The organism is Aetokthonos hydrillicola CCALA 1050 (assembly GCF_017591665.1).
GTDB lineage: Bacteria > Cyanobacteriota > Cyanobacteriia > Cyanobacteriales > Nostocaceae > Aetokthonos > Aetokthonos hydrillicola.
In genome coordinates this window covers 1-51,427 of record NZ_JAAKGC010000029.1, presented here as the reverse complement: position 1 = coordinate 51,427, position 51,427 = coordinate 1, and the positions used below count along the sequence as shown (strand labels likewise).

General features: G+C 39.9%; 45 protein-coding genes and 1 pseudogene. 14 read left to right on the top strand and 32 right to left on the bottom strand.

Annotated features, from left to right (window positions below; genetic code table 11):
- A partial coding sequence (locus G4P69_RS16675; protein ID WP_208350582.1) for a hypothetical protein occupies nt 1-3,023 on the top strand: 3,023 nt, incomplete at its 5' end.
- A 635-nt stretch (nt 3,024-3,658) separates the two neighbouring features.
- Complete coding sequence (locus G4P69_RS16670; RefSeq protein ID WP_243902201.1) at nt 3,659-4,204, top strand: late competence development ComFB family protein; 546 nt, start codon at nt 3,659-3,661, stop codon at nt 4,202-4,204.
- A 1-nt stretch (nt 4,205) separates the two neighbouring features.
- Here G4P69_RS16670 and G4P69_RS16665 read toward each other — a convergent pair whose 3' ends face one another.
- From G4P69_RS16665 to G4P69_RS16635, 8 genes are all read right to left on the bottom strand, one after another.
- The gene (locus G4P69_RS16665; protein WP_243902200.1) at nt 4,206-5,027 is read right to left on the bottom strand and encodes a carbohydrate ABC transporter permease; all 822 of its coding nucleotides are present in this window, start codon (nt 5,025-5,027) and stop codon (nt 4,206-4,208) included.
- A 29-nt stretch (nt 5,028-5,056) separates the two neighbouring features.
- Complete coding sequence (locus tag G4P69_RS16660; RefSeq protein ID WP_208339978.1) at nt 5,057-5,698, bottom strand: 2OG-Fe(II) oxygenase; 642 nt, start codon at nt 5,696-5,698, stop codon at nt 5,057-5,059.
- A 671-nt stretch (nt 5,699-6,369) separates the two neighbouring features.
- Nucleotides 6,370-6,525 carry a ribbon-helix-helix domain-containing protein gene (locus G4P69_RS39275; protein WP_243902198.1) on the bottom strand — a complete coding sequence of 52 codons (156 nt, stop codon included), beginning with the start codon at nt 6,523-6,525 and terminating at the stop codon, nt 6,370-6,372.
- 376 nt (nt 6,526-6,901) lie between these two features.
- The gene (locus G4P69_RS16655; protein WP_310834145.1) at nt 6,902-7,471 is read right to left on the bottom strand and encodes a 5-formyltetrahydrofolate cyclo-ligase; all 570 of its coding nucleotides are present in this window, start codon (nt 7,469-7,471) and stop codon (nt 6,902-6,904) included.
- A gap of 189 nt (nt 7,472-7,660) precedes the next feature.
- Entirely contained in the window at nt 7,661-8,608 is a 948-nt protein-coding gene (locus tag G4P69_RS16650) for a GDP-L-fucose synthase family protein (RefSeq protein ID WP_208339977.1), read from the bottom strand.
- A gap of 22 nt (nt 8,609-8,630) precedes the next feature.
- On the bottom strand, nt 8,631-9,713 hold the full coding sequence (gene gmd, locus G4P69_RS16645) for a GDP-mannose 4,6-dehydratase (RefSeq protein WP_208339976.1): 1,083 nt from the start codon (nt 9,711-9,713) through the stop codon (nt 8,631-8,633).
- A gap of 343 nt (nt 9,714-10,056) precedes the next feature.
- The gene (locus tag G4P69_RS16640; protein ID WP_208339975.1) at nt 10,057-10,788 is read right to left on the bottom strand and encodes a sugar transferase; all 732 of its coding nucleotides are present in this window, start codon (nt 10,786-10,788) and stop codon (nt 10,057-10,059) included.
- Nucleotides 10,789-10,916: 128 nt separating this feature from the next.
- Nucleotides 10,917-12,047 (bottom strand): glycosyltransferase, encoded by a 1,131-nt coding sequence (locus G4P69_RS16635; protein ID WP_208339974.1) that lies wholly within the window; start codon nt 12,045-12,047, stop codon nt 10,917-10,919.
- Between the two features lie 296 nt (nt 12,048-12,343).
- On the opposite strand from G4P69_RS16635, the gene G4P69_RS16630 reads away from it, so the two are divergent.
- The 6 genes and pseudogenes from G4P69_RS16630 to G4P69_RS16605 all read left to right on the top strand — a co-directional run bounded on the left by G4P69_RS16630 (nt 12,344) and on the right by G4P69_RS16605 (nt 16,408).
- The gene (locus tag G4P69_RS16630) at nt 12,344-13,279 is read left to right on the top strand and encodes an NAD-dependent epimerase/dehydratase family protein (protein WP_208339973.1); all 936 of its coding nucleotides are present in this window, start codon (nt 12,344-12,346) and stop codon (nt 13,277-13,279) included.
- Between the two features lie 225 nt (nt 13,280-13,504).
- Complete coding sequence (gene rfbC, locus G4P69_RS16625) at nt 13,505-14,050, top strand: dTDP-4-dehydrorhamnose 3,5-epimerase (RefSeq protein WP_208339981.1); 546 nt, start codon at nt 13,505-13,507, stop codon at nt 14,048-14,050.
- 129 nt (nt 14,051-14,179) lie between these two features.
- A pseudogene (locus G4P69_RS16620) lies at nt 14,180-14,293 on the top strand (Uma2 family endonuclease); the annotation flags it as partial.
- Between the two features lie 349 nt (nt 14,294-14,642).
- Nucleotides 14,643-15,443 carry a TIGR04255 family protein gene (locus G4P69_RS16615; protein ID WP_243902197.1) on the top strand — a complete coding sequence of 267 codons (801 nt, stop codon included), beginning with the start codon at nt 14,643-14,645 and terminating at the stop codon, nt 15,441-15,443.
- The gene (locus G4P69_RS16610; RefSeq protein ID WP_208339972.1) at nt 15,427-15,993 is read left to right on the top strand and encodes a hypothetical protein; all 567 of its coding nucleotides are present in this window, start codon (nt 15,427-15,429) and stop codon (nt 15,991-15,993) included. The genes G4P69_RS16615 and G4P69_RS16610 overlap by 17 nt, the downstream gene beginning before the upstream one ends.
- Nucleotides 15,968-16,408 carry a cysteine peptidase family C39 domain-containing protein gene (locus G4P69_RS16605; protein WP_208339971.1) on the top strand — a complete coding sequence of 147 codons (441 nt, stop codon included), beginning with the start codon at nt 15,968-15,970 and terminating at the stop codon, nt 16,406-16,408. The genes G4P69_RS16610 and G4P69_RS16605 overlap by 26 nt, the downstream gene beginning before the upstream one ends.
- 159 nt (nt 16,409-16,567) lie before the next feature.
- Here G4P69_RS16605 and G4P69_RS16600 read toward each other — a convergent pair whose 3' ends face one another.
- From G4P69_RS16600 to G4P69_RS16495, 23 genes are all read right to left on the bottom strand, one after another.
- Nucleotides 16,568-16,804, bottom strand: coding sequence for a CopG family transcriptional regulator (locus G4P69_RS16600; RefSeq protein ID WP_208339970.1), 237 nt, complete (start codon nt 16,802-16,804; stop codon nt 16,568-16,570).
- 129 nt (nt 16,805-16,933) lie between these two features.
- Nucleotides 16,934-17,323: an RpnC/YadD family protein gene (locus G4P69_RS40250; RefSeq protein ID WP_310834144.1), complete on the bottom strand. Its 390-nt coding sequence runs from the start codon at nt 17,321-17,323 to the stop codon at nt 16,934-16,936.
- Nucleotides 17,304-17,897: a hypothetical protein gene (locus tag G4P69_RS40245; RefSeq protein ID WP_310834143.1), complete on the bottom strand. Its 594-nt coding sequence runs from the start codon at nt 17,895-17,897 to the stop codon at nt 17,304-17,306. The genes G4P69_RS40250 and G4P69_RS40245 overlap by 20 nt, the downstream gene beginning before the upstream one ends.
- Before the next feature lie 416 nt (nt 17,898-18,313).
- The gene (locus tag G4P69_RS16590) at nt 18,314-19,510 is read right to left on the bottom strand and encodes a glycosyltransferase family 4 protein (protein ID WP_208339969.1); all 1,197 of its coding nucleotides are present in this window, start codon (nt 19,508-19,510) and stop codon (nt 18,314-18,316) included.
- Between the two features lie 314 nt (nt 19,511-19,824).
- Nucleotides 19,825-20,658 carry a glycosyltransferase family 2 protein gene (locus G4P69_RS16585; RefSeq protein WP_208339968.1) on the bottom strand — a complete coding sequence of 278 codons (834 nt, stop codon included), beginning with the start codon at nt 20,656-20,658 and terminating at the stop codon, nt 19,825-19,827.
- A gap of 47 nt (nt 20,659-20,705) precedes the next feature.
- The gene (locus G4P69_RS16580; protein ID WP_208339967.1) at nt 20,706-21,467 is read right to left on the bottom strand and encodes an FkbM family methyltransferase; all 762 of its coding nucleotides are present in this window, start codon (nt 21,465-21,467) and stop codon (nt 20,706-20,708) included.
- Nucleotides 21,457-22,650: a glycosyltransferase gene (locus G4P69_RS16575; RefSeq protein WP_208339966.1), complete on the bottom strand. Its 1,194-nt coding sequence runs from the start codon at nt 22,648-22,650 to the stop codon at nt 21,457-21,459. Before G4P69_RS16575 ends, G4P69_RS16580 begins: the two co-directional genes overlap by 11 nt.
- Nucleotides 22,651-24,522, bottom strand: a complete 1,872-nt coding sequence (gene asnB, locus G4P69_RS16570; protein ID WP_279605115.1) for an asparagine synthase (glutamine-hydrolyzing) — start codon at nt 24,520-24,522, stop codon at nt 22,651-22,653.
- Between the two features lie 173 nt (nt 24,523-24,695).
- A complete protein-coding gene (locus G4P69_RS16565; protein ID WP_208339964.1) occupies nt 24,696-25,793 on the bottom strand; it encodes a glycosyltransferase family 4 protein in 1,098 nt (365 codons plus the stop codon).
- A 64-nt stretch (nt 25,794-25,857) separates the two neighbouring features.
- A complete protein-coding gene (locus tag G4P69_RS16560; RefSeq protein ID WP_208350580.1) occupies nt 25,858-27,402 on the bottom strand; it encodes a hypothetical protein in 1,545 nt (514 codons plus the stop codon).
- Nucleotides 27,403-27,440: 38 nt separating this feature from the next.
- Nucleotides 27,441-28,964: a polysaccharide biosynthesis protein gene (locus G4P69_RS16555; protein WP_208339962.1), complete on the bottom strand. Its 1,524-nt coding sequence runs from the start codon at nt 28,962-28,964 to the stop codon at nt 27,441-27,443.
- Between the two features lie 276 nt (nt 28,965-29,240).
- Complete coding sequence (locus G4P69_RS16550) at nt 29,241-29,831, bottom strand: FkbM family methyltransferase (RefSeq protein ID WP_208339961.1); 591 nt, start codon at nt 29,829-29,831, stop codon at nt 29,241-29,243.
- A 238-nt stretch (nt 29,832-30,069) separates the two neighbouring features.
- Nucleotides 30,070-31,359: a glycosyltransferase family 4 protein gene (locus tag G4P69_RS16545; protein WP_208339960.1), complete on the bottom strand. Its 1,290-nt coding sequence runs from the start codon at nt 31,357-31,359 to the stop codon at nt 30,070-30,072.
- Nucleotides 31,360-31,458: 99 nt separating this feature from the next.
- Nucleotides 31,459-32,286, bottom strand: coding sequence for an FkbM family methyltransferase (locus G4P69_RS16540; RefSeq protein ID WP_208339959.1), 828 nt, complete (start codon nt 32,284-32,286; stop codon nt 31,459-31,461).
- Complete coding sequence (locus G4P69_RS16535) at nt 32,279-33,301, bottom strand: glycosyltransferase (RefSeq protein WP_208339958.1); 1,023 nt, start codon at nt 33,299-33,301, stop codon at nt 32,279-32,281. Before G4P69_RS16535 ends, G4P69_RS16540 begins: the two co-directional genes overlap by 8 nt.
- Before the next feature lie 68 nt (nt 33,302-33,369).
- Nucleotides 33,370-34,059 carry a class I SAM-dependent methyltransferase gene (locus G4P69_RS16530; protein ID WP_208339957.1) on the bottom strand — a complete coding sequence of 230 codons (690 nt, stop codon included), beginning with the start codon at nt 34,057-34,059 and terminating at the stop codon, nt 33,370-33,372.
- 16 nt (nt 34,060-34,075) lie between these two features.
- Nucleotides 34,076-35,050: a glycosyltransferase gene (locus tag G4P69_RS16525; RefSeq protein WP_208339956.1), complete on the bottom strand. Its 975-nt coding sequence runs from the start codon at nt 35,048-35,050 to the stop codon at nt 34,076-34,078.
- A complete protein-coding gene (locus G4P69_RS16520; protein WP_243902976.1) occupies nt 35,051-36,268 on the bottom strand; it encodes a glycosyltransferase family 4 protein in 1,218 nt (405 codons plus the stop codon).
- Nucleotides 36,269-36,472: 204 nt separating this feature from the next.
- Complete coding sequence (locus G4P69_RS16515; protein WP_208339954.1) at nt 36,473-37,309, bottom strand: FkbM family methyltransferase; 837 nt, start codon at nt 37,307-37,309, stop codon at nt 36,473-36,475.
- A gap of 13 nt (nt 37,310-37,322) precedes the next feature.
- A complete protein-coding gene (locus tag G4P69_RS16510) occupies nt 37,323-38,279 on the bottom strand; it encodes a CgeB family protein (protein WP_208350579.1) in 957 nt (318 codons plus the stop codon).
- A gap of 77 nt (nt 38,280-38,356) precedes the next feature.
- Entirely contained in the window at nt 38,357-38,992 is a 636-nt protein-coding gene (locus G4P69_RS16505; protein WP_208339952.1) for an FkbM family methyltransferase, read from the bottom strand.
- Nucleotides 38,993-39,107: 115 nt separating this feature from the next.
- On the bottom strand, nt 39,108-40,271 hold the full coding sequence (locus tag G4P69_RS16500) for a glycosyltransferase family 4 protein (protein ID WP_208339951.1): 1,164 nt from the start codon (nt 40,269-40,271) through the stop codon (nt 39,108-39,110).
- Between the two features lie 99 nt (nt 40,272-40,370).
- Entirely contained in the window at nt 40,371-42,569 is a 2,199-nt protein-coding gene (locus G4P69_RS16495; RefSeq protein ID WP_208339950.1) for a GumC family protein, read from the bottom strand.
- A gap of 623 nt (nt 42,570-43,192) precedes the next feature.
- On the opposite strand from G4P69_RS16495, the gene G4P69_RS16490 reads away from it, so the two are divergent.
- The 4 genes from G4P69_RS16490 to G4P69_RS16475 all read left to right on the top strand — a co-directional run bounded on the left by G4P69_RS16490 (nt 43,193) and on the right by G4P69_RS16475 (nt 47,772).
- A complete protein-coding gene (locus G4P69_RS16490; protein ID WP_208339949.1) occupies nt 43,193-44,602 on the top strand; it encodes a sugar transferase in 1,410 nt (469 codons plus the stop codon).
- A complete protein-coding gene (gene galE, locus G4P69_RS16485; RefSeq protein ID WP_208339948.1) occupies nt 44,599-45,597 on the top strand; it encodes a UDP-glucose 4-epimerase GalE in 999 nt (332 codons plus the stop codon). The genes G4P69_RS16490 and galE overlap by 4 nt, the downstream gene beginning before the upstream one ends.
- A 330-nt stretch (nt 45,598-45,927) precedes the next feature.
- Nucleotides 45,928-47,106 carry a hypothetical protein gene (locus G4P69_RS16480; protein WP_208339947.1) on the top strand — a complete coding sequence of 393 codons (1,179 nt, stop codon included), beginning with the start codon at nt 45,928-45,930 and terminating at the stop codon, nt 47,104-47,106.
- A gap of 39 nt (nt 47,107-47,145) precedes the next feature.
- The gene (locus G4P69_RS16475) at nt 47,146-47,772 is read left to right on the top strand and encodes a hypothetical protein (protein ID WP_208339946.1); all 627 of its coding nucleotides are present in this window, start codon (nt 47,146-47,148) and stop codon (nt 47,770-47,772) included.
- A 129-nt stretch (nt 47,773-47,901) separates the two neighbouring features.
- On the opposite strand, the gene pgsA is transcribed toward G4P69_RS16475, so the two are convergent.
- Nucleotides 47,902-48,429 (bottom strand): CDP-diacylglycerol--glycerol-3-phosphate 3-phosphatidyltransferase, encoded by a 528-nt coding sequence (gene pgsA, locus G4P69_RS16470; RefSeq protein ID WP_208339945.1) that lies wholly within the window; start codon nt 48,427-48,429, stop codon nt 47,902-47,904.
- 183 nt (nt 48,430-48,612) lie between these two features.
- On the opposite strand from pgsA, the gene G4P69_RS16465 reads away from it, so the two are divergent.
- Together G4P69_RS16465 and G4P69_RS16460 are read left to right on the top strand one after the other, a co-directional pair.
- On the top strand, nt 48,613-50,025 hold the full coding sequence (locus G4P69_RS16465) for an aspartate ammonia-lyase (RefSeq protein ID WP_208339944.1): 1,413 nt from the start codon (nt 48,613-48,615) through the stop codon (nt 50,023-50,025).
- Nucleotides 50,026-50,150: 125 nt separating this feature from the next.
- Nucleotides 50,151-51,110 carry a DUF362 domain-containing protein gene (locus G4P69_RS16460; RefSeq protein WP_208339943.1) on the top strand — a complete coding sequence of 320 codons (960 nt, stop codon included), beginning with the start codon at nt 50,151-50,153 and terminating at the stop codon, nt 51,108-51,110.
- The last annotated feature ends 317 nt before the right edge of the window (nt 51,111-51,427 follow it).

Below are 51,427 nucleotides of genomic sequence, written 5' to 3'. Positions count from 1 at the left end.
CAGAACCAGTTGCACAAGAACACCCGGAAACTACACCGCCTTCCGAGGTAACCACACCCGAACCAGTTGCACAAGAACACCCGGAAACTACACCGCCTTCCGAGGTAACCACACCAGAACCAGTTGCACAAGAACACCCGGAAACTACACCACCTTCCGAGGTAACCACACCAGAACCAGTTGCACAAGAACACCCGGAAACTACACCGCCTTCCGAGGTAACCACACCCGAACCAGTTGCACAAGAACACCCGGAAACTACACCGCCTTCCGAGGTAACCACACCCGAACCAGTTGCACAAGAACACCCGGAAACTACACCGCCTTCTATACCTGCGACGCACCAGATGCAGCAAGTCGAGGCTGCTGTTATGATGCCAGATCCCTGGTTTGATGATCCAGATGCAGGTCTTTTATCTCCACGCAATGCTAACACTCAAGACCCTTCCATCAAAGCGCCGGGACAATTATCAGATTTTTACCAAATATTAATAACTAATGAAAACTATGAAGAAGGATCTTTGATGGGTGCTGCAATCCCCAATGTTAAAGATCCAGAAACTACTGATACAATTTCAGCACTAAATGAGCTATTCGTTAATGTAGATGGTCATGAATCAATCTCTGAAGAACCATCTTTTGATACTAAGACAAGTACCGTAACACTAGCCAATACGGAAGGGCTAGGGATTCCAGTAGAGACATCCACAAAGTCTGAAGAAGACTCTTCCTCAGATAAATATATTCTCGCTTCACCAGAGGAAAATTTGCTAGACCAAGATGAAGCATCGGCTACAGCAGCACCCGATATTTCCTTAGAAGAAGCACAGTTAAGGCAGTTAGAGCAGGATTTAGTTGAGTTTGATCAAGGGCTAAATTTTCAAACTGAAACGAATCTAGAAGAGCAACCAACAGTAGAAAATAGTCTCTCTAGCTCAGCAGTATCACCACAGGCAGATGCGCAGCTAGAATTAACCGCTATAGAAGCTCTTTTGGCAGAAGCCGAAAAAAAAAAGGAACCAACAATAGAAGAAAAACAAGAGAGTTCTTCTTCTGTTTCAATTTCTAGCTCTAGTTCTAGTTCTAGAGACAGTAGAGAATCAGTCGATGTTCTTGACTCAGCTTGGTATTTAGGGATCGATTTGGGTACGACTGGAATTTCTGCTGCACTATTAAATCGCTCAACAATAGAGCTTTATCCTCTCTACTGGTTACCACAAAACCAACCAGACGCAGATCCTAGAAAGCACTCGTTCCGTCTACCAGGAGAGGTTTATCTGCCTACAGCTTCTATTACTTCCAGTGAAACAGAAAACAAAGAGATTACCCTGCAAACAGTACCAGCATCTGTTGCTGAAGAAGAAAAAAGATCAGTACCACCAACACACAATCTCTTTTCAGCGCAGTTAAAGCCTTATTTACAGATTGCTCTCCCGTATAAGGACAAACAGCAAAAATGGGAACCAGTATTGCAATTAAATGAATTTTCTACGGTTCCTTTGGTTTGGGTTGTGCGATCGCTCTCAAAACTTCTTTTGACATTAAAATCTGATTCTACTAGCACCACCTTGGGTTTAACTGCGGCAGCGGCGGGACTGAACCAACAAAACTTTCGTCGTATTATTAATAACCTTGCTGGTGTGATCTGCACCTGTCCGTCTAATTGGTCTGAGCAATATCGCTTCAATGTACGAGAAGCTTTACTAATTAGTAAATTAGTAAAACATTCCCAACAAGTGTTTTTTATTGAGGAAGCAATTGCTAGTTTGCTATGTGAAATTGATGGTGCTGGTGGTGAAACTGTAGAATTGAAAACTGCACAAGGTTCTCGTCTGGCAAAAACCACCACTAATCCTCTAGTTGGTAATACCCTAGTGATTAATATTGGTGCAGCTTCTACGGAAATGACACTGGTTGATTTGCCAGAAGACTTGGAAGACTTAACCCATAGCGATTTTATGCTCCACGGCTTTGGCTATGGTGGCAAGGGAATCGAGCAGGATATTATCTGCCAGTTACTATTTCCACAAAAATGGCGGCAATCTCGTACTGAAACACAAAGCGATAGCATCAGTAGCACAAGCAACCCCACCTATTGGAAACCATCGGTTCCTGGTTTAGATCAGATGCACGTCTCTGATTTTGTATGGGAAGAATTAAACTTACCACGACCAGGAGAACCCGATATTAGCGATCGCATTGGTTTGCAGCAAAAACTAGATGGTTCTCTTTTAGGAAAGGCAATGCTAGAAGCTGCGATCGCTCTAAAGTTAATTTTGCAGCATCAAGACTCTTTTACACTAGAGTTAGCAGACGGGCAGTGGACATTGCAGCGACGAGACTTAGAAAGCCAAGTCTTTGTTCCGTTTGTGCGACGCTTGAATCGTGAACTTAATAGATTGTTGGTAGCTAAAGGCATACCTACAGAAGCAATTAATCAAGCTATCCTAACTGGTGGAGTTGCATCAATAGGTGCTATCAACCGTTGGCTACGGCAAAAATTGCCTAATGCTAAGATTATTCAAGATTCATATCTTGATGAAAATGGAAGTCCTGCGTGTAGTCGGGTTGCCTATGGTCTAGCATTGCTTCCACTACATCCCCAAGTATTAGAAGTACCTAGACAACAGTATACTGACTATTTCCTTTTTACAGAACTGCTCAAGGTATTACCAGAGAGAGCTTTATCTTTTGACGAAGTCCTACAGTTATTCGAGAATCGTGGTATCAATACCCGTAGTTGTCAGCAACGCTTGCTTGCTTTCTTAGAAGGTGAGTTGCCACCAGGTTTAATACCATCAAGTTTAGATTCCCACTGGTTGTCTCAAAGTACAAAAGAAAACTTAGAATACCAGGCTATTACTAGCACACCACTTTTTGAGAAACAAGGGAATGTTAGCTATCTTCCAAAATCTCAACAACTACAGTTATTAGGTCATCATCTTGAGGCTATTAAACTTGGTACTGAGCAATCACTAGAAGAACCATATACGGTTAATTTTGCTTTGGGAGTTGTACATTAAAGAGGGAGGAGCCAGAATTCAGAATTCAGGACTCACAATGAAATACAGTAGGGGCGTTCTTTAGGGTAACGCCCTTACAAGATTTTCTATGTTTAGAGGCATTTAAGCGAATTGTTATTACGATGTAGTGCTGGTTGATTGCTGATTTTCCCTTCAAAGCAAATCATTCACCCTATCAGAGCAAAAACTTTATAGACAAAACCGTATTTTTTCGGTTACGAGTAACTATTAGCATTAGATATATTTAAATCCATCCTAATATTTGCTAGTTAAGGAGGAAAGAAAATAACTCTAACCTTAACTTCAAGTTCAAAATGTAAAACCTGAGCAGTATTTTCATCCCACCCTTTATCTTAGTAGGTTGGGTTGTAGCTTGCTTAAGCGTAGGGGTACGAAGTGAAACCCAACAAAATCCTAAAAATGTTGGTTTACCCTGCGGGAAGCCACCTCCGGCGTCTACGTTCCTCAACCCAACCTACTGTGCTATTGTCTATTCCCGTTTTCTTTTAAGAAATTTAATCAAAAAAATCGCATGAATTTTACAATACTCTGATGCCAGATATACTCTATTTCAATTAATCTAAAAATAGATTTATCATCAGAGTTTTTCCTTTATTAAAAAGGCTAATTTTTATATGGAAACCACATTTCAAGATTTTGCAATTAGTTATCCAATCAAGCAATTTAAGCAAGATAAATTTGCTAGAAACTCACGAAATGCAATGGAAATATTAGTGGTAGAAGAGGTAGAGCAGCAAATTCGAGCTTTACCCTCTAAAATCGCTAAGTATATTAAACCATCTGAGGTAACGGCTTATGCGTTGAATCGGTTACCAGGACTATATGCTACTAGTAAACGTGGATGGCAACAACAATTGAATCGAGGACGAACACAGCTAAATGAGCAAATCAAAGTTGCTGTGCGACAGGCAATTGCGGCTGTGCAACGGGATCTATTACGCGCTGATAGCCCTCTGTTTTTCCAAGAAGAGAATGCTGCATTAGGTGCTTTACAGGAATTGAAAGTTCTGCTCCAGTGCGAGAATTTAACATGGGATAATTTAGCTAGTGTGGTTGAGGAATCTTTAATCGGTACACTGCAAGGAAAAATTACCTGGTATAGTAGCAGAGTACCAAACCATGAAATCTTTAACTGGGATGAGCATCCACACCATCGGTAGATTAGCCCTTAATACCGCTGCCAATTTCTGTTGGGACAATGTAGCGTTGCAAAAACAAAAACAATATTAGCACTGGGGCAATCGAAATGACTGATCCAGCAGCTATTAATCGCCAGTCTAAGGAAAAAGTACCTGCTAGCTTCGCCACTCCTAAAGGGAGAGTGTACAAGTTTTCATCTTGAATGACAATTAAAGGCCAAAGAAAGTCACTCCAGGAGCCGATAAATTCAAAAATTGCCAGAGTTACTAATGCTGGGCGAACTGCTGGAAGCATGATATACCACCACAGCCCTAACTCTGAACAACCATCCATACGTGCTGCTTCTTCCATTTCTTTAGGAACACTGATAAAAGCTTGTCGTAACAAAAAAATTCCAAAAGCAGAAGCTAAGCTAGGAAAAATTATTCCCAAGTAAGTGTTTCGTAAACCTAGCTGAACTATCAAAATGTACAAGGGAATCATCACGATCTGAAAGGGAATCATAATCGTGGCGACAATCGCTATAAAAATCCAGTCTCTTCCTGGAAAAGAGAGTCTTGCTAATGGGTAAGCAGCTAAAGCACAAAATATCAAGTTTAAACTGACTGCTAGCACTGCTACTAGAGTGCTGTTGAACAAGTACTGTCCAAAAGGTAAAGTTTGCCAAACAGAAACAAAGTTGTCTAAGGTGGGTTGACTTGGCAATAGCTGTGGTGGTGATTGAAATATATTTTCTGTTGGTGACTTTAATGCTGTACTAACAAGCCAAAATAAGGGGAATAGTGTTACGAGTGCGATCGCACCTAGAACGCTATACATCCATAACCCATTTGAGATTCTCATTTTAACCATTTACTGTCGCCCTCAAGGAGTTAGTTCTTCTTTTGACTTTTGACTTTTGAATGAGTGACTTCCCGAAAGGCGTTGGATCTTGATTCTATAGTAAATTCCGGAATTTCTTGAAGTTCAGCTTCACTCAAAGCGTACTGTTCACAAACTAGGCTTAGGCGGCTCCCTGATGTGTTCACAGCGTTAACAGAATGGGTTAAGTCACCCTGAAAGTGGAGCAAAGTATTGATCTGCGGCTTAATCTGAGCAACTTGGCGTTTACGATTGTGTAATACTAGTTCCCCACCCTTCATATCTGATGGGACTTCAATATAAAGGACACTAACAATAGCAGGTGGCTCAATCGTTTTGAAGTAGGAACGAAGGGAGCGATCAACGTGTGGATCTACGCGGGAGCCTTCTTTTAGCAGTAAAGGATTGAGGTAAAAGGCATTACAAGATGGCTGAAGAGCCAGAGTTAGATAGGATTTGAAAAAAGGAAACTGCTCCTCTAGCTGTTCCAATCCTGAACGCTGAAACACTACGGAAAATCCTTTGGTGTTTACAAAGTCTCGGTTAAGGTTGTTAGTAGCAAAGTAACGGCAAGCTTTAATTTCTCCAGATAAATCACTCAGGTAATTGCTGGGGAAGACGTTAAATTGTTGATGATAGTATTTCGAATACACGCCGCGATCGCTCTCCCTCAGAAATTTGAACCTTCTTGAAAGAAGAGTAACATATTGCTCATTGAGTTAAGACGCAGATGATTCAGGGCGTCTTCAGGATGGTAGAGGTTAATAATCCAATCGGGACAAAAAATTAAAAATAAGGGGAACTCTGCTATTGGAGATTAAATGTTGAACAGCTTATCTGTTTACGGTAGGGCTCGAACAAGTTCCCTCACAACATCTGTAGCTGTTTTGCCTGTACGGGCACAATACTTTTCGAGTATCTTGGCTTCATCTGATGCCAAGACAAGGCTGATTTGTTTGACCGCTAATTTTTTACTCATGTTTCACCAATTAAGTAGAATCATCAATGTATATGTATCAATTTTTTGACTACAGTACTTATCTAGCGCTGTTAGTGTTAAAGATGTTACTCTAGACAATCTAACTCTTTAATAAACTAAACAAACTTTTACAATTTCTGAGTGCATTTAGTCTACGATCTTGATCATGATCTGATGTGATCGCTGCTCTTGTGATAAAAGTCAAATCATGGTCACAAACGCAACTGCCCGGGTAATCGTCTGACAACCCAGGCTTTTGTTTGCTTTTAAAAAAGTTCAAAAAATGCCGACGCCGAGTATGGGATCTATTTGTGGTAACGGCATATGCATAGTGTAATTGAATTTCTATGACACCTGTTGCGTTACAGGTAACCCTCGAATAAGTTCTCTAATCACATCTGTAGCAGCCCTGCCTGTCTGATCACAATAAGAATCGAGCATTTTAGCTTCAGTGATGGTCAAGTTTACAGTAATTCGCTTAATCGCCCATTTTTTATTCATAGTCGGAGTCTAATTGTGTGAAAATTTATCGATAGATCAAGATAGTCCTTTTAAGTATACAACGCAAACAAGTAAATATACTATGTATATTTATTTCTCACATTAAAAGTGAAAATGTATGCTTAGTTAAGTTTGTGGGAGCTCATTTGTTATCGATTAAACAAACCATTCTGTTTTCTCTCCCAAAAAAACAAAAGAGAATTCAGAATAAAGGCGTCAGTCGTCAAAATACACCACCCATAAAGGGATGGTGTTTTAAACAAAAAGTTTTAACCCCTGTCTCGTGCACAAACGACGAGGTTTTAAGAGAGCGGTGCTCAAAAATCCAGTTGTGAACTTATTTTTTGTATACAGATAAAATTTATATATCACTTAGTTACATTCGTAACAACATTTCCGTACAAACCCCTTGTAGCCGTTTGTCCCAAGCTTGAACAGGTAATTCTGGTAAATAAGCAAATTCAAACACAATACCTATGGTTGGCTTTTTTACCCACTCAGGAGAGCTCAACAGGCGATCATAATATCCTCCGCCGTAGCCCAAGCGATATCCTTGATAATCGCAAGCAACACTAGGGACAAGAATTAAACTGACTTCCGAAGGACTTATGATTAAGGCGTCTTTTGAAGGTTCACGTATACCATAAGCCCCTATTTCTACTGCGTCATTAGGTTTCCAACTAAACCAGTGAAGCGATTGATCAACGCAGCGAGGAAATCCCCACGTTTTTGTAGGGTAAGTCTGTTGGCTATTTGTAAAGAGGGGACTGAGATCTGGTTCTTGGCGAAAGCTAAAATAAGCCAAGACAGTTTTAGCCTCTTGAAATAAGGAAGAGGCTAAAATATTTGTACAAATGCGATCGCTCTTTTCCCTCCACTCAGCTACTGTCATTGATTGACGTTGTTTAAGGAGGGATTTGCGTAGTGTTGTTTTGTCTAAAACCACGCTTATATCCTGTTACTGAAACTAGGGTGTAGGGTATAGGGTGATTCCCTCAATGAATTGTACACCCTACACTATGAGTGCAACGTGCTTGTTGACACCGTGCAGACAGTGGTGTCAACAAGCACGTTGGGGTTTGAATCCCCTATCCAATTGACCCATACACCCTACACCCTACCCCCAACACCCTTATTAACAAGCAGCGTGTTGACGCCACCACTCAATCGTATTCTTCAAACCTTGCTTGAAGTCTACTTGAGCAGTAAAACCAAAAGCTGTTTTTGCTCGTTCAGTATCCAAACAACGACGCGGTTGACCATTGGGTTTGTCGGTTTCCCAAACAATTTCGCCATCAAACCCCATCAATTCACAAATAAGATTAATCAAATCACGGATAGAAATTTCATAACCTGTTCCTAAGTTGACAGGGTCAGAGTCGTTGTATAATTGAGTGGCCATGACAATACCCCGCGCAGCGTCTTGTGAATAGAGAAACTCACGGGTAGGACTACCATCACCCCAAACTGGGATTTTCTTCTCTCCACTTAGCTTGCAAGAGTGAACCTTGCGAATTAATGCTGGGATGACGTGGGAACTGTTAGGATCGAAATTATCTTCTGGTCCGTATAAGTTTACTGGAAGCAAGTAAATCCCGTTAAAGCCATACTGTTGGCGATAGGCTTGTAATTGGACAAGAAGGGCTTTTTTTGCTATCCCATAAGGAGCGTTAGTTTCTTCTGGGTAACCATTCCATAAATCATCTTCCTTAAATGGAACTGGGGTAAATTTAGGATAAGCGCAGATCGTGCCAACACAGACAAATTTTTCTACTCCAACTTTATAAGCTGCATGAATCAGCTGAGTTCCCATCATTAAGTTGTCATAGAATAATTCTGCTGGTTTTTCTCGGTTAAGACCAATACCACCGACATGAGCAGCTAGATGAATAACAATGTCTTGTTGGTCAACAGCACGTTGGCAGTTTTCTAAGACGCGTAAATCACACTCACGAGATCTGGTGACTGTAATTTTCTCAGGTTGCGCTCCTGCCTTAGACAATTGATCTATTACCTGACGCCCCAAAAAACCAGAGCCACCAGTTACGAGAATTCTTTTGTTATTGAGTTCTAACAGAGCCATATTTTCATTATCTTCATTATTCTTAAAAATGGAGTACGCCTAGTTCTTGACGAATCATGGCATTATCCTTAATCGCTTCTTGTGACACTTTTCCATTTGGTGAAGTCAAACCTAGTGCTTCCAGATCTGCTTCTACCATGAGAGCTACCAATTGATCAAAACTCACTGAAGGTTTCCAGCCTAACTTTTGTTGTGCTTTGGCAGAATCACCGATTAATAAGTCTACTTCAGCTGGACGAAGATAGCGCTCATCAAACTCTACATACTTTTCCCAATCGAGATTTACATAACCAAATGCTAGTTCTAGAAACTCCTGCACTGAATGAGTTTCGCCAGTGGCAATGACGTAATCGTCTGGAGCGGGTTGCTGTAACATCATCCACATAGCCCTAACATAATCTTTGGCATAGCCCCAATCGCGCTTAGCATTCAGATTGCCCATGTAAAGTTTTTTCTGTTTATTAGCAACGATACGGGCAACTGCCATAGTGATCTTACGAGTTACAAAGGTTTCTCCACGCCGAGGCGATTCGTGGTTGAAAAGTATACCATTACAAGCAAACAAACCGTATGATTCTCGGTGATTCACCGTTTGCCAATGAGCATAAACTTTTGCACAAGCATAAGGGCTGCGAGGATAGAATGGAGTTGTTTCCTTTTGTGGAACTTCTTGTACTAAACCAAACATTTCTGAAGAGCCTGCTTGGTAGAAACGTACTTCAATCCCTGTGCGCCTCTGGTAGTCACGGATTGCTTCTAACAAACGGAGGGTTCCTACTCCTACGGCATCAACTGTATACTCGGGAGAATCAAAGCTTACACGTACGTGAGATTGAGCACCCAAATTATAAATTTCTACTGGTTCAACTTCTTCTAAAATGCGGCGTAGTGTGGTGCCATCTGTTAAGTCACCGTAGTGGAGAAATAACCGCACTCCCTCTTTATGAGGATCTTCGTAGATGTGGTCAATACGGTCTGTATTAAAGGTAGAAGTTCGACGAATGACCCCATGAACTTCGTAACCCTGCTCTAACAAAAACTCACTTAGATATGATCCATCTTGACCAGTAATCCCAGTAATCAAAGCTCGTTTCGGTTGGGTCATGCTTAATCATCCCTTGTCGTTTCTAAACTTAATATACACAATGATCCTGGTATAACTTAGCAGGTTATTGATAAATTCTCCAATGGGAAACCTACGAATTATACTTGTAACTAAGCCTACTGTAGCTAAATTTGCGACTTTTAATTTTTTTTCTTAAAATGATTAGTCAAAAATTATTCTTATGTCTGTTAATAACCACCTAGTTGATTTTTGAGGTAATACGGTTGCATATTTCTATACTTGATTGAGTAATAGTTAGTCGTAATTCCTGTTTTAAAATTAGCCCCAACACTGAGAGTACAGTGTTGGGCTTGTTTTAAAAAAGCTAATGAGTCATGCTTATTCAGTAAGCACCATTATCTTTTGGTATAACTACAACACCAATGGTTTTTAAGACAATCCATAGATCCAGCCAAAAAGTCCTGAATTTAACGTAATACAGGTCTATTTGGACTCTACGTGGATACGGGATATCATTGCGACCAGATACTTGCCATAGCCCTGTAATTCCAGGCCTGATCGTTAAAATCTGATCAATGTAACACCCGTATTTAGGTAGTTCTTCGGATACGAGAGGTCGCGGACCAACAACGCTCATATCGCCTTTTAAAACATTCCAAAACTGGGGAAATTCATCTAAACTTGTGATTCGCAAAAATCGACCAATCTTGGTGATCCGGGGGTCTTTTTTTAGCTTAAAGTTAGCCTCAAACTCCTGCTGTAGATGAGGCGAGGTTTCCATCATTTGCATTAGGATCTCGTCGGCATTGCTTACCATTGTTCTGAATTTAATACAATTAAAGGGCTTGTAATTTTTACCGACCCGTTCCTGGACGTAAAAAATCGGACCTCGTGAGCTTAGAGCAATCACTAAAGCCAAAATTAGATAGACCGGAGAAAACAAGATCAGTACCAACAGCGAAAACAAAATGTCGAAAAGTCGCTTGGCAAACTCTCCGTTTATACCCTGCAAAGACAAACCCTTGAGTTTAACCCTAGGGGTCTTTTTTTGTTGACCACGTTTTAAGAAAGTACGCGATCGCTTGCCGGAGAGGAGTGAACTCTGGGCAGTCATTATACTCCTTAACAATCCACACCACACATAGTCCCAATCTTAAAGCCTTTCGGAGGTGCTTCAGGGGGCAATTTTCCAAAAGCTTAAAAAACAAATATAGAAAACTAGACAATCAATGGTTGTAGGGTCTAGTTTTGGTTGCACTTACTTAAAAATTCTAGGTAACGTTGTGCAAAGATTTGTACACTAAACTTACCAGCATGGGAGCGTGTATACTCAGGATCAAACTTTCCTTGATAAGCTTCAAAAGTTTGTATTGCTTCTACTAAAGCAGTGTGAGTCTGTTCCTTGAATAAAATACCTGTCCCTGTAAACGCTGGTGAGGTACGAATATCTCGTACAGTCTCCAGAGCGCCGCCTGCACCGTAGGCAATGACTGGAGTGCCACAGGCTTGTGCTTCGACTAGAGCTATGCCAAAATCTTCAATAGCTGCGTAAACAAATCCTTTGGCACTAGCCATATATTTTTTCACCACATCATTAGGTTGCCATCCCATTATTTTTATATTGGATTTTGCTATCTTACGGATTTTGTTCATCTCTGCTCCTGTACCAATTATTACTAAAGGTCGTTGTAATTCATTAAATGCCCTGACTATTAAAGATACCTGCTTGTAACTCACTAACCGGGAAACGGTCAAGTAAAAATCCTCTTTGTGAGGTAAAAATGGAAAACCTTCAATATTAACTGGTGGGTAAATGACAGTTGCTTCTCGTCGGTAGCAACGCCAAATTCGACTAGCTGTATACTGTGAGTTAGCAATAAAATGATCAACGCGATTTGCACTCAGTACATCCCACTGGCGTAAACGATGAAGTAAATACCGTGTTGCCCACCCTGCAGCACCACTTCCCAATCGGCTTTGGTGTAGATAATCAAAGGTTAGCTCCCAAATATACCGCATTGGGCTGTGACAATAGCAAATATGTAATTGCTGGGGAGTGGTTATGACTCCTTTAGCAACCGCGTGAGATGAAGACAGAATCACGTCATAGGATCGTAAATCTAGTTGTTCAATTGCTAGCGGTAAAAATGGTAGGTATTTTTGTACACCATTGCGTGCATAGGGAAAATGCTGGAGAAAGGTCGTACCAATCCGACGGTTGTATAAATAACTATCAGGATTGTTAGATTCAAAATCAATGAGAGCATACAAGTCAGCATCAACATGGTTCAGAATTTCGCGGACGACAAGTTCTGAACCGCCGATAGCTTTGGGTGTAAACCACTCATGCACTAGAGCATATTTCAAGGGCACGGCTAACTTCAATCAAAAAAATAGAGAACACCTATAGAATTTAGCGGGAAGTCTCAAGTTGGAGTGGTCTAGGTGGACTGCATCACGATAAGTGCGCTCCGTAAACCAAGAATCCTACGTACTTTTAAGCGTGATGAGAACGCCCCACCTCTGTAGACGTATTATCTGTTAAATCTGTTCCAGGGGATTGGGGATTGGGGATTGGGTACTGGGGATTGGGGATTGGGTAATTCGTAGCTGTCAGAATCTTGATAGTCTGGTAGTTATTACAAAAAAAGGGATCTGGGAATTTATTTATGCGAATTCTAATTATGGGTGGCACCCGGTTCATTGGTGTGTACCTAACACAACTCCTATTAGCACAAGGACATGAGGTTGTACTGTTCAATAGGGGTAATCGTCCTATCCCCTCTGGTGAGGTAGGACAAATTATAGGCGATCGTACTGATAGTAACCAGCTAAAGGAGAAACTGTCAAAAGAAAATTTTGATGCTATTTTTGACAATAACGGGCGGGAACTTAGTGATACTCAACCACTGGCAGAAATTTTTCAAGATCGTGTTCAGCATTTTGTGTATATGAGTTCTGCTGGGGTGTATCTCAAATCTGACCAAATGCCCCATATAGAAGGAGATCCTGTTGATCCAAAAAGTCGCCACTTAGGTAAGCATCAAACAGAAGCTTATCTGATGCAGCAGGGTTTGCCTTTTACGTCAATTCGTCCGACTTATATTTATGGTCCCCAAAACTATAACGATCTGGAGGCATGGTTTTTTGATAGGATTGTGCGCGATCGCCCTATTCCTATTCCTGGGAATGGGTTGCACATCACGCAGTTAGGTCATGTAAAAGATTTAGCAAGGTCGATGTGCAAGGTTTTGGGTAATTCTATAGCAGTCAGGCAAATTTATAATGTGTCGGGCGATCGCTTTGTCACTTTCGATGGTTTAGCAAAAGCCTGTGCTGTAGCTGCTGGTAAATCACCAGATAGTTTGCAAATTATCCACTATGATCCCAAGAAATTTGATTTCGGTAAGCGCAAAAGTTTTCCCTTGCGAACACAGCACTTTTTTGCTTCAGTGAATAAAGCTATTACACAATTAGGCTGGCAACCTGAGTATGACTTGATTTCTGGGTTAAAAGACTCTTTTGAGAATGATTATCTAGCATCAGGTCGGGATAAATTTGATGTAGATTTTTCTGTGGATGAGGAGATTTTGCAAGCTTTGTAGATACCACAATCACCCATGCCATAACCCCTTCTCTCTATATTGGGGAGAAGGGGGTTATGGCATGGCGGCTCACTGGCTAAGGCACTTATTGCTGTCTCTGTTCGTCTTTCACTACCAAACAGCAATACAATACCTATCTGTGGTATATATCTTACCAAGATGGTAGTTGAATCAATTAAGAGCAGCTATGTACCAGGAATTTGTAGACGAACAGAGGATAGCACGATGAAGATTATAGAAACTGAAATTCCTGATGTATTGGTAATTGAACCGCGAATTTTTGAAGATGAGCGTGGCTTTTTTTATGAAAGTTATAATGAGAGAGTTTTCCAAGAAAAGGCAAATATTACGGAGCGCTTTGTTCAAGATAATCATTCCCGCTCAGCTGAAAATATACTGCGGGGGTTACACTACCAAATCAAACAACCTCAAGGCAAATTGGTGAGAGTTGTCGTTGGTGAAGTGTTTGATGTGGCTGTGGATTTAAGAGCTAGTTCTAAGTGGTTTGGTCAATGGGTTGGGGTCAATTTGTGTGCGAAAAAAAAGCAGCAGCTTTGGATACCTCCCGGATTTGCTCATGGTTTCTTGGTAGTTTCAGAATATGCAGAAGTTCTGTATAAAACTACAGACTACTATGCTCCAACTTATGAACGAACTATTCTTTGGAGCGATCCTGATTTGGCGATCGCATGGCCTGTTGAAACACAACCCTTTCTTTCTGTCAAAGATCAAGCAGGTAAGTTATTGAAAGAATCAGAAGTTTTTCCTTGAAGATTATTTTGTGTAAATAAACAAATAGAAGATGCTGCTGCTACTCGAAGAATCACTTTAGAAGAATTAAGATCTAACGTAGACGGTGATAGTCGAGAATAACTCGAGTAAAGCAAAGGAGTACATACTATGACTCAAGCCTTACCTAAAACAAAACTAGTAACCTTTGAAGAATTCGTTGCTTGGTATCCTGAAAATTCAGAACGTCGCTATGAACTGCATGATGGAATGGTTGTAGAGATGGCTTGAGACGCTTCTCCTCACGGAGAGGCTGCGCCAACGCGCGTCGCGCAGCTATGCCCGCTTTCTCTTTACGCTATCGCCACCATTGTTTTGGGTAGTCGTGGGATTGTGGTTACGCCAGTAGTTGTGTCTTCACAGGGAGAAAAGTCAGAATCCATGATGAAGGGGGAGCATCGCAAATGTGTAAATTTATGTTACGACTCATTGGCTGAAACGCTCCCTTAAATTTAATCATCTCAGCAATACTCCAGGCTGAAGAGTAAAAAATTGCTGAAGCTACTGGTGAAGAGCTAGCCATGTAATCTAAGCTAAGACTATAATTAGTAAGCTTTTAAGGTACACAATCAACTTGATAAACTTGCCTGAGTCAAAACGTGTAATCTACAAGCACAACCCCCTTATAGAAGTTGTGTGTCAATTACGCTTTCCACCTATACTGAAAATTTCTCATCAAGAGCCTGTTGAGTTCCAAGATGAGATTAGATTTCAGTATCCACTTTTTGAGATTACTCAGCCACAAGTTCCAATTGAAATAGCCAAAATCATACAGCAACTTGGTGTATCTTTGCCAAGTGATTTGTCTTATGACTTCAAGTCTGAGGATAATAAGTGGCAGTTAACTATAACGCAAGATTTTATTGCTCTAACCACATCTGTATATGAGAGGTATGAATATTTTAAAAAGCGTCTCAAAGAGGCTGTGGAAATTTTTGAGAAAATATATAAGCCATCCTTTTATACAAGAGTCGGGTTGCGGTATAAAGATTTAATTATCCGTTCAAAATTAGGACTAAAAGATAAAGACTGGTCAGATTTAATTGAAAGTCATATTGCATCTGAACTTCATAATCCAGAGATTTCATCTTCCATTCAAGCAATTACTAAGAATTTGATTCTCAAAATAGAATCTGGACAAGTTCATCTTAATCATGGACTTGTTACTGTAAAGGGTTTAGAGAACAACGATGAGGAACTCGCTTATTTATTAGATGCCGATTTTTATACAGAACAAAAAATAGAGAGGAATGGAGATGTTTGGGAGATACTCGACCACTTCAACAAATCCGCTGGAAAGTTTTTCAGATGGAGTATTACAGACACCCTCCGCGAAGCGATGGAACCACAAGAAATTGATGATGCCGAAGTATAGTGAAACTTCGACAGGCATTGTTAGAAACAACTTTGTTTTTGATAGAGATAGTGGTAAGCAACTCAAAATTCAAGATCCTTTTCTTGATTTGGAGGTATCTGCTTCAACTCTATCTTTTAGAACTGCATGGCATCAATTCCCCTCAAGCAGAACCGTTATGTTGCTGAAATGCCTATTAATTCTCCAAAGCTTGCCTGAAACTGTTTTGGAACAGGCAGCTAAGAAGCTGGAAGAATTAGGACCTCCTTACTTTGCTACTGACAACATAAATAAACAGCAGGCGCAAGCAGTCGCTAATCTATTTATTAGCGATCATCTTCCTGATCGTTTTACTGCTGACCAACCTTGTCTTACTCAAACAAGAAATGCTTGGAATATCCCTATTATTCTTACTTATCCATACATCGGCTCACTAGGGCAAGTTGGTACGGTTTCGGTTAGCACAGCTTCAGAATTAATTCTGTCCTACACCCCAATTGAGGAAATGAAACAAACAGGACAGAAACTTTACGAACTACACCGTGATGCCATCCAAGCTCGTTTTTCATAAACAAGAAACTCCCTATTCTTGCGTACCAGCTTGTCTACGTATGGTCTTATCAGGTTTTAATATTGACCTCAGGGAGAAAGAGCTTCGTGAGCTTTGTGATTGTACTATCTTTGGAACAGAAGCATTAAAAGCAGTAGATGCAGCACGTAAACTGGGGTTTGACAATACTGTTAAATCTACATTGTCAATGGATGAACTTCTAGCTCAGGTCAATTGCGAAACTTATCCAATTGTTTTTGTTAACTTGCTGCTGATTGATCAAATTAGGGATACACACGCAATGGTTGTGATAGCAGTTGAGGAAAGTAACATTTTAGTCTATGACCCGTTGAAAGGAGAGCGAAAAATTCCGCGCTCAACTTTTGAAAGCGCTTGGGCTATGATGCACAACATATCAATTCTGGTACAAGTTTAAGGGTCGCCACCCAGTTGTTGCAAAATCTCACCACGAGTCTTGTTTTTTGGTATACCCTCTTAATACAGATGAAGCAAGATTTTTCAGCAGTTTGGTGTTCCAAATGAGCGGTTAGGTTTGGATGGTCGGGCTACGGTTACTGTGACAAATTTCACGACGCTACAATTCATCTCCCGGTATGGGATTGACATCAGGGACTCTTGCCAAAATTTGATCAAAGCGATCATAATCAGCAGCTTGTGCTGCTTGCCACAACTGACTGAGAGATCGCTCTGCTGCGACATGCCCTTCGATCACGGTGATCAACCATTGTTCTAGGGGAACCTGATTCACCTGTGCCAAGCGGCGAACTTCCTGCATTAGCTCTTCTGGTAATTCCAATGGATAAGAACTCATTGGCTGAAACGCTCCCTTAAATTTAATGATCGCACCAACACTCCAGGCTGAATCACTTCAATTCCAAATTGTTGTGCGGCGGGTAAGAAGTCTCGTTCGTTGAAGGTGACGATTGCAGATCCCTGGGCATTAATTGCACATTTGATTAAATCTCCTTAATAAATCCTCGCGAGATGACTGTAACACTAAAGGAGTAAATTCTTCCGGTGATAATGCTAACAAAGATTCAACAATTGCTGATAATTGTTCGTCTAAAGTACCAAACCGAAATCGAAGTAAGTTTTCTATAGTTGTGCGACGTTCATTTTGAGTTCCTTCTTGTCTACCTTTCTGTTCAGCCTCTGCCAAGCGCTGTTCATATATCGGTGATAACTGCATAATTAATTCCCTATCTTCTACATCTAAATTCTGATTTACTTCTAAAGTAGTTTTCAAGTTTGCCAATAAATCTATCGCTTTACCACGTAAAGGATTGTTACTATCCAATGCCTGCACTTCCTCAATAGCCTGCTGTTGCACTCTCCCTTTCCCCAATAATCTCAACCACAGTGTTTCTGGCGTTACTGGTAATTGGTGAACCAGCGCTGCAGGAGGGTTTCCCTCCGTAGGCGACTGGTGAACCCGAAGGGTGAATTGCTACCACTGCACCTCGCCAAGATTTATCAAAAAAATGAACACCCCTTCCCCATTTATCTTCATCTAATTCAGCGCCAAATCCTTTTAAAAAATCTTCGCTCGCTGTGGGTGAGAGAATCCATAGTCGCGGTAAAGTATTTTCGTCTAACCTTGTCCCATTCCGCTTTGCTTCCCGTTCAAAACGAGCGCAGGTATCAAACAACTTACTCGAACAACTGCGAACTTCTGATATTGTTACTGCGTTCCGAAACGGCTCTATCAGTGCTTTTGTTTCGGCAAATCTTCCTAGTAATCCCAAGGTTTGTTTATCGATTTGGGCTTCAGGTGATGGTGCAAAGTAAACGTCTATTTCTCGTACTTCCCCAGCCACATCTTTACTTGTTTCTACTGAACCTAATGGTGATAATAGTTCTTGTAAATAGTCTTTGGCGAAACGGTCGTAGGGAAATTTAGTCATTTTGCTTTACAGTGTATCAGCTCTTGTATACTCGTCAATTGACAACACATTTGATTGCTCTTTTAGCTCTTAATAAGCTACAAGATAAATTATACTTATTTTACGAGACACGCAAGAGCGATCCCGCGAGTGCGGGCAGCGCTTCTCTTCTCGCTCTTCGGAGACGCTGCGCGTAGCTTGCTTCCCCGCAGGGGTACGAGACGCTTCGCGAACGCTATCGCCACCATTGTTTTGGGCAGTCGTGGGATTGTGGTTAAGCCTGTGGTAGTGCCTTCGCGCGGAGAAAACCCTGAATCTGTGGTGCGAGTGTTGCGAGATTGTGGACTTTTCACCTAGCCGGGTGGTGCTAGGTTTAATTCGGGTTTAAAAATGGAGAAGCAGTAGTATAACGCGCGATTGATAGAAATATCTAGATTTTAGGTACGGTAAGTAAATAGTAGTTTTTCATATTCATCTAACGCGTGTTCAAAGGTATATTTACTTTCATACAGCTGACGTGCTTTTTCACCCATTGCCTTGATTTTTGAGGGGTCATGGGATAATTCAAGTATTGTATTAGCAAGGTGTTCGGGATTATGAGGAGGGCTGTTAATCCCACAGCCGTAAGTCGTTAATAAGTTGTCAATGTATGAATTTGGAGAAGAGATAGCAACAATTCCCCTTCCTGCTGCTAGCATTCCGTAGAGTTTAGAGGGAGCGACAATTGACTCAGCACCGGGAATTAGGCTGACTAAAGAAATATCACAAGCTGTCAAGGATAAAGATATATTCTCTCTAGTTTGGAAGGGGAGAAGTAAAATATTTTTTAATTGATATTTTTCTATTGTTTGTTCGATTATTTTCTTTTTTGGTCCATCACCAATGAAAACAAACTGTATGGGGCTATTTTTGAGTAAGTTGGCTGCCTCTACAATAGTTTCTATATCATGCAGTCGTCCCATGTTTCCAGAATACAAAACAGTGAAGATTTTATCTAAACTATGTTGAATCGCAAATGGATTGTCTTGTTTATTGGAAAGATTAATATGTTCAATTGCCCAATTTTCAATAACGCAAAATTTGTCTTTTAAGCCTGTTTTCTGTTCTATAAATTTTTGCATAGAGCTACTAAGAACGATTGTGTAGTTAGAAGAGTTATATATGATGTTATTTAAATAGCTAAAAAAATTAAAGAAAATACTTTCCTTCTTAATCACACCAGCAATTACAGCAGATTCAGGAAAGATATCTTGTAGTAAAAAATAAAATCTTCCACCCTTAAATATTCTAAAAAACAGACCCAAAATTCCAGCATAGGGAGGATTGGAAGCAATGAGTACCGGCGTCTGTTTAGGAACCCGAAAGAGTATATAAGCTAACCCTCCTACAAGAAAAAATAGAGAGCTATTTACTTTGGTTATAATTCCATGCCCCTTTTCTTGAACTGTGAAGGAGCGTGAAACTTCCAAGTTCTGCAAAGATTTAGGTGTAGCTTGTGTAGTTTCTCTAGTACCAGTAAAAATTTGTACGGAATAACCACGTTCTGCAAGACCATTTGCTAAATCGTTCATGATCTGAGCAGTAGCAGCAGAACTTGGGTAAAAATATTGAGTGATAATTGCAATTTTGTCCATTGTTTGAGGAAAGTGAATTTAAAGCCCTAAGTCTCTTGGAGAGAATGGGGTTCGACTGCCAAATAAACCATAATACACCCAGTAGAATAATGACTTCTTGGTTTCGCTGATTACCCAATCGAGAGATTGTTGGTGTTTCCAGCAACGTGGATCAGATCCTTGAGTTGACTGGTTTAGACTTAGAGATTTTCATACTCAAGCACGAGACTACATTAGATCTTGTTTCATGTTATCCGTCAAAAATTATGATATATGTCTTTAATTCTCTCCAACCTTTTAGTAGCAATTTTATAGATAGATTTATTTTTAAATAATTACAGAGGTAGTCCAGATTTATAACGTTTTAACTCTATAATTTTTACTACAGTCATAAATTCATACATAGCGTAAAGTAGACAGAAAACTAGGGCTGTCGGTCCTTCTAAAAAACCTAATCTAAGAAAATACATTTGTAGAAATCGGAAAATTGGACGAACGAACCAAAATCTAGCTGCTAAAAGCCTGAGCCTCAGTTTACGCTCTGTTTCTAAGGAAGCTGCTTTGCCTGTTTCCAAAAATTCAACTACTTTCTGAGCATCCCAGGATGAGTAGCGATCATGTCGCTCTAACCAATCTGTAAAACCTTTAGAATTGGCAAAGTGATCATACGGTGTATTAATTTTACCTACTTTAGCATCAGGTGTAAATTGTTCCCATACACCACCCAGGAAATTAACTTGTCCTACCTTTAACAAACGGCAATGCCAATTAGGGTATCCCTGAGTTCTTTTGAGCCACTTACCCCAAAAGATGTAGCGGGCAGGAAGCTCAAAGGCATTGTACCGGCTATCACTCTTCAAGCATATGTGTTGAATTTCTGTAGCTAAATCGGGTGGAATGGTTTCATCGGCATCTACAAATAGCACCCACTCACCCTGTAAATTGCAATTCTGTAAAGCCCAGTTGCGCTGTTCAGAGATTTTAAATGGCGGTGGTTGAGTATGGGTGAAAACTTTTGCTTTTAGTGATTCTGCTAGTTGCTGTGTTCCGTCAGTGCTTCCTGAGTCTACAACAATAACTTCTTGACACCACTGCAAAGACTCAATACAACGTTTAATATTGCTAATCTCATTTTTCGTAAGAATAATACTACTAATTGGTAATTGCATAAGAGAAAATAAAACCCTCTCTTTTGTGACGATATTAAAGAGATCTGTTAGCTTCGATTACAGTAAAAGTAACCTAAATTTGAATGTTGAACTCGTTCAACTTGAAAATACTGCAATTTTAAAATCTTTTCTAATTCATCTACATCTCCTTTTGTAGGATGAAATTCTAGTACTATAGTTTTAACAAATTTAGTCCAGGTCAAATCTCCTGTAAATAGCTGAAATTCTGCACCCTCGATGTCACACTTCAAGAAATCACAGTTTCCAACACTGTCTATGTACTGACGAATATCAAATTCTTTTACTTTTGGGTTCGATTTAAGTAGAGATTTTGTCCATTCATCATAGAATCCACCAACTACGGCACATTCAATGATGGCACGTTCTGCATATCCATTTTGGTGAACGTTATGCTTGGCTACTTGGACAAGTTCTGATTGTGCTTCTACGGCATAAACTTGTGCATGAGGCGCTTCTACCAGAGCAAAGATTGTAAATGCACCACCATTAGCACCTAGATCAAGGATATGATGTGCTTCTCTCAGTTGACCTTTTTTGGCATAACAGAGATGTCCATATATTTCACGGACTACCCCAAAATCTAGTCTAGAGAAATGAAGTTTTTTATCACTCCACAAAATATTAAATGAATCACCAAAAATCTTGTCTACAGAGCCTAAGCTTCTAGTTTTAAGTAGTACATCTAAACATGTTGTTGCACCAGAGAGCCACTTAATAAAAAGAGGCAGAGACAAAATTCTTCTCACAATCCATAATTCTTTGAACAATCGCTTTAATTCACTTAGCATGATGTTTTTCGAGAATCTCGATGTAATGATTTGCCATATGCAGGGAAGTATTCTCGATGGAGAATAGAGACTCTACCCATGCTCTCAATTTAGGTAATACTGGTTCCAAAATATTTGGGACTTCCATCAATTCCTGAATAGCCGCAGTCCACTCTGCTGCAACTCGCGATCGCACCCACCCTACGCCACCTTCAGCCACTTCATCATGCAGTCCCACCTTATCCGAGATTAAAACAGGACATCCGCAAGCTAATGCCTCCACAACGACGTTACCAAAGTTTTCATGGCGACTTGGTAAAACGAACAGATTAGCAGCTGAGTATATTGCTGGAAGTTGCTGAGGTTCACATCGTTCTAGGAAGTGAACTTGATGTGATAAGTTTGCTAATTGAAACTGCTGCGCTAGTTTTGTTTTCGTGCCATCATCGTCACCTCCTACAAAAATCATTCGCCAGTTGAGATCACGCAATGGAGCCAAAGCTTGTGGTAATAAATCTAATCCTTTTTTGTGGTGTAGACGCCCTACATTTAAAAGTACAAAGTCATCTTCACCGATGTTTTGAGATTTACGCCAGAGTTTTGCTGCTAGTGGCGCAGGTTGCCAAAATTTGGGGTCTAAACCATTCGGAACAATAAAAGCCTGACCAGGTAGTTGTAACCAACGACATTCAACAAGTTCTTGTTTGCTAGTATAGTGGACGGCAGCAGCATTTGTAACATTAAAACGTTCTTGCCATAGATAGTAAGCCACTTTTTTGGCTGTTTTCTGCCGCCATGAGTAAGAACTAAGTGCACCTCTAAGTGAAACTACATAGGGAATGCCTTGACTTTTTGCTGCTTTACAAGCAGCGCCACTAGTGCGTTGCCAAACACCTGTAACATGAATAATATCAAATTCTTTTACTCTTACTTTTACTGCTTCCTCCATGCCTAGGGAATGGATGCCTATTCCTGGTTCTTGGGTAAAATAAGTAACTTTGACCCCATTGCGTATTACTGGCTGGTTGAGAGTTAATTGAGGTTGATGATTTAGACCAGCATTAGAGGTAAAAACCTCGACTTCATGACCAAGATTTGCTAATCCCTCACACAGTTGACTCACGCTGAGAACAGGACCACCAAACTTCCAAGCTGGAGCATAAACGGGAATGTAGTGCAAAATCTTGAGCTTCTTGAACATCATCTATTTATGGTATTGAAGGTAGAATCCAAGGGTAGTTAGCGCCCAGTAGCGACGAGCCTGTTTAGCAGGATCTCCCATTTTTAGCTCCCGTTCTATTTGGTCGGAGTTTAGCCGAAACTCATAGGCTTCATTAAGATAGGTTAAAGCTGAGTGTAAATGGTCTCGCATAATACCACTTAAGTACATAGCATAGTCTAGATCAAAGCCTGTTTTGTTGCGTTGAAGAACGTGCTGTAAGTTTGGGGGAATATGACAAGTTAGAAGCGGCTTTTTTCTTATTTTCGTTGTCCGTTTATAGTTCCAAGAGATCTGTATGACTGTTTCCATATAGCGCTTACCTAAATAAGGTACGCGTAGTTCCTGTTGATTTGCCATTGTTGCCCAGTCGCTATCTCTTAAGAGAGTATTGCGTAGATATCCCTGAATTTCGTTTAGAGATATTTGAGTCTCTATATCAAGATTCAAGTCCTCATCAGTTTTATAATTCCAATTCATCGTTGTATTATCAAAACTTTCGCTTGCAGACCAAAACTCATGTATTTGAGTTGGGGTTAGAAAACGCCGAATTTCCTGTACCATTCCCGGAGGTGAATCTATCTGCTGGAATAGAAGTTTGAGTCGTTCTTGATAAATGGGACTCCTACCCCAACTTCTTAACTTTTCTATCCAAGGTATAAAAACCGATTTTATTAAGCCTGCCTGCCGTCCCACTTGATATAACTGCCGCAATGAACGAAAGTGGGGATAGCCACCATGCAACTCATCTGCACCACAGCCACTGAGGACAACAGTCATACCATGTTCTAATGAGGCTCTCGATACTAGATAAGTATTTGAACCATCTGATGAAGGTTGATCCATTGCTGCAAAGCTATCGAGCAACCAATAACTCAGAGTTTTCTGAGAAAGTTGAGCTGTATGATGCTCTAAGTTTAATTGTCTTGCAGTCATAGCCGCTAAGTGGCTCTCATCTTTAGTTAAGTCTTGTAAGTTGAATGTAAAAGCAGAAAGCTTGTGTCCCATGACTGGACTTAAAAGGGTAGCAAGAACTGTGCTGTCTATTCCCGCTGACAAGAATAATCCTACAGGGACATCAGCAATGAGTTGTTGTTCTAAAGTACGCTGCAAAACCTCAGCATGAATCATTGGAGTATTTGCTTCGTCCAGTTGATTGTAAGCTAAGTCCGCGAGATTCCAATAACAATGGGGGGTGGGTAGTGCAACTAAGTCTTGCTTTAAATCGATCCAGGCATAATGAGCAGGAGGAAAAGCTTTAATTGCCTGTCGGATAGTGCGAGGCTCTTGTACACTGCCATGAACTAAATAATCATGTATACTTTGGTAATCCCAGTCTTTTGCCACGAGATCAGAACTAATAAGGGCACGGACTTCTGACGCAAAAGCAATACCTCCTCCTTGAGTTTGAGCGTAGTATAGGGGTTTAATTCCAATATGATCTCTTGCAATGAATAGGTGTTGTTGGATAGCATCAAATAATAGAAAGGCAAACATGCCATCTAGGTGGTCAACTAGCTGCTTGCCCCAGAGACGATAGCCTAGTAACAAGACTTCGGTATCACTATCAGAACGAAATTCTAAACCTTGTGCTTTTAGTTGTTGACGTAGTTCTTGAAAGTTGTAAATTTCTCCATTAAAAACTATTACATTGCCTGTACTTACATCTACCATTGGCTGATGTCCGGCTGGACTAAGATCGAGAATTGCTAGACGAGTGTGTAGTAGGTGAATTTCCCCTGATTCGACAGTTCCTTGCCATGTCCCTTGAGAATCTGGTCCTCGATGACGGAGTGCGGCTAAAACTTTTTCCGAATTCAAATTTTCTGTGCCTATGTAACCGTATATGCCACACATAGTTGAAAACAAAGAAGGAACTAGAATCACTAAGGCAAAAATTTTGAAAATTCTTTTCTAGAATTAATTCATCACCATAAGCATAGATTTTGTTGAAAGAAAATATCAATCATAATGAATTCTTCCGTGTTTATTGTTTCTACCACTGTACAGCCTTAACTAAACTGTATTCGTTATACACCCCTTTGCAAGATTTGATCGCAAATCTGGTGACATCTCTGTTCAAAATTCTTCTCGTCAAAGTACTCTAATCCTTCTGGGACTACTCCTTTGGGACGCTTGAGGGCGACACGAATTCCCCCTAATATATCCTCTTGGTCGTCAGGATTGACCAATATACCTAATGAACCGTTCCGTACAGCTTCTCGACTACCATCAACCTTACTAGCAACTACAGGAATCCCGCAAGCCATCGCTTCTAAAAAGACAATACCGAAGCCTTCTCCTTTGCTTGGCATAACATAAGCGTCTGCTAGTCGATAGTGGTCGGCTTTTTCTGCTTCAGGTATAAACCCCGTAAATACAACCTGTCTCTCAACGCCTAAAGACTTTGCTTTTGTCTCTAATCGTTGGCGATCGCCTCCTTCTCCTACAATCATGTAAGCTAGATTAGGAATTTCCTGAGTTAGGATCGGTAGTAACTCTAGCACTTCATCAAAGCCCTTGTAACGCTCACTGGAGTCTAGACGTCCTAGGGTCATCAAGACTGTTTTATCTTCTAACTGATAGCGCATCATAAGTTCAGAGTTTTTAACCCCAGGCTGAAAACTCTCAAAATTGACTGTATTAGGTAGTATAAATTCTTGGATGTTCTTTAATTTTGCCCAATCGAGGAAACGTTTTTTTGTCAGTTCGCTAACTGAGATGATCCCGTCGATTTTATCTACTAAATTATTAGCGAGCCAATTACGAGATCGCTGCCAAGCTTCTATGCCATGAAGTACGAGAAAAATTGGAGTTCTTGTCCAGATACCTACTAAATAGGCAAAGGGTAGTAGGTTAATGTGACCGCAAACAATTAGGTTAAACTTAGGATTGCAGTTAACAGTCTGCAAAATTCCAATTCCATAATTTAGTTTTCCATTTAAGTACGAAGTTACATAGGTTAATTTTTTAGGAAGTGACCCTAAAGGATCTACAACGCGACGTGGAATAGCAACAACTTCTGTAACGTAGGAATAGGAGCATAAAGATTGAAGGAAGTCTCGGTTAAATTTGGCTATACCTCCTCGACCACCGAAGGCATCTGGAGTTAGGACTAGGATTCTCATTATTTTTGAGTTATTGATGTCATCATACCTTATGAATCAAGTATATATTTTAATTATTAATAATTTAAAACAAATCATTTTTTAATCTTTCTATATTCTCTATTGATTTTGCATTTATTTTACTGCTGAAATATTTTTTTGCTGGTAAAATATTTTGAATTTTAGTTCTGGAAACAGCAAATTTGTAAATAAAAAATAATGCTATAACATATTTGGGAATATCCCATAACCAAATCCAAAATGTACTTAATAGTGTGCTATTGGGAATATTCATTAAAAAACTCAAAGAAAGGAGAATAAGAAGAAATCCGAAGAGAGCATTTCTGCTGAAATAAACAAAAAATATATATGAGAGTACAAAGCTATAAAATAGAGCAAAAAGGAAGTTACTAACAATAACACCTAGCCACCCAAAGCGGCGGTACATATCACCGTTAAAACTGATATTGGCTGAAGACCTTTCATACCGAATTCCCGTGTAACCCACGACTATCTCATTACCATCGATTAGTAAAGGTTTCCAGGGAGCTAATAGCTTTGGTACCCAAATGTATAAAACAGCATCAATATTTTCCCATTTAGCGTAAGGAATAACTGAAGGAGTATTTTCATAGATGATGTCATCTGATGCTCCAACTAAAGCACGACCAGTGAGCCAAAGATTAGATGTTCGATTAGGATCATCTAGTAAGTCATTAGTTTCTGTGACAGACTGCAATCTTTCTATAGGGTTACTTAAAGCTGAAGTATTAAAGGCTTTTGTATTTCGATAGGCATCCATAAAGGGGATCAGAAAAAATGCCAGTACTAAAAAAATAACAATAGCTTGTTTGATCATCTCACCAGAGCCACCAAACATCCAATATCCAACCAACAAATGCAATATTGGGTAGAGTACAGCACCTCTGGAACCAGTAGCAAAAGCGAGCATGAGATACAGAGCTAAAAGGAAATAAATAGTATATCGTTCCACCGTCTGAGTATCACGTATCAAAAGAGGAACGAGTATAAATGAAAGATAGATAAAGCGACTAAATATGACAAAAATAGTCCAAATGCCATATTGGTTTTCTACTATGAATGCACCAGCCTCTCCTCGATCTGCTGCTCCAGTAAATACTCCTGTTATTAAAGATAGAAATGCATAAATGAAAAAAAACCAACCAATAATTTTCAGAGGTTTGTAGAACGAGTGTGAATCAGGGATAGAAGGATCAGGAAGTGAAAAGTTAGGAAAGCGTCGATTAAAAGCTGGGTAAATGAACATTATGAATGGAAAGGTAACTACGTAAGCGATCTGCATATTGAAAAGGTTAGGATCAAAATCGCCATCATTACCGATAACCATGAGAATACTACCTACACCAAGTCCTAATAAACCATATAGAGATAGGACTGTGAGGGGGGTTAATAACAGAGTACTAAGGTGTCTCCGTTCTAGGTGGTAACTTAGCAAAACATACATAAAGATAATTATGCTAAGGGATAAATGTGGAGAATAAATCCTGGCTACAACTGCTAGTATCAGGCAAGTAAAAAGCAACATTATCTTGCTAGATAGAACTAAAGCTAATATTGGAAATGTTTTAGCAAAACGGCCTTTATTCATTGATATACTTTCGATTAAGAGGGAGATAGACTATTATTTCAACGTTTTCTTGAAAGGATTTGTCGACACAGACTGATGAGCCTAAACTTAACGTCGTCAGGCAGATTTAGCCATTGTATCGTGTAGAGACTTAACAGGATTCCAGATCCTATAATTGCAGATAAAACCGGAGTTAAGTAGCTCAAACCTAAGCCTAAAAAGATAATTCCTACAGATACTACAGACGCTAAAGCCAGCATAATCTGCAATACAGGTATATTGCCACCCAGATGAGCTATTTCCTGAAGAGTAAATTGTATTGGTATTAATACTGACCCAAATAGTTCCCCTACTACTACTGCCCATCCAACTGCCACTAGACCACTCTGAGAAAGGAAAATAAAAGTTCCGCCCAGCACAGTGGTTGTCTGAACCACAGTTATAATACTTTGCGCTCGAAGATGATTAATTCCAGCGAGATAACTGTTTAAGGGACTGCCAAAGTTTTTTAAAGATATCGACCATGCTAAGAGTAAGTAAAGCACCCAGTCAAAGTCGATTTTTCCTCGCGTCCAGTGCAGGTAGATCGATTCGACAAAAGGTAAGCTAACTAAGATGCCAAAGTTTATCAACATTCCACTACTCCACCAAGAAGCTGCTATAACACTGGTTAGTTTTTGGTACTCACCTTGCACGTGATAGCGAATGACTTCTGGGAGCAAGGGTTGAGTCACAATAGTAGTAGCTTGTACAAAGGCGTTTGAGAGCGTTCGCATTGTCGTGAATGTGGGAGCGACTGCTGTTCCTAGTAGACTTGATATAAACAAGACAAGACCATTATTTTGAAGTTGTAATAAGATTCCAGCAACAGTGAGAACAAGAGACTTGCTAAAGTTAGTCCAAGCCATCTTCCAGCTACCATCTTTCCAAATGGGATGAAGTTGGTAGAATAGCCGATAGACATCAACATACAAGAATAGATTCACAAGTGTTATAGTTAAACCCATCAATATTGTTGCTGTTAATAATTGCTTGCTGATTATAGCAGCGAGAATAATACTTAAAGACTGAGCCAATCGTATAATAATTCCCCACCATTGACTCCTAGCATAGAGTCCAGCAGCGGGGTACACGTTAACTATAATTCCACCAATAGAACCACTCAGTATCCAGGTAACTACTAGACAAATTAGTCCTAATCCAGGTCTTTGATCATTTAGTAGTGCTGGTCTAGCACCTAAGAAGTTTCCTAGAAATCCAAATGAGATAATTCCTAAAACTATTAATAGCTGTGATATTCCTAAAAGGACAGCCATCATAATACTTGATGCAATTAATTTCTTTAAAACCAGAAAATTTGTAGAGTATAGCTTACATATCTCGTTACCCACATAATTTTGATGTCCCGTATCAAGGGTTTGTAGTAGTGCAAATAAAGCAAATAAACTTAGCCATAAGCCATATGTTTCTGCACCCCAGAATTGTAAAAGGATTGGTACAAGTAATATACTATTAGTAAATGCTAAACTAAACGATATGATTCCAACTAAAATACCATTCAGAGTACGTTTTTCGACCGTCATATTTTTTTAACAAAGGAGTATTGGAAATACTTATTCAATTTATTGAAAAGCAAAAATGTTCATATTTAAGGAGAAAAATTAATTTACGCTCTTCAATGCCTGTTATGTAAAATTATCAGTTAAAAATCAAAAATTACCTTCAAAATGAAGGTCAAAATCATAAATCACTGCCAAAGCTATAAAATTTGAGTAAATAATCCTCCTTTTTATTGTATGGCAACGATTTTGAGGTATTTTGAAGACAGTTTAATATTATATGTAATGAAGAACCTCAATTTATTGGGAGTAAACAAATATCTCGTCATACTGAGATTGGTTGCACACACTTTTATTGTTGAGAGGCTTGAAGGAATGCCTATAGAAAAAGTCATAAATGTCTTGAGGCTTATATCCGGCTACTTCAAGATAGTCTTTAGTAATCTCAATAATAAACGTAGACTGCCTCAACAAGTTCATAGATTTTTCAAAGCCTTGTAATACTGACATTTCATCACCCTCTACATCTATCTTTACGCACTTAACAGAAAGAAGATCCGATGTAGAAATTACCCTATGAACAGGAGAAAATTTAGCTATTGTATATACACTACTTTTTGTAATGTTTTGCCTAGAATTCATGCCGGTATTACCAAGATAAGAGAGATACAGGTAATTCGTTTCTTCATTTGAACCTATACCTTTATTGAATACTTTAACATTTGTTAATTTATTAATATCTATGTTTCGTCTTAGCTGTTGAAATTCTCTTACTGAAGGTTCAAAACTAAACACAATACCCTTATCACCTAATAACGTAGCCGCCTGAATCGACATATAACCGATATGAGCTCCTACGTCGATGAAGTTTCCTCCTTCTTGAAGAGCCATCAGCATTGAGTTGACTACATATAGATCATGCTCCTGACTAGTGATAAGCTTTTGATCCACTAATGATAGTGGTGATAGAAATAACGATATGTCATTAATTTTGTATAGCGCTTTACCAAAACAAAGATTCATTAATAGACCAAGACGGTACTTACCCTTGTTTACAGGAAAGTTATGTAAATAGTATAGATAAAATTTGTGAACTAACTTTTTTACAAAATTTAGACACATAGTTTATTCATCCTCCTTTTATTAAAGTCTTAACAGTATTTAATGTTGGCACATTGTTATCTAAAATAGGAAGGTATCTGAGAGTACGGATACACTGCCGCGCGACTATACGAGGATTAGAACGCTTCCAGGAAAATTTAGGTGGATAGGCTTTTTCACCTCTCGTAACCGACTGTAGTAACGAAATCCAACGCTCAACAACAATATCACTTCTAAAGTTATTAAAAACCCACTCATATCCTCTGATACCCATTAAATTTAATTTTTCAGGATTTGAGAGAAGTTTAATGAGTGTGCTACTAAGTTCTCTTTCAGAATTAATCAACACACCTGTGTACCCATTCTTTACAGTCTCTCTTAATCCTCCATAATTAGCAGCAACTACAGCCGTTCCTGCTGCTTGAATCTCAATCGCACTAACACAAAAAGTTTCATATGAACCTAAGCAATTTGGATTGACGACTCCCAGCACTTTAGAAGAAACTATTTTAGGAATATCTTGAGGTGAGACTAGTCCCATAAAAGTTACACCCATGGCTTTTATTTCTTCTGGGGTCCCTCCAAGATAAGGAACAATAGCACAACGCTCAAATTCTGGATCGGCAATTCCCAATGAACCAAGGTTGGTGTATCGATTATATAACTTGCTACTGCCAAGAACAGTTAAAGTAGCTTCAGGAAAAATAGCGTGGACAGCAGGCCAAGCTTTGGCTAAATGTTGAAAACCTTTGGATGGTGTAAGAGAACCAAGGTAACAAACTGCCAAAGCATTTTTTACACAAGAAGTATATTTCGAGGAATCAATATCAATAAAGTTATATACGAACTCAGTCTTTTTAAAGACTCGGTGATCACGCAACTCGTCAGACTGGCTAGCAGAAACACAAATAACTCTACGGACAAATTGTGAACTTTCAAATAAATTTGCCATTGTTGGACTTGGACCATTATGATCCCAAACAATACACGGCTGTGCTAAAATCTCACATTCTTGAACTCCGGCAACTGTTTCTTCATTTGCACGATTGTTAAAAATAACAACATCTAGTTCTAATTTTCTTGCCTGAGCAACTGCATTACTCAAATTTTCAGCCTGAAACTGCGATAATTTGTCAACAGGTGTTGGGGCATGGTTAGAGAAAAAATAAACTCCAATCCCGTTAGAGGTAGAGGCCAGTTGATAAGCTAACCGTAGAACTAGAGAGTCAGTACCACCTAAAGCTAAGTCTCCCGAAAGAAATTCTAGCCAACTCCATGTATCTAAATCTCGAGAAGGAAAGTAAAAGCCTATACGCATTTTGAACGATTAATTCAGTTAATTAGATTGAACTTACTAAAGTGGTTGTTTGAACCCAAATAATAATGCTTATTCCATAAAGATTTTTAGGATGATATTTCAACGAATAAATACTTCATCATATTGCCAGTCTGAAGATGAAATGGTAGGAGTAAAACCATGCTCCATCATAAGTGTATAAATCATATCTTTTGTATGTCCAAAGTTAGCAAGAAATGTTGGAGTTATTTCAACTACAACTGCTAGAATATTACGTTGTCTCAATATGTTTACCATTCCTGATAGAACAGAAAACTCTAATCCTTCTACATCTATCTTGATTAACTTTTTAGTGTTTGAATCTAGAGATTGCAGGAGGATATCACCAGTACAAACTGGTACTGAGATGCAAGTTTTTTTGTCTTTAATCTCAGGCGAGCAGGAATTCAATCCGGTATGTGATTCAGCAATAAAAAATTTAGACTCACCCACGTAATCTGAAAGCGCGATGTTGTAGGGAAGTAAATTTATAGAGTGATTTAGTTGTATATTCTTAAGAAGTCTTCTAAACTCTCGAGGTGATGGCTCAAAACAGAGAACACGACCAGATTCACCAACAATTGTGGCAGCAAATATTGAATAAAATCCTATGTTAGCGCCAATATCAATAAAAATACTTCCTTGCGGGATCTGTTTGATTATCTCTAAAATATTTTTGTGGGATATATTAAGCTCTTCGTAGTATGATAAATCCATTGAGCTACTAAGAAATATGTCTAGTATTGGACCAAACGGAGTCTTTAGCTCAAAAGAATTAAACAAATTGTCTAGAGTTTTTGCTACTCTATATTTTCCTCTATGATTAGGCATGGATTTACAATAATTAATATACGTGTGAGCAATAAATTCTGGGAAATTTTTGAAATATCTATTTCTATCTTCAATCATATTTAAATCCTTCTAGCAATTGTTTAGCTTTCTCTACAGTCGTATTTTTTTTCACCCATCTTAAAGCCCCAGCTTGCAGCTTTTCATATCCTTCGTCACTTAGAGCGCTTATCTTATGCATCAATTCATCATAGCTACGATAAATGATACAATTACTATCATCAAGGCCATGTGGCGCACACGTAGGTGGCTTTTTATCAAGATTACGAAAGCAAGGAACACAACCATTAGCTGCTATTTCATAGTGACGTAGACAATCCCAACCCGCACGCTTAGTAGTAATACCAAATTTTGATGCTTGCAGATCAGAGTAATACTCATTTTCTTTACTAAAAGCGTAATTCGTTGAACTTTCTGATACGTAGCGTGCTACCTCTGGATCAACTATATGCTTTGGAAAAAGCTTAGTTTTCTTAGATAGTTCTTTAACGATCTTTTCTTCAGGAATTGAAAAAGAAATAGGTCTAAAATTTTTAGGTGCTGGTAGATACTGACATAACCATTTTGGTGGAATCTGGAACCAAAGATTACGTATAGTTTCTGGAGTCCACTCACGCTTAAAATATAGAAAGTGAGTATGTGCCTTCGGTAAGAACCACCACTGTGGATATCGCCACCATTTACCAGCGTATGGATAAGGTTGAGGTGTATCTGCACCATCAAGTATCAATGTGTTTTTAAAGTTTAAATAGGGCAGTAGTTCTACAAAAAGACCGAAAGTGTTGAAGATATTAAAAAAAATAATGAGATTAAAGTAACCGTTTACTACTTTTTGAGTAATGTCAAGCCGATCTATCGGTATGTCCTCAAGTAATCCATAGAGAGTGAATCCTAACCCATATAGGATGGAACGGCTTCCTTCACCCTTGTGTTGATAGTTACAAATATTATTTTTATACAGGATATCACACTTAGGATAGTCCACAGCCGAATCACCTAAAAGAGAGCGTAGTCCATGGAATAGACTATCGGTAAGATAATCTGCACCGTTGTAAGTAATACAAAGAACTCTCATACTTGAATAAAGATAGCTTTAGAATTAGACATTAGTAGAACTAAGTGTAGTTGAATTTAAGAAATAAGCTAATCTGTTCGTAAGGCTACCATCAAGATTTCATAACCAAACAAATTTGGTATATTGCGACAACCCAAATTGTCTATAAAACGACGGATATTGTTACTTAAAAACTGACGACGTAAAAATCCAAGGGGAATACTACCTGTAACTAAGTGATGTTCTAGCTTCAGTTGAGGTATTAATTGAATTAGATATCGAGGTGCAGTATCAAATGTATAGAAACGTAAGTGAGTTTTATCCATTACTCCCCCGTCTGTATATTCAAATTTCCCTAACGCTATTTGCCACCGATAACGCCAGTTGGCAATATTAGGCAAAGCAATGATTACTTTTCCTCCTATTTTTAAATATGGCAATAATTTCTTAATGGCTGATACTGGATCGACTAAATGTTCTAGAACATGAAGAAAACAGAGTACATCGAATTGCTCGTAAGGTAGAGTTGGTAATGTATCTCTCTCGATATCCATGCATACACAGCAATCTAATTTTTGTATAGCCTTTGTAAATTCAAATTCTGAGCAAGTAATGCCAGTTACGTGGGCTTGAGGATAGATTTCTCGAATTAGCTGACCAGTATCACCAGCACCACAACCGATGTCCAAAATAGTGCGATCGCTCTCATCTAAAAACTTCAAAACAGAGGCATTACCTTGATTGGAATAGATCGAATCGCTATTGAGTGGTTTATACATAGGAAAAACTATTGAATCAATCTGGTGGCAAAAAAAAGCTTTTCTGACGATAAACCTGCCACCTGTGTGGCAGCAATCTCAGCATCGTCCAGAATGTACTGCTAAAGCCCGTAGCCTTTTCTACAGCCCTAGCAATAGTTAATGACTCTGACCAGTATCCCTTAAAAGCTAGTTTGAGAGCAAACCACAAGTGAAACTGCATAATGTGCAACGCCCAACGTCTTGCTGATTCTAGTGTTCTCAAACGCGGATCGGCCAGGAGCATTTTTACCATTTGAGATACTTCCAGAGATGCGCTAAGATTTTTACCATTAACTACTGATAATTGCTCTTCATGGATTCTAATTACTGCCACATTAGCCCTAGAAATTAGAATTGGGCTACTACTGGCAACTCGATATATCCATTCCCAGTCTGCTGCATGTCGCCAGTCTTCCCTGAAATCGCCTACCTGTTCATACAGAGTTTTCCTGAAAAACATTCCCGTAATATTGCCATTAATACTGCCATACTGAAGTAATAGGGGTACGCTTTGTTCTGGTTGCAATAATCGAGTTTGCTTAGCTATGTAATCATCATAAAAATTTTTGACATTATGCAGTAGGTTACCATCAGCATTAACTGAATAGGTAGAAGATAAAATTAGATTAGCTTCCACGTATTTTCGCATTAAATTGAGATTTACTTCCAAGCATTGTTCTGATAAAAAATCATCACTACAAAGAATTGTGATGTACTCGCCATTACAACGTCTAATTGCTTTGTTGAGATTAGCAAAAAGACCTATATTATGAGGATTTGAGTAAATATGAATTTTGGTAATGGCAGCGTATCTTTGTAAAAAAGATTTTGTATCTTCGTGTGAATGATCATCAGCAACGATTAACTCCCAGTTTTGATAAGTTTGCTGTAAAACACTATCAATGGCTTGAGCTAAGTATTTTTTCCGATTGTAAACCGGCAGAATAATTGATACCAAAGACTCTAACATTTAGACTCCTACCTTTTTCTTAGCAGATAACTGACTATGCAAAGATTCATAAGACTCCTTAGCCCGCTTTCCATAAGAACTCCAATCTAAACCTGAAGTTCGAAATAGTAATGCTGCTTGTCGCTTAGATAAAAGTAAACTTTTATTCTGTGCCAGCATTTTCAGGCAAATAGCTATTGCTTGACTATCGCGTATAGGCACTAAATACCCAGACGGGTACTCTTCTATACCTGCATCTAATTTAATTGGCTCTGCACCCGACATTCGCAACAAATCCTCACCGCCTGTATTGGTTGTACAAATAAGAGGCAAACCACAAGCAAGAGCCTGCGCCAGCACCATGCCAAACCCATCCTCAATACTCGCGATAACAAAAACGCTACTATTGCGGTAATACTCTACTAATTGTGCTTGAGGTACATGCCCAATAAACTTAACTCGCTCATCCGCCGCAGGTAATAAATGAGGTGTTTCTGCTGTAGCTCCACCAACCAAACATAGTTCACTGTTTGGTATGTTTGCCTCCATAAAGGCTCGCACTAAATAATGAACACCCTTACGTACGCTCCAAGAACCAGCATATATGGCACGAAACACATCATCCTGTTTCGCTCCAGGTGAAAAGCTTTTGAGATTTGTACCAAAAGGGTTATGGACTAAGCGTTTTTCAGGACAACCCTGAGTAAGAAAACTACGTTTAACAAACAAGCTAGGCACTGCTATCTGTTCTGCGAGTTCATACTCCCGCAGTTCTTGAGCTACAACCTCTGGGTGCGTTTGTGCCCAATTTAAACCTAACCGACGATACTCTTCCCTCAATATTTGACATTGCACCGTCATGTGAGAAGAACTACGTTCTAACAAGAAGGGTACACCATTCTGCTTTGCCCAATGCAGAGAAGGTTCAGAGAAACTTGACCACCCGTGTACTAGGGTACTGCCTTCTAAGTGACGAGCTGCAGCTTGATCAAACAGACTATGGAGCAAGGCTTGGAATTTCATTGTCAACCGTTCTCCCCCGATGTGATAGGCAGCCTTGCCTATCAAAAGTGTCAAAGGCAAGCTCACCACTTTGTCATCTGGTATACCCCATTGACGGGTTTTAAATTTAGGATAGTTAGTAATCAAGCGATGTAAAACTCCGGCTGCATGTAACTCCCTTGCTAAGTCAAAGGCATGCCATCGTCCGCCTACAACAATCGATATTTTCATATTCATGCTAGTGGCTTCCTACCAATTACTATGAGTGTTTGCGCAAAAAGTTCTTTAATATCTTCACGAAAAGAAACCAAGGGAATAATTGTATTTTCAATTACGAACGACACAGGCTAGATGATTTTAGAAATTACTTTTTAAGGATGTGCTGAAAGAAATGAAAAATACCACGTTTTCGACACTATTGTTAGCTATTTTTGTAATTTATCACCCAGATATCAAATTGCGTAATTTAAAGACATGAGAATTAAATTCTTTATTAGATATACCTACAAACATACCTCTCATCAAACCCTCGTACTCAAGCTTGTACTCGAAGGGAGCAAGAAAACCATTAAACAACTTGAAGAGTCTGTATGGCTTATTATCAATGAACTTAGAAGCCTCCCACAAGAAACGCTTATTAGAAAACCACCCAGAAGCGTACTCAAATACAAATACATCTATAGACTGTGAATCAAGAAGATGGCTAGCTCCCTCCAAAACGTTCAAATCATATCCTTCAGCATCAATCTTGAGAAGATTTACGTGACTTACTCCAACTCGATTACACCAGTTATCTAGGGTGGTAACTTCAACAATATATTCTTTTGGCTCAATATTAATATATTGCTCGAAGTCTAAGTTTCTCTTGACAAGTGAGTTACACCCATTCCTACCTCCGTAATCATAGAAAACTTGATTTCCTTCCTGATTTGAAAGTGCCAATTGAATAAGTTCAAGGTTATTAAGATTAACAGATTTTTTTTGGTAGTTTTCTATAACATCTACGCAGGGATCAAAGGCAAATACTTTTGCTGATTGTTTTGCTCTGAGTACATATTCTGACCATTCTCCATTATTGAAACCAACGTCTATAAAAATACTATTCTCCGGAAACTGATCGACTAACCAATATTCTCCATTAATTTCGGGACTAAGGAGGTTGTTAAAAATAACGTTACTGAGATTGTAACAATAATTAGCTATTTTTGGAAATAACTTAATACCAAGACTACTGTATATGATCTTTTGTACCACTTTATGCTTAATTATTCTGGACATAGTAATTTACCAGTTAATTTGAAAGATTAATCAAATTTAAAATAGTTTTAAGCCTAGCTGAAAAAGTATTTTCTTCAGTAGCTACAAGCTGGATGCCAAGTTGTCTCATTTGTTCTCGTTCCGTTGGTTTTTCGAGTAACCATTTGCATTTATCTGCCAAGTCCATTGGAGAGGAAAAAAAACCATACTCGGGATAACCATCTAAAATTTGACGGTGTTCTTGCGAATCTTCGTAAATACCACATCCACCACAGGAAGCTATCTCAAAACTCCTCTGCGTTGATTCATCTCTACTACGTTTGCGTAGCAGACCCAGAGATATTTTAGATGAGTAAATAGCTAAACGGAATTCATTATCAAAAACTGCGGGTGACTTTTTCCATCCTTTCACATATATATTTTTCCAATCATTGCCGTAAAGTTTTAAGTTTAGGTTTCCTAATGAAGCTACTGCTTCTAACATAGGTAAGCGTTCTAGAGCACCAGTTCCCACAAAACTGATATCAGCTACAAATTTTTCTTTTTCAAATTCAGAAACTGTATCAGGTAGGTGATGCCAGAAAGGATCGTAGGCATATGGGAGAAATTCAGTTTGCTTAACTCCACTAGCAATTAAATCAGGTATAATTCTTTTTTTTGTACTAATCACTAAATCATACTTCTTCAGATTAGTAATAAAAATTGAGGAGTATAGCTGCTTAACAAAAGGATCATCTGTTAAAAAATTAACAACTTTGGCACTTATTTTTTTAGAAGAATTAAAAACTTCATTTGTTAATGGGAAAATACCTGTTACAAGGACTAATTGTGGTTTAAAATCGTTTATGAGAGCTACTGTTCTTTTATTAAACAACCACCATTCTAAAGGACGTTTGCCTGTGAGTTTAAATAATGCTCGTCCCCATAAGTACTTCATAGATGGAGCATAGCTATTCCAACTTGTGTCATTGATAGCTAAAGATAAATTCATTCTTTGAGCTGCTCTACTGAACATCGAGCCTACGCAGTAAACCTTTGAAGTATCACCAATAATTAGTAGTTTAGTTTTCATGTTGAAATTTGATTAGGTTTAGCCAACCATTCGTCACACTCTAATCCATACAAATCTCGGCTAATTTGTTCCATAGAATAGCCATAACTTGCCAGAATACCTCGGCAATCATTAACTTGTATTTTTCCATGAGTAGCCAGTAATATAACTGGACGGTCAGCTTGAAAGAACTTCTCACCTCCTCTTAATACATTCGCTTCAGCACCCTCCACATCTATTTTTACCAAGCTCACTGGAGGATTTAAATCCTTCAAAGAATCTAAAGTCATGACCGAAACCTCTAAATCTCCACTTTCTGCAAGGCATCCTTGTGCGTTGTATGGAGAAGTATTAAATTTCATTACTCCATTTTTGTCACTGATTGCTGCTGAATAAATTGCAATATTTTCGATTTTATTTAATTGAATATGTTTTTTAATAAAATCAATATTTCTCGGCAAAGGTTCAAAAGATATTACCTTACCTTTTGAGCCAACTAAGCGACTCAGCAAAATACTGAAAAGACCAACATTTGCACCAATATCTAAAACTGTAGTGCCTTCAAGAGGTAATTTGGTAAGTAGCTGCTGTTTATCTGCTTCATAGGAACCTAGCCACATTCCGTGTACTCCACTTCCCACAATCCACTTCATCCCTCTTCCGGGACCCTGCATTATAGGAACCACAGTTGTTGAGGGTAAGAAAGATAAAGGAAAGCGAAGAGACTTGCCAACTATATTGTTTGAGCGGATATCACTAAATCTGAATTTAATCATAAACTCTTACCTTTAAGTAAACAGCTTCAGCTAATTTTTTCGGATGAGGTAAAGTTTCCCAATTTGCTGAAGACCATTTAGTTACCATAATTGCTTCTGAAATCATTTTGGATAATTCACCCACATTTCCCGAGTGAAAAATCCAACCCTTGTTATCGTCTGTTATCAAATCCTTTGCTGAGCCAACTTTGTCACTGACGATAACTTTTAAACCAAACTGTAAAGCTTCATTAACAACTAATCCCCAAGTTTCACCACTCTGAGAAGGTAAAATGAGAGCATCTGCCATTGCATAATACTGTCCTAATTCTGATTGATTCTTGAAACCTACAAAAATAGCTCTTTCCCCTAGCTGTGCTTTCGCTATTCGTTCAAATTGTTCTCTTAATTCACCATCTCCTACAGCAAGCAGCCAAATTTTTCCCCTTTCTACTGGCGATCGCATTCCTATAGCTTCAGGAATCACTAAAGGATTTTTGGCTCTAAACATCTTGCCACAGTAGAGCAAAACATAATCTTGCTGTCCGATACCTGCCTTATGTCGCAAGTATTCTCTTTGTGGTAGCCAGTAATCCACCTGTTTTTGAAAAAAGTCTGTATCAATAGCGTAGTGAACTACTGTTAGGCGACTCTTATCAACCCCCATCCGGCAGTAATGATTGATAGAATTAGTGCCAATAGGGAAAAAATGAGTAAATTGTCGATAGTAGCAACTCAATATAAACTGGCGTATTTTATCCTTGAAACAGGAACGTGTTAATGCTTCATCTGTCGTCTCTGCTCTTAGCATCAGCTTGTGTCCTAGTATATGCAACAGAAGAGTACTGGTTGTAATGAAAGCAGGTGAATAAGCAAAAATTAATACAGCATCAGGTTTGTAACGGCTGATAGCAACAGCGGCTTTAGTTGCTAATCTGACACCCGCTAAACCTTGCAAGTTTACCAGCGAACTTGTAGACAGGAAATGGTGTTCAAAACCTACTGTTGGTTGGCAATCCCACTTAAAAACAACACCAAAGTTTGGATCTTGGGAAGGAATGACTCCGTGATTGCAGCCAAAGAAGACTTTTACCTCTAAATCTGGTTGCTGTGCTAGCTCTCGGAAAACAGGTGCAAAATACTGAACTGGATGTGTAACAAGAACTGCAAGACGCATAGAAGATTTTTAAAAGTTTGGAATACACGGAATACATAGAATAGAGAGAATTTCAATTTTTTTTTGTTTAGTGGATACTTGATTTTTTAGTCAAAATTATTAGGAATTGATTAAATTACCCTCCGTTGCGCGATCTTTATCAGACCCTTTCGAGCCGTAATATCCTTTGTAATAGTAACGACCGTAATGACTTTCACCTGTAACTCCATTCACTACCATTCCCAAAACCTGAGATCGTGACTGATCGAGTAGCGTTCTTGCCGTACTAACCGCAGCCGAGTCAACGATGCCAGGACGAACAACCAGTAGCAGTCCATCTGCCAGCTTGCTCAAAAGCATAGCATCAGGAAACATATTCAATGGTGGAGTGTCGATAATCACAAAATCATAGTCTCTGGCGACTTCTTCGAGTAACCCTGCCATCCGCTGTGAATCCAGTAGGGCTGCTGGGTTAGGCGGAACTGTCCCCGCAGTTAGCACCTCCAGGTTAACTAGTGCTTCTTGGGCAGTGGTTTGTAACTCAGCTTGACCTACTAGTATATGGCTTAGCCCCATTAAATTGGGTCTTTGCCAAATCTGCTGTTGGCGAGGGAGACGCATATCAGCATCCACCAATAGCACTCGACGCCCCATCTGCACTATGGCTACTGCCAAGTTAGCTGCAACATAAGACTTTCCCTCACCTTTAACTGCGCTACTCACCACAATCACTTTCAATGTTTTATCCGAGAGAGTAAAACCTAGGTTAGTCTGGAGCATCTCAAAAGCCGCCGTTACCCCAGAATGAGGGTTGTTGAGTACAGGTAACTCTTGCCGACTCTCGCCTTCACTCTCCTTAGTTTTTTCATCAACTCGTGGAATGGAACCGAGCAATGGATAGTCCAACACTCGCTTGACTTCCTCAATGGTCTTCAGAGATTTATCAAGAGATTCCAGCATTAGAGCCGTTCCCACACCCAGTAAGATGCCCAAGCAACCACCCAGCAACAAATTCTGTTGAATGCGAGGAGAAATACTGTTCTTCGGCATTAAAGCCTCGGTAATCACTCTTGCATTGCCAATAGTCTGGTTCTCTTGCAGTAAAACTTCCTGAAATCGCTTTTGCAGTTCTTGATAGGTAAATTGCGCCACTTGCAACCGTCGCTCTAGCTCTCGCTGTTGTTGTTCAAGTTTAGGCAACATTCTTAACCGTTGTTGGTAAAGCAGAAATTCCTTCCGGAAAACAGCTAATCGGTTTCCCAATCCCAACTCTTCATGGTCTAACTTCACCAAATCCTCACTCAAGGTTTGCTTCAGTTTTCCTAACTGCAAATTTGGCTCTGACACTGATTGCGAATTGCCCTCAACCTCAGCAACTCGCAATTGCAGTTGCTTTTTTAGAGCTTGTTGTTTTTCCAACATACTGATGATCATCGGGTGTCTATTAGTCAGGCGAGTCCGCTCCACAGCTAACTGGTCTTGCACCTTCTGATATTCTGTAAGTATCTGCCCTACACCTGAGGATTGGCTCAAGTTTGAGAACGTCACAGCCTGTTGCGAATTCAATGTCAGTAGACTTTGCAAAGCTTGATGGCGAGTTTTGGCATCAGTTAAATCGGCTTGAGCTTTGGTAATCTCGGCTGATAGAGCCTTAAGACTTTCTACCCCTGCTTTCGCTTCTTCCTCCAAAGCAACCACATTGTTTTTTTCTTTAAACTCACGCACCTCAGCCTCTGCTAGCGCTACTCTTTCCTCCACTAAAGGCAATTGCTTGCTCAAGAATTCCCGCGCTGCTCTCGCCTGTGCGCGTTTAGTGCGAATATTGTTCTCTAGATAATTACGCGTCAGCGAATTGACTACAGTTGCAGCTTCTTGAGGATTGTGACTCTTGTAAGAAACAGTCAAAACATCCGTGTTCTTAACACTCTTAATATTTAATTTTCCCAGAAAGCTCTGAACTTCTAAGGGTTCCCCTTTACCATCTTTCAACTTTAGATCAGTAATGGTTTTCTGCACAATTGGGATTGAGCGAATCACCTCGGCTTGTGTATCCAGTGGGTTACTGAGGTTCCCCCCACCACCAAATTGTACAACCTTGTCAGTCAAATCTGTTAGCTTTGAGGCATTCTCGTTTGTGTCAAAAAGCAGTTTGCCTTCTGCTTGATAGACAGGTTTTTGCCGATAAGTAACTAACGCTGCGAGTCCAAGAACAGAGCTACTCACAACTGCTATTGGCAGCCAACGTCTTTTGACAAGCAGCCAGTAGTGTTGTAAATCGTAAAATTGTTCTTGGTCTTTGTCTTGGTGCTTAGAATCCATTGACCTGATGATAAAAGATAAAAAACTCCTCTCACTCCTAACGTTTGATCCGATCTAGCGAGAGCCTCCTTGTAGAAATACGCAAAGCTAATTACATATAATTACAACACAAGGATATGGAAAAGTACTGGCATTATAACGATTAATCAGACAGATGGTAGTGCGAAGAAGGTTTCCTTATCTACCAGGCTAGCGGTACAAGTCCACCTCTTTGGGTCAGCTTAGCTTTAGAGAGCTAAGCCAGTAACTTTTTTCACCTCAGAGTAATCGCAGTATATGAGATCTGGCAAGTCACAGTTAAAAAACTTTATATTAACTTCGTAAAATCAAGCAAATATTAATTTTTTTAAAAATTTCGTAGAACAAACTATACTTTCTGGTAGAAGCGGTTAAGCTATTGAAATGTATTAAATTACACTAATTACATTTGTAATATACTACTGATTTGTATCGGGCGAAGTACACCCAAAACTTAGAGACCAACGGCGTCGGTCTCTAACCGATGTACCTTGCCAAATCGCTGTATTTTCCTGCTGAGGGTCCTCATAAGAAATCTGGGTAGTATCTACGTCATAACTCCAACAAACTAAAAAATACATACTACAGAATACTGATAATAGATAATGTCAACCCAAACTTTTTGGAACATCTCAACAAGCAATAACATACCGAAAGTCCGCAGTCTCCCTGTGTTCCTTTCACTAAGTGATATTTTTTCCTTAGTTGTTTGTTTACAATTTGGCTTTTGGTTACGCTGGGGCAAACTACTGAGCGAGTTTAATCTGATGGTGTGTGGATTAATCTTGCTGACTCTCTCAGTTTTTTATTTGGCGGACACATATAAACCAGATAGCCAAATTGCTGGTTTGCGAGTTCCGGCTCGAATCATACTATGTAATGCATTTGTGGCCGGAGTTAGTGCTGCATTAATTTACTTGTCTGGGGCGTGGAGACAAAACCCTCTTTTGTGGCGCAGTGTTTTGCTACCAAGTCTTGCAATATTTACTATCTGGGCTGTGATCTCACGCTTATGGGGAGCTAGTTGGGTGCGATCGCACGCCGAGCAAAGTCGCTGGCTAGTCTTAGGTACTGGAGACAGTACAGTCAAATTTGTCCAAGACTTCCAAAAACTCAACCCCCTAGGGCGGTTGGTTGTTCTGACTGAAAACCTAGAAAATATTAATCAGTTACCAAAGAATAGTATCAACGGAATGGGTAGCCTTTCTGATTTACCTGACTGGATGTCTCTATCGTGGTCAGGTGTCTTGGTAGCAACAGAAGTAGAATTATCCGATGCGCAATTACACCATTTGATGCAAATGCGCCTGCGTGGAATACCGGTTTACAAGCTACCAGATTATTACGAAAGCTTGTGGTACAAACTCCCGTCATTCCTACTGCAAGATACCTGGTTTATTTTCAATGTCGGCTTTAACTTAATGTCTTCTCGCGTTAGCTGGAAGCTAAAACGCTTAATAGACACGATTACGGCATTGCTACTACTCGTCGCGCTCTCTCCACTCATGCTATTGGTAGCACTAGCAATTAAATTAGATAGTCCCGGCTCAGTTTTCTACAGTCAACTACGAACAGGGCTCAATAGTCAGCCTTTCAGGGTTTACAAATTCCGTTCGATGTATAAGGATGCCGAGAAACGTGGTGTACAATGGGCAAGCCAACGCGATCCACGCATAACTAGAGTCGGTTACTGCCTCAGATTAACGCGCATCGACGAACTACCTCAACTCTGGAATGTGCTTCGTGGAGAAATGAGCCTAATTGGTCCGCGTCCAGAACGCCCAGAATTTGATGCCAAGCTCAGAAAAGCGATTCCGTACTATGACGTACGCTATTTAGTCAAACCGGGAATCACAGGCTGGGCACAGGTTCTGTATCCTTACGGAGCGTCAATTGAGGATGCTTACGAAAAGCTAGCTTATGACTTGTACTACATCAAAAATTATTCCTTTTGGTTAGATCTCGCAATTTTCTTCAAAACTATTAGGGTCGTCTTATTAGGTAAAGGTCGATGAATAAGAAAGTCTTAGTGACTGGGGGTGCTGGTTACATCGGCTCTCATGTAGTACGTCAGTTGGGTGAAGCCGGTTATGATGTGGTGGTGTATGACAATTGTTCTACGGGTTCACCGAAGGCAGTACTATACGGTGATTTGATTATTGGCGATTTAGGAGATTTAGATCTCCTCAACCAAGTCTTTATCAACCATCAATTTAGTGCAGTACTACACTTTGCTGCCAGTTTGAGCGTACCAGAATCAGTCACCCATCCTCTCAACTACTACACCAACAACACGCAAAACACTCTGAACTTGCTCAATTGTTGTCGTCTGACAGGAGTCAATCAAATCATCTTTTCCAGTACAGCAGCAGTATATGGTCAACCAACAGAAAACCCCGTCACAGAGTCTGCTCCAACACTGCCAATTAACCCCTATGGACGGTCAAAGCTTTCTAGCGAATGGCTAATTCGCGACTATAGTGCCGCCTCTTCTCTACGCTACGTAATTCTACGATATTTCAACGTTGCTGGAGCAGACCCTTCTGGAAAACTGGGACAGATGTCAAAAGACGCATCTCATTTGATTCGAGTTGCGTGCGATGCAGCACTCAAACGCAGACCAGGAGTTCACATTTTCGGTGCTGATTTTCCTACGCCAGACGGTACAGGAATCAGAGACTATCTTCATGTTGAAGACTTAGCAGCAGCACATCTCGATGCTTTGAGTTACTTAGAACAAGATCATCAAAGTCAAATTCTCAACTGTGGCTATGGCGAAGGATATAGTGTGCGGCAAGTCATTGAACAGGTTAAGGAAATTTCTGGAGTAGATTTCCCCGTGATTGAAACAGAGCGTCGTCCAGGAGATGCAGCCTGTGTTATTGCCAGTGCAGATAAAATTTACAAAGTTTTAGGTTGGCGACCTAAATATAATAACCTCGACAAAATTGTTTACACTACTCTGGCTTGGGAAAGGCAGCGAAAAGAGGAAGAAATTTTTATTAAATGAAAAAAAGATGTTTTATAAAGAAGAATTCAGGAGTCAGGAGCCAGGAATCAGAATGATAAATACTGCTAAAAACCTCGTCCAGGAATAAATATACCGCTGCCGTTGGTTTCGACTTCGCTCAACCAACTGAGAGATCGTGAGTTGAGCGAAGTCGAAACTCGCACTCCCCGGGTATTTTCTTTCTCGGAAATCACCTTAAGATTTATTAAAAATATTGTCGTAGGGAAGAGTCAATACACTGTTAAATTCTACATTGCAAAATCTGAGATTTGGAGTATCTACTTTCTTTAAAACCAGAAGCAAACAACTCTGCCACTTCTAAGAAATAGAATGACTTATATACGTATTTGGAATATTCCAGTTTGTTTAGCAGTTTTTGCTTCTAGTAATTTTGCTTACAGGGCTGATGCTACTTTGAACAAGACAGCTACAGTTGCAGCCAGTTCTTTAAAATCGCATCTCCCAAACCATCTTGCTCAGGGTGCTACCCCTCCTAAATCTGACTACCAAGAGTTAAATACTTTTAACGAGGAATTAACAAACAGGACAAAAATAAGTAGAAAAGCCGCAGATTTATCAGACAATTGGCAACAGACTGGAAAAACTAAGAGTATATCTCAATCTATAGCTTTTCCTGAACTAATGAGGGATATTCAGCCTTTTTCTGTCAAGAATTTTGACCTTGAGGATGTACCTCACTCGACGGAGAACGGCTATCTTCTTACGAAGAATGAACCACCAAAAAATACAAATTCTCAGACAGACGAGCTTGAAGATTTAAGGCAACGTTTTCTCTTTCCACCCATCCCTTCAAGTAATGCCAATAAAAATACAGGAGGAATTATCAGTACCCCTGGATCATCTGTTGCTAGTCCTATAGCATTTGGTGCGGAGTATGGTGATGTTTTTGTGGGAGCTAGTTATCAAACCAGAACACGCTATACTCATCAAAATGATGGCGGAGTAGTGTTCGGATTTGGTCTAGGAGACAGCAAATTAGTAGGTTTAGAAGTTGCTATTTCTTCTTTTTCCACTTTTAGAGAAGGTTTTTTCACTAACGGAGGTATTAGTTTGAAGCTTCACCATTTGTTCCCTAATGCGTTGGCGATCGCTTTTGGGATAGAAGATGCAGCTGAATTTGGTGTTCCGGATGCAGGAACCAGTATCTATGGAGTTGCTAGCAAAGTTTTTCTACTAAAGAACGACGCTACTAAACTCTTCAGTAGTATTACTGTATCGCTGGGTTTAGGTGGCGGTCGTTTTCGTTCAGAATACGATGTTCAAAAAGGTATAGACTCAGTTAATGTCTTTGGTAGTGTGGCGTTAAGAATAGCTGAACCTATATCCCTAATTGCTGATTGGACTGGTCAGGATTTGACGATAGGTACTTCTATTGCTCCTTTCCGAAGGATTCCTATTGTTATTACACCAGCTGTAGCTGATGTTACAGGTAATGCTGGTGATGGTGCCAGATTTGTTCTGGGTGCTGGTTTTGGTTACTCTTTCTAGTTTTGGTTATTGTTTCTACATTCTTGAGGTAAAACTACAATGACTAACATTAAACATTTTCCATTTCATCTATCTGTAAGCTTGACTTTTGCAGCTTTCATGCTTTGTCAAGTATTTCTACCTGCTCAAGCTAAAACCCCCTCTAATCAACCTCAAAAACTTCCCTTTAACATAAAAACAAAACTGTCGGATATTAGTGGCACAATTATTACAGGCAGTCATTTTACTTTTCCTTCACAAATACGATGGCAGATCAATCGAATTGGTAGAAGTGTACAAATTCTGCTGCAAAACAAGCACTTAACTTTACCACATGGTAAATCTCTCACTCTAGAGACACAAGAGGATTTACTACACATTTTAACGTCTGACGATGTCAAGGGTAGTAGAAGAATATTAACCGCATTAAGCGATGGTCAGAATGGTATAACAGAAACTCAGGCTCAGCAACTTGTTAATAGTTTGCATGGCTTGCTAGGCAAAGGAAATAATTCTGAAATTCAAGTCAATCCATCTCAATTAGTGCGGGCAATGAAGGCTTATAATAATTTGATTAATCATAGCTCTGCACAATTTCTCAAGAATCCTCCACCTGCACTAGACGGTATAAATTCCGTGCTTTCGCAATTGAGCCAACCCCTATACTTGAGCGCTTCCGCAAAATAAGAAGACTTGTCGATTCGCTGCAAATAGTTCTGCCTTAGCCTTATCAAAAGGCTAAGTACAACTTTGCATAAATTCGTAGCCTTTTGGTTCGTAGTTGCGATGTGGGCGCTGAAGCGCAACTACGAACCATTAACCATCATGTACAGAAACTACGTCTCTGGAAGGCAAAAGGTAAATAACTCCAGAAATTATTGTTAAAGCCACAGAAACCCAAAAACTAATCAGGGCAGTTAACAGCCATCTTTCTGGTAAAGGAGCGATTAAAAGTGCGATCGCCACTATTTGACTGACAGTTTTGAGCTTACCCCAAATATTCGCCCCTGTAATCGTACTTTGATTAACCCGCCAACCAGCGATCGCCAATTCCCGCGCTAAAATTAGAAACACTCCCCAAGCAGGAACTTGTCCCAATTCAATCAAAGCCAATAACGGCGCAAGCACCAACAATTTATCGACTAAAGGATCAAGAAACTTACCCAAATCACTGATTTGGTTGAGTTTTCGTGCTAAGTAGCCATCCAACCAATCAGTTAGCGCTGCCACAAGAAAAATTGCCAAACACACCAACCGAGATTCAGGTGTAGGATTGTGTAAACCATAAAGCAGAAATGGTATCCCCAGAAGCCGAGAGAAAGTAATCCAGTTAGGTAGAGTCATAAAGAAGAATTCAGGAGTCAGGAGTCAGGAGGAGCCAGTGCGCCCTTACGGGTTTCCCGGCTTAAAGCACCTGGCGTTCAGAATACACTACACAGTACGGCGTAAATAAAAGCTTGGATTTCAGCAGTCGTTCATGGACAATAGGCATGATAATTTGCTCCTAACCTAAAATTCAACATGGATATGACTGAACAAACAGATTCACAAGTCAGAATAGAGCGAGATTCCATGGGCGATCGCTCTCTTAACAGTAGCGCTTACTACGGTATTCAAACACTGCGAGCAATAGAAAACTTCCCAATTAGCGGCATTAAGCCCTTATCCACTTACGTAGATGCTTGTATACTCATAAAAAAAGCTACAGCAATTGTAAACGGCGAACTAGGCTGCATTGATCAAAAAATCAGTAAAGCAATTGTTCAAGCAGCAGACGAAGTCCTTAGTGGCAAGTTTCGCGATCAATTTGTAGTGGATGTTTATCAAGCTGGTGCTGGGACTTCTCATCATATGAACGTTAATGAAGTACTAGCAAATCGTGCCTTAGAAATTCTCGGCTATGAGAAAGGCAATTATAAGCAAGTTAGTCCCAACGACCATGTAAACTATGGCCAGTCTACCAATGATGTCATCCCCACAGCAATTCGCATTGGAGGGCTATTAGCATTATCAAAAACATTACACCCAGCCCTTGAGGGAGCAATAGCAGCATTAGAGAAAAAAGCTGCCCAATACCAAGATATTGTTAGATCCGGCAGAACTCACATGCAAGACGCCGTACCAGTGAGGTTAGGAGAGAATTTTCGTGCTTGGGCGTACATCCTCACAGATCACCAAAACCGTATACATACCGCTTCAGGAGATTTGATGGTACTGGGTTTAGGAGGTAGTGCAGCAGGAACAGGGTTGAATACCCACCCTAAATATCGCGCCAGTGTAGTACAAACGCTCTCAGAATTGATTAACTGTCCACTAGAACCAGCACCCCACCTCATGGCAGCAATGCAAAGCATGGCACCATTTGTGAGTGTTTCTGGTGCTTTGCGTAACCTAGCGCAGGATTTAGTCAAAATATCTCACGACTTGCGCCTAATGGATTCTGGACCAAAAACTGGGTTGAAAGAAATTCAACTACCCCCTGTACAACCAGGTTCTTCAATTATGCCAGGTAAGTATAACCCTGTCATGGCAGAGATGACATCAATGGTGAGTTTTCAGGTCATGGGTTATGATAGCGCGATCGCTCTAGCAGCACAAGCAGGACAATTAGAACTAAATGTTATGATGCCTCTCATCGCCTATAACCTGATTCATAGTATCGAGATTCTTGGCAATACCATTAGTGTACTTACTGAGCGCTGCATCGAAGGAATTATCGCCAACCAAGAGCGTTGTTTAGCCTATGCAGAAGGAAGTTTAGCTTTAGTCACAGCATTAAACCCCCATATTGGTTATTTAAATGCAGCTGCTGTAGCGAAAGAGTCTTTAGAAACAGGTAAATCCCTACGACAAATTGTACTAGAAAAAGGCCTGATGGATGAAACAGAATTAGCCAAAGTACTGAACTTGGAACAAATGAGTGAGATTGTTGGCGGTTAGGGGGATCGGGCATGGGGCATAGGGCATAGGGCATGGGGCATTGGGGGTTGGACTGATTCCTGCTCCTGTGCTCCTCTGCTCCCTGGTTGCTATATTAACCTTGAACCACTAACTCATAACCAACTATGCAAACCGTCAGCTTAATTCGCGCAAATTCATACGCACGAGAAAGACTCAGAGAGTCTATAGAAACACTGCTAGAACCGTTTGGGGGAATGGCGGCATTTGTTAAGCCTGGAAACCGTGTCTTACTCAAACCGAATTTATTGACAGGCTCACGCCCTACTAAAGAATGTACCACTCGTGCAGAATTAGTTTATGTAGTTGCCCAGATGGTCATTGAAATCGGTGGTAAACCTTTTTTAGGGGATAGCCCTGCTTTTGGTAGCGCTAAGGGAGTAGCAGTGGCAAATGGGTATTTACCTATTTTAGAAGAATTGAATATCCCAATTGTTGATTTTCATGGTCAGCGTTACGAAATAATTAGCGAAGAGTTTAATCACCTGCTTTTGTGCAAAGAAGCAATGGAGGCGGATGTCGTGATTAACTTACCCAAAGTGAAATCACATAGCCAACTTGTACTGACTTTGGGCACCAAGAACTTATTTGGTTGCGTTCCTGGTAAAATGAAGGCTTGGTGGCACATGGAAGCGGGAAAAGACGCCAACCGATTTGGTGAGATGCTAGTCGAAACAGCTAGAGCTATCAATCCTAACTTGACTATACTAGATGGCATCATCGGTCATGAAGGTAACGGTCCTAGCAATGGTGAACCTCGTCCACTAGGAATTTTGGCAGCCGCAACAGATGTATTTGCCTTAGATCGCGCAATGGTGGAAATTTTGAATGTACCACCCCAACAAGTGCCCACTGTTGCTGCTTCAATGCGGCTAGGAGTCTGCCCAGAACTGGAAGCAATCCACTTTCCCCTACTATATCCAGATGTACTACGAATAGACGATTGGCGACTACCAGATAAGTTCTTACCCATTGATTTTGGTATGCCTCGCGTCATTAAGTCTACGTTCAAACATCTCTACATTCGCTTTATTAAGGAACCAATGAATGCATACGGAAGGCATTAGTTCGATTCAGCGAATTATCTTGCTCACAAGTGTAAATTCTACTACAACAATTCCAAAATTAGCAGAGTAAGCTCAAAGTACCCTCCGATTGCTTAACCAGACCGCCCTAATCTAGTGGCGGTTTTTTGTCTGGGAGAGGGAGTAGGGAGCAGGGGGGGCTTTTCCAGGGAGCACAGGAGGAGGAGATAGTCAAAACACCACCCACCCCCCCCCCCCCCCCCCCCCCCCCCACCCCCCCCCCCCCCCCCCCCCCCCCCCCCCCACACCCCCCCCCCCCCTCTCCGCACCCCCCGGGTGGTTTTTTTTTTTTTTTGTTG

What these genes read in the sequence shown, in the direction of transcription:
- G4P69_RS16670 (WP_243902201.1), top strand. Translation starts at nt 3,659, where the DNA reads ATGGAAACCACATTTCAAGATTTTGCAATTAGTTATCCAATCAAGCAA.
- G4P69_RS16665 (WP_243902200.1), bottom strand. Translation starts at nt 5,027, where the DNA reads ATGAGAATCTCAAATGGGTTATGGATGTATAGCGTTCTAGGTGCGATC.
- G4P69_RS39275 (WP_243902198.1), bottom strand. Translation starts at nt 6,525, where the DNA reads ATGAATAAAAAATGGGCGATTAAGCGAATTACTGTAAACTTGACCATC.
- G4P69_RS16650 (WP_208339977.1), bottom strand. Translation starts at nt 8,608, where the DNA reads ATGGCTCTGTTAGAACTCAATAACAAAAGAATTCTCGTAACTGGTGGC.
- gmd (WP_208339976.1), bottom strand. Translation starts at nt 9,713, where the DNA reads ATGACCCAACCGAAACGAGCTTTGATTACTGGGATTACTGGTCAAGAT.
- G4P69_RS16640 (WP_208339975.1), bottom strand. Translation starts at nt 10,788, where the DNA reads ATGACTGCCCAGAGTTCACTCCTCTCCGGCAAGCGATCGCGTACTTTC.
- G4P69_RS16630 (WP_208339973.1), top strand. Translation starts at nt 12,344, where the DNA reads ATGCGAATTCTAATTATGGGTGGCACCCGGTTCATTGGTGTGTACCTA.
- rfbC (WP_208339981.1), top strand. Translation starts at nt 13,505, where the DNA reads ATGAAGATTATAGAAACTGAAATTCCTGATGTATTGGTAATTGAACCG.
- G4P69_RS16610 (WP_208339972.1), top strand. Translation starts at nt 15,427, where the DNA reads ATGATGCCGAAGTATAGTGAAACTTCGACAGGCATTGTTAGAAACAAC.
- G4P69_RS16605 (WP_208339971.1), top strand. Translation starts at nt 15,968, where the DNA reads ATGCCATCCAAGCTCGTTTTTCATAAACAAGAAACTCCCTATTCTTGC.
- G4P69_RS16600 (WP_208339970.1), bottom strand. Translation starts at nt 16,804, where the DNA reads ATGAGTTCTTATCCATTGGAATTACCAGAAGAGCTAATGCAGGAAGTT.
- G4P69_RS40245 (WP_310834143.1), bottom strand. Translation starts at nt 17,897, where the DNA reads ATGACTAAATTTCCCTACGACCGTTTCGCCAAAGACTATTTACAAGAA.
- G4P69_RS16590 (WP_208339969.1), bottom strand. Translation starts at nt 19,510, where the DNA reads ATGGACAAAATTGCAATTATCACTCAATATTTTTACCCAAGTTCTGCT.
- G4P69_RS16585 (WP_208339968.1), bottom strand. Translation starts at nt 20,658, where the DNA reads ATGCAATTACCAATTAGTAGTATTATTCTTACGAAAAATGAGATTAGC.
- G4P69_RS16580 (WP_208339967.1), bottom strand. Translation starts at nt 21,467, where the DNA reads ATGCTAAGTGAATTAAAGCGATTGTTCAAAGAATTATGGATTGTGAGA.
- G4P69_RS16575 (WP_208339966.1), bottom strand. Translation starts at nt 22,650, where the DNA reads ATGATGTTCAAGAAGCTCAAGATTTTGCACTACATTCCCGTTTATGCT.
- asnB (WP_279605115.1), bottom strand. Translation starts at nt 24,522, where the DNA reads ATGTGTGGCATATACGGTTACATAGGCACAGAAAATTTGAATTCGGAA.
- G4P69_RS16565 (WP_208339964.1), bottom strand. Translation starts at nt 25,793, where the DNA reads ATGAGAATCCTAGTCCTAACTCCAGATGCCTTCGGTGGTCGAGGAGGT.
- G4P69_RS16560 (WP_208350580.1), bottom strand. Translation starts at nt 27,402, where the DNA reads ATGAATAAAGGCCGTTTTGCTAAAACATTTCCAATATTAGCTTTAGTT.
- G4P69_RS16555 (WP_208339962.1), bottom strand. Translation starts at nt 28,964, where the DNA reads ATGACGGTCGAAAAACGTACTCTGAATGGTATTTTAGTTGGAATCATA.
- G4P69_RS16550 (WP_208339961.1), bottom strand. Translation starts at nt 29,831, where the DNA reads ATGGCTCTTCAAGAAGGAGGAAACTTCATCGACGTAGGAGCTCATATC.
- G4P69_RS16545 (WP_208339960.1), bottom strand. Translation starts at nt 31,359, where the DNA reads ATGCGTATAGGCTTTTACTTTCCTTCTCGAGATTTAGATACATGGAGT.
- G4P69_RS16540 (WP_208339959.1), bottom strand. Translation starts at nt 32,286, where the DNA reads ATGATTGAAGATAGAAATAGATATTTCAAAAATTTCCCAGAATTTATT.
- G4P69_RS16535 (WP_208339958.1), bottom strand. Translation starts at nt 33,301, where the DNA reads ATGAGAGTTCTTTGTATTACTTACAACGGTGCAGATTATCTTACCGAT.
- G4P69_RS16530 (WP_208339957.1), bottom strand. Translation starts at nt 34,059, where the DNA reads ATGTATAAACCACTCAATAGCGATTCGATCTATTCCAATCAAGGTAAT.
- G4P69_RS16525 (WP_208339956.1), bottom strand. Translation starts at nt 35,050, where the DNA reads ATGTTAGAGTCTTTGGTATCAATTATTCTGCCGGTTTACAATCGGAAA.
- G4P69_RS16520 (WP_243902976.1), bottom strand. Translation starts at nt 36,268, where the DNA reads ATGAATATGAAAATATCGATTGTTGTAGGCGGACGATGGCATGCCTTT.
- G4P69_RS16515 (WP_208339954.1), bottom strand. Translation starts at nt 37,309, where the DNA reads ATGTCCAGAATAATTAAGCATAAAGTGGTACAAAAGATCATATACAGT.
- G4P69_RS16510 (WP_208350579.1), bottom strand. Translation starts at nt 38,279, where the DNA reads ATGAATTTATCTTTAGCTATCAATGACACAAGTTGGAATAGCTATGCT.
- G4P69_RS16505 (WP_208339952.1), bottom strand. Translation starts at nt 38,992, where the DNA reads ATGAAGTGGATTGTGGGAAGTGGAGTACACGGAATGTGGCTAGGTTCC.
- G4P69_RS16500 (WP_208339951.1), bottom strand. Translation starts at nt 40,271, where the DNA reads ATGCGTCTTGCAGTTCTTGTTACACATCCAGTTCAGTATTTTGCACCT.
- G4P69_RS16495 (WP_208339950.1), bottom strand. Translation starts at nt 42,569, where the DNA reads ATGGATTCTAAGCACCAAGACAAAGACCAAGAACAATTTTACGATTTA.
- G4P69_RS16490 (WP_208339949.1), top strand. Translation starts at nt 43,193, where the DNA reads ATGTCAACCCAAACTTTTTGGAACATCTCAACAAGCAATAACATACCG.
- galE (WP_208339948.1), top strand. Translation starts at nt 44,599, where the DNA reads ATGAATAAGAAAGTCTTAGTGACTGGGGGTGCTGGTTACATCGGCTCT.
- G4P69_RS16480 (WP_208339947.1), top strand. Translation starts at nt 45,928, where the DNA reads ATGACTTATATACGTATTTGGAATATTCCAGTTTGTTTAGCAGTTTTT.
- G4P69_RS16475 (WP_208339946.1), top strand. Translation starts at nt 47,146, where the DNA reads ATGACTAACATTAAACATTTTCCATTTCATCTATCTGTAAGCTTGACT.
- pgsA (WP_208339945.1), bottom strand. Translation starts at nt 48,429, where the DNA reads ATGACTCTACCTAACTGGATTACTTTCTCTCGGCTTCTGGGGATACCA.
- G4P69_RS16465 (WP_208339944.1), top strand. Translation starts at nt 48,613, where the DNA reads ATGACTGAACAAACAGATTCACAAGTCAGAATAGAGCGAGATTCCATG.
- G4P69_RS16460 (WP_208339943.1), top strand. Translation starts at nt 50,151, where the DNA reads ATGCAAACCGTCAGCTTAATTCGCGCAAATTCATACGCACGAGAAAGA.